At 70.7% G+C, this 55763-nt stretch carries 56 protein-coding genes (2 of these 56 only partly in view); 28 read left to right on the forward strand and 28 right to left on the reverse strand.

What is annotated here, in order from left to right:
* The 8 genes from MED15_RS16035 to MED15_RS16070 form a co-directional block, all read left to right on the forward strand.
* Positions 1–155, forward strand: the 3' portion of a protein-coding gene (locus MED15_RS16035) for an FAD-binding oxidoreductase (protein WP_112582346.1). The gene continues 1243 nt to the left of window position 1, outside the view; the window shows 155 of its 1398 coding nt (coding positions 1244–1398); its start codon lies off the left edge, out of view; it ends in the stop codon at positions 153–155.
* The gene (locus tag MED15_RS16040; RefSeq protein WP_112736035.1) at positions 152–1495 is read left to right on the forward strand and encodes a class I SAM-dependent methyltransferase; all 1344 of its coding nucleotides are present in this window, start codon (positions 152–154) and stop codon (positions 1493–1495) included. The genes MED15_RS16035 and MED15_RS16040 overlap by 4 nt, the downstream gene beginning before the upstream one ends.
* A gap of 101 nt (positions 1496–1596) precedes the next feature.
* Positions 1597–2154: a winged helix-turn-helix domain-containing protein gene (locus MED15_RS16045; protein WP_030490876.1), complete on the forward strand. Its 558-nt coding sequence runs from the start codon at positions 1597–1599 to the stop codon at positions 2152–2154.
* Positions 2147–3016 carry an SRPBCC family protein gene (locus MED15_RS16050; protein ID WP_112698690.1) on the forward strand — a complete coding sequence of 290 codons (870 nt, stop codon included), beginning with the start codon at positions 2147–2149 and terminating at the stop codon, positions 3014–3016. The genes MED15_RS16045 and MED15_RS16050 overlap by 8 nt, the downstream gene beginning before the upstream one ends.
* A 168-nt stretch (positions 3017–3184) precedes the next feature.
* Positions 3185–3418, forward strand: coding sequence for a zinc-ribbon domain-containing protein (locus MED15_RS16055; protein ID WP_112582338.1), 234 nt, complete (start codon positions 3185–3187; stop codon positions 3416–3418).
* Between the two features lie 316 nt (positions 3419–3734).
* On the forward strand, positions 3735–5990 hold the full coding sequence (locus MED15_RS16060) for a putative bifunctional diguanylate cyclase/phosphodiesterase (RefSeq protein WP_181518479.1): 2256 nt from the start codon (positions 3735–3737) through the stop codon (positions 5988–5990).
* Between the two features lie 50 nt (positions 5991–6040).
* Positions 6041–6799 (forward strand): MerR family transcriptional regulator, encoded by a 759-nt coding sequence (locus MED15_RS16065; RefSeq protein WP_112601847.1) that lies wholly within the window; start codon positions 6041–6043, stop codon positions 6797–6799.
* A gap of 53 nt (positions 6800–6852) precedes the next feature.
* Positions 6853–7623 (forward strand): hypothetical protein, encoded by a 771-nt coding sequence (locus tag MED15_RS16070; RefSeq protein WP_112582334.1) that lies wholly within the window; start codon positions 6853–6855, stop codon positions 7621–7623.
* 7 nt (positions 7624–7630) lie between these two features.
* Here MED15_RS16070 and MED15_RS16075 read toward each other — a convergent pair whose 3' ends face one another.
* Positions 7631–8998, reverse strand: a complete 1368-nt coding sequence (locus MED15_RS16075; protein ID WP_167457658.1) for a serine hydrolase — start codon at positions 8996–8998, stop codon at positions 7631–7633.
* Positions 8999–9102: 104 nt separating this feature from the next.
* Here MED15_RS16075 and MED15_RS16080 point away from each other — a divergent pair, with 104 nt between their 5' ends.
* Positions 9103–9435, forward strand: coding sequence for a putative quinol monooxygenase (locus tag MED15_RS16080; protein ID WP_181518477.1), 333 nt, complete (start codon positions 9103–9105; stop codon positions 9433–9435).
* 21 nt (positions 9436–9456) lie between these two features.
* Here the strand turns inward: MED15_RS16080 and MED15_RS16085 are convergent, their stop codons facing one another.
* On the reverse strand, positions 9457–11034 hold the full coding sequence (locus MED15_RS16085; protein ID WP_244220471.1) for a gluconokinase: 1578 nt from the start codon (positions 11032–11034) through the stop codon (positions 9457–9459).
* 133 nt (positions 11035–11167) lie between these two features.
* Here MED15_RS16085 and MED15_RS16090 point away from each other — a divergent pair, with 133 nt between their 5' ends.
* From MED15_RS16090 to MED15_RS16100, 3 genes are all read left to right on the forward strand, one after another.
* Positions 11168–12310, forward strand: coding sequence for a hypothetical protein (locus MED15_RS16090; RefSeq protein WP_112736039.1), 1143 nt, complete (start codon positions 11168–11170; stop codon positions 12308–12310).
* A 45-nt stretch (positions 12311–12355) separates the two neighbouring features.
* Positions 12356–12883, forward strand: a complete 528-nt coding sequence (locus MED15_RS16095) for a WapI family immunity protein (RefSeq protein ID WP_112736041.1) — start codon at positions 12356–12358, stop codon at positions 12881–12883.
* Between the two features lie 129 nt (positions 12884–13012).
* Positions 13013–14143: an epoxide hydrolase family protein gene (locus MED15_RS16100; protein ID WP_112736043.1), complete on the forward strand. Its 1131-nt coding sequence runs from the start codon at positions 13013–13015 to the stop codon at positions 14141–14143.
* A 71-nt stretch (positions 14144–14214) separates the two neighbouring features.
* Here MED15_RS16100 and MED15_RS16105 read toward each other — a convergent pair whose 3' ends face one another.
* On the reverse strand, positions 14215–14913 hold the full coding sequence (locus tag MED15_RS16105; protein ID WP_112736045.1) for a hypothetical protein: 699 nt from the start codon (positions 14911–14913) through the stop codon (positions 14215–14217).
* A gap of 147 nt (positions 14914–15060) precedes the next feature.
* On the opposite strand from MED15_RS16105, the gene MED15_RS16110 reads away from it, so the two are divergent.
* Positions 15061–16284: a hypothetical protein gene (locus tag MED15_RS16110; protein ID WP_112736047.1), complete on the forward strand. Its 1224-nt coding sequence runs from the start codon at positions 15061–15063 to the stop codon at positions 16282–16284.
* 36 nt (positions 16285–16320) lie between these two features.
* Here MED15_RS16110 and MED15_RS16115 read toward each other — a convergent pair whose 3' ends face one another.
* Complete coding sequence (locus tag MED15_RS16115; protein ID WP_112736049.1) at positions 16321–16749, reverse strand: VOC family protein; 429 nt, start codon at positions 16747–16749, stop codon at positions 16321–16323.
* A 166-nt stretch (positions 16750–16915) separates the two neighbouring features.
* Here MED15_RS16115 and MED15_RS16120 point away from each other — a divergent pair, with 166 nt between their 5' ends.
* The 3 genes from MED15_RS16120 to MED15_RS16130 all read left to right on the forward strand — a co-directional run bounded on the left by MED15_RS16120 (position 16916) and on the right by MED15_RS16130 (position 18398).
* Entirely contained in the window at positions 16916–17254 is a 339-nt protein-coding gene (locus MED15_RS16120; protein WP_205780040.1) for a type II toxin-antitoxin system RelE/ParE family toxin, read from the forward strand.
* The gene (locus MED15_RS16125) at positions 17251–17550 is read left to right on the forward strand and encodes a helix-turn-helix domain-containing protein (protein WP_112582320.1); all 300 of its coding nucleotides are present in this window, start codon (positions 17251–17253) and stop codon (positions 17548–17550) included. The genes MED15_RS16120 and MED15_RS16125 overlap by 4 nt, the downstream gene beginning before the upstream one ends.
* 83 nt (positions 17551–17633) lie before the next feature.
* A complete protein-coding gene (locus MED15_RS16130; RefSeq protein ID WP_112736050.1) occupies positions 17634–18398 on the forward strand; it encodes an alpha/beta fold hydrolase in 765 nt (254 codons plus the stop codon).
* 58 nt (positions 18399–18456) lie between these two features.
* Here the strand turns inward: MED15_RS16130 and MED15_RS16135 are convergent, their stop codons facing one another.
* The 4 genes from MED15_RS16135 to MED15_RS16150 all read right to left on the reverse strand — a co-directional run bounded on the left by MED15_RS16135 (position 18457) and on the right by MED15_RS16150 (position 24500).
* Positions 18457–21540, reverse strand: coding sequence for a DEAD/DEAH box helicase (locus MED15_RS16135; protein ID WP_112736052.1), 3084 nt, complete (start codon positions 21538–21540; stop codon positions 18457–18459).
* Positions 21541–21786: 246 nt separating this feature from the next.
* Complete coding sequence (locus MED15_RS16140; protein WP_112582317.1) at positions 21787–22347, reverse strand: GNAT family N-acetyltransferase; 561 nt, start codon at positions 22345–22347, stop codon at positions 21787–21789.
* Positions 22344–23900 carry a helix-turn-helix domain-containing protein gene (locus MED15_RS34860; RefSeq protein ID WP_482805326.1) on the reverse strand — a complete coding sequence of 519 codons (1557 nt, stop codon included), beginning with the start codon at positions 23898–23900 and terminating at the stop codon, positions 22344–22346. The genes MED15_RS16140 and MED15_RS34860 overlap by 4 nt, the downstream gene beginning before the upstream one ends.
* Positions 23901–23981: 81 nt before the next feature.
* Positions 23982–24500 (reverse strand): flavoprotein, encoded by a 519-nt coding sequence (locus tag MED15_RS16150; RefSeq protein ID WP_112601832.1) that lies wholly within the window; start codon positions 24498–24500, stop codon positions 23982–23984.
* A 219-nt stretch (positions 24501–24719) separates the two neighbouring features.
* Here MED15_RS16150 and MED15_RS16155 point away from each other — a divergent pair, with 219 nt between their 5' ends.
* Positions 24720–25823, forward strand: a complete 1104-nt coding sequence (locus MED15_RS16155; protein ID WP_244220472.1) for an FAD-binding oxidoreductase — start codon at positions 24720–24722, stop codon at positions 25821–25823.
* Positions 25824–25891: 68 nt separating this feature from the next.
* Here the strand turns inward: MED15_RS16155 and MED15_RS16160 are convergent, their stop codons facing one another.
* Positions 25892–27367 carry a peptidase M16 family protein gene (locus MED15_RS16160; RefSeq protein WP_146766722.1) on the reverse strand — a complete coding sequence of 492 codons (1476 nt, stop codon included), beginning with the start codon at positions 27365–27367 and terminating at the stop codon, positions 25892–25894.
* Between the two features lie 76 nt (positions 27368–27443).
* The gene (locus tag MED15_RS16165; protein ID WP_112736058.1) at positions 27444–28328 is read right to left on the reverse strand and encodes a fibronectin type III domain-containing protein; all 885 of its coding nucleotides are present in this window, start codon (positions 28326–28328) and stop codon (positions 27444–27446) included.
* Between the two features lie 206 nt (positions 28329–28534).
* On the opposite strand from MED15_RS16165, the gene MED15_RS16170 reads away from it, so the two are divergent.
* Positions 28535–29440, forward strand: a complete 906-nt coding sequence (locus tag MED15_RS16170) for a hypothetical protein (RefSeq protein WP_112736060.1) — start codon at positions 28535–28537, stop codon at positions 29438–29440.
* Positions 29441–29505: 65 nt separating this feature from the next.
* On the opposite strand, the gene MED15_RS16175 is transcribed toward MED15_RS16170, so the two are convergent.
* A complete protein-coding gene (locus MED15_RS16175; RefSeq protein WP_030331398.1) occupies positions 29506–29727 on the reverse strand; it encodes a hypothetical protein in 222 nt (73 codons plus the stop codon).
* Between the two features lie 94 nt (positions 29728–29821).
* On the reverse strand, positions 29822–30784 hold the full coding sequence (locus tag MED15_RS16180; protein WP_112736062.1) for a YwqG family protein: 963 nt from the start codon (positions 30782–30784) through the stop codon (positions 29822–29824).
* A gap of 49 nt (positions 30785–30833) precedes the next feature.
* Between MED15_RS16180 and MED15_RS16185 the strand changes: the two genes are divergently transcribed.
* Positions 30834–31469 (forward strand): 8-oxoguanine DNA glycosylase OGG fold protein, encoded by a 636-nt coding sequence (locus tag MED15_RS16185; RefSeq protein ID WP_112731817.1) that lies wholly within the window; start codon positions 30834–30836, stop codon positions 31467–31469.
* Between the two features lie 5 nt (positions 31470–31474).
* Here the strand turns inward: MED15_RS16185 and MED15_RS16190 are convergent, their stop codons facing one another.
* Positions 31475–31843, reverse strand: a complete 369-nt coding sequence (locus MED15_RS16190) for a DUF4180 domain-containing protein (protein WP_112582310.1) — start codon at positions 31841–31843, stop codon at positions 31475–31477.
* Complete coding sequence (locus MED15_RS16195; RefSeq protein ID WP_112731819.1) at positions 31836–32288, reverse strand: helix-turn-helix domain-containing protein; 453 nt, start codon at positions 32286–32288, stop codon at positions 31836–31838. The genes MED15_RS16190 and MED15_RS16195 overlap by 8 nt, the downstream gene beginning before the upstream one ends.
* Before the next feature lie 169 nt (positions 32289–32457).
* Here MED15_RS16195 and MED15_RS16200 point away from each other — a divergent pair, with 169 nt between their 5' ends.
* Positions 32458–35805: an ATP-binding protein gene (locus tag MED15_RS16200; RefSeq protein WP_112736063.1), complete on the forward strand. Its 3348-nt coding sequence runs from the start codon at positions 32458–32460 to the stop codon at positions 35803–35805.
* A gap of 50 nt (positions 35806–35855) precedes the next feature.
* On the opposite strand, the gene MED15_RS16205 is transcribed toward MED15_RS16200, so the two are convergent.
* Both MED15_RS16205 and MED15_RS16210 read right to left on the reverse strand, forming a co-directional pair.
* The gene (locus MED15_RS16205) at positions 35856–36824 is read right to left on the reverse strand and encodes an alpha/beta hydrolase (protein ID WP_112736065.1); all 969 of its coding nucleotides are present in this window, start codon (positions 36822–36824) and stop codon (positions 35856–35858) included.
* Between the two features lie 49 nt (positions 36825–36873).
* On the reverse strand, positions 36874–37179 hold the full coding sequence (locus MED15_RS16210; RefSeq protein ID WP_088946385.1) for a putative quinol monooxygenase: 306 nt from the start codon (positions 37177–37179) through the stop codon (positions 36874–36876).
* Between the two features lie 157 nt (positions 37180–37336).
* On the opposite strand from MED15_RS16210, the gene MED15_RS16215 reads away from it, so the two are divergent.
* Positions 37337–38242 carry an AraC family transcriptional regulator gene (locus MED15_RS16215; protein ID WP_112601823.1) on the forward strand — a complete coding sequence of 302 codons (906 nt, stop codon included), beginning with the start codon at positions 37337–37339 and terminating at the stop codon, positions 38240–38242.
* Positions 38243–38324: 82 nt separating this feature from the next.
* On the opposite strand, the gene MED15_RS16220 is transcribed toward MED15_RS16215, so the two are convergent.
* Genes MED15_RS16220 through MED15_RS16230 form a run of 3 tightly spaced genes read right to left on the reverse strand, consistent with a single transcriptional unit; the run spans position 38325 to position 40774 of the window.
* Complete coding sequence (locus MED15_RS16220) at positions 38325–39182, reverse strand: ABC transporter permease (protein ID WP_112582303.1); 858 nt, start codon at positions 39180–39182, stop codon at positions 38325–38327.
* A complete protein-coding gene (locus tag MED15_RS16225) occupies positions 39179–40192 on the reverse strand; it encodes an ATP-binding cassette domain-containing protein (RefSeq protein WP_112725642.1) in 1014 nt (337 codons plus the stop codon). Before MED15_RS16225 ends, MED15_RS16220 begins: the two co-directional genes overlap by 4 nt.
* 27 nt (positions 40193–40219) lie before the next feature.
* A complete protein-coding gene (locus tag MED15_RS16230; RefSeq protein ID WP_112736288.1) occupies positions 40220–40774 on the reverse strand; it encodes an NADPH-dependent FMN reductase in 555 nt (184 codons plus the stop codon).
* A gap of 130 nt (positions 40775–40904) precedes the next feature.
* On the opposite strand from MED15_RS16230, the gene MED15_RS16235 reads away from it, so the two are divergent.
* Positions 40905–41420, forward strand: a complete 516-nt coding sequence (locus tag MED15_RS16235; protein WP_112725641.1) for a GNAT family N-acetyltransferase — start codon at positions 40905–40907, stop codon at positions 41418–41420.
* Between the two features lie 25 nt (positions 41421–41445).
* Here the strand turns inward: MED15_RS16235 and MED15_RS16240 are convergent, their stop codons facing one another.
* Both MED15_RS16240 and MED15_RS16245 read right to left on the reverse strand, forming a co-directional pair.
* Complete coding sequence (locus MED15_RS16240; protein WP_112680430.1) at positions 41446–42432, reverse strand: aldo/keto reductase; 987 nt, start codon at positions 42430–42432, stop codon at positions 41446–41448.
* Positions 42433–42513: 81 nt separating this feature from the next.
* Entirely contained in the window at positions 42514–43266 is a 753-nt protein-coding gene (locus MED15_RS16245; protein ID WP_112725639.1) for an SDR family oxidoreductase, read from the reverse strand.
* A 102-nt stretch (positions 43267–43368) separates the two neighbouring features.
* Here MED15_RS16245 and MED15_RS16250 point away from each other — a divergent pair, with 102 nt between their 5' ends.
* Complete coding sequence (locus tag MED15_RS16250) at positions 43369–44211, forward strand: helix-turn-helix transcriptional regulator (protein ID WP_112582295.1); 843 nt, start codon at positions 43369–43371, stop codon at positions 44209–44211.
* On the opposite strand, the gene MED15_RS16255 is transcribed toward MED15_RS16250, so the two are convergent.
* Positions 44169–45176: an ArsR/SmtB family transcription factor gene (locus tag MED15_RS16255; protein ID WP_112736067.1), complete on the reverse strand. Its 1008-nt coding sequence runs from the start codon at positions 45174–45176 to the stop codon at positions 44169–44171. The genes MED15_RS16250 and MED15_RS16255 overlap by 43 nt on opposite strands.
* A gap of 130 nt (positions 45177–45306) precedes the next feature.
* Between MED15_RS16255 and MED15_RS16260 the strand changes: the two genes are divergently transcribed.
* Positions 45307–45837, forward strand: coding sequence for a nuclear transport factor 2 family protein (locus MED15_RS16260; RefSeq protein ID WP_167457659.1), 531 nt, complete (start codon positions 45307–45309; stop codon positions 45835–45837).
* Between the two features lie 79 nt (positions 45838–45916).
* Here MED15_RS16260 and MED15_RS16265 read toward each other — a convergent pair whose 3' ends face one another.
* The 3 genes from MED15_RS16265 to MED15_RS16275 form a co-directional block, all read right to left on the reverse strand.
* Positions 45917–46612, reverse strand: a complete 696-nt coding sequence (locus MED15_RS16265; protein WP_112736070.1) for a hypothetical protein — start codon at positions 46610–46612, stop codon at positions 45917–45919.
* Between the two features lie 78 nt (positions 46613–46690).
* Positions 46691–47542 carry an aldo/keto reductase gene (locus MED15_RS16270; protein WP_225855060.1) on the reverse strand — a complete coding sequence of 284 codons (852 nt, stop codon included), beginning with the start codon at positions 47540–47542 and terminating at the stop codon, positions 46691–46693.
* A gap of 97 nt (positions 47543–47639) precedes the next feature.
* The gene (locus MED15_RS16275; RefSeq protein WP_112582287.1) at positions 47640–48605 is read right to left on the reverse strand and encodes a LysR family transcriptional regulator; all 966 of its coding nucleotides are present in this window, start codon (positions 48603–48605) and stop codon (positions 47640–47642) included.
* A gap of 52 nt (positions 48606–48657) precedes the next feature.
* On the opposite strand from MED15_RS16275, the gene MED15_RS16280 reads away from it, so the two are divergent.
* Together MED15_RS16280 and MED15_RS16285 are read left to right on the forward strand one after the other, a co-directional pair.
* Positions 48658–49581, forward strand: coding sequence for a serine hydrolase (locus tag MED15_RS16280; protein ID WP_112736072.1), 924 nt, complete (start codon positions 48658–48660; stop codon positions 49579–49581).
* 154 nt (positions 49582–49735) lie between these two features.
* Complete coding sequence (locus MED15_RS16285) at positions 49736–50713, forward strand: MBL fold metallo-hydrolase (protein ID WP_112582284.1); 978 nt, start codon at positions 49736–49738, stop codon at positions 50711–50713.
* A gap of 43 nt (positions 50714–50756) precedes the next feature.
* Here MED15_RS16285 and MED15_RS16290 read toward each other — a convergent pair whose 3' ends face one another.
* Genes MED15_RS16290 through MED15_RS16300 form a run of 3 tightly spaced genes read right to left on the reverse strand, consistent with a single transcriptional unit; the run spans position 50757 to position 53147 of the window.
* Positions 50757–51296: a DUF1697 domain-containing protein gene (locus MED15_RS16290; protein WP_112601813.1), complete on the reverse strand. Its 540-nt coding sequence runs from the start codon at positions 51294–51296 to the stop codon at positions 50757–50759.
* 28 nt (positions 51297–51324) lie between these two features.
* The gene (locus MED15_RS16295) at positions 51325–51993 is read right to left on the reverse strand and encodes a response regulator (RefSeq protein WP_112736074.1); all 669 of its coding nucleotides are present in this window, start codon (positions 51991–51993) and stop codon (positions 51325–51327) included.
* Positions 51990–53147, reverse strand: coding sequence for a sensor histidine kinase (locus MED15_RS16300; protein WP_244220473.1), 1158 nt, complete (start codon positions 53145–53147; stop codon positions 51990–51992). Before MED15_RS16300 ends, MED15_RS16295 begins: the two co-directional genes overlap by 4 nt.
* 169 nt (positions 53148–53316) lie before the next feature.
* Here MED15_RS16300 and MED15_RS16305 point away from each other — a divergent pair, with 169 nt between their 5' ends.
* Together MED15_RS16305 and MED15_RS16310 are read left to right on the forward strand one after the other, a co-directional pair.
* Positions 53317–54066 carry an ABC transporter ATP-binding protein gene (locus MED15_RS16305; RefSeq protein WP_167457660.1) on the forward strand — a complete coding sequence of 250 codons (750 nt, stop codon included), beginning with the start codon at positions 53317–53319 and terminating at the stop codon, positions 54064–54066.
* On the forward strand, positions 54060–55763 hold the 5' portion of the coding sequence (locus tag MED15_RS16310; protein WP_244220474.1) for an ABC transporter permease. The gene runs 720 nt beyond the window's last position; 1704 of the gene's 2424 nt are visible here — the first part of the coding sequence; it begins with the start codon at positions 54060–54062; its stop codon lies off the right edge, out of view. Before MED15_RS16305 ends, MED15_RS16310 begins: the two co-directional genes overlap by 7 nt.

Consider the following 55763-nt stretch of genomic DNA (forward strand, 5'->3'; position numbering starts at 1 on the left):
CGGGCGGGCACAAGTCGCTCTACTCCGACGCGTACTACGACCGGGACGCCTTCGATCGCCTCTACGGCGGCGACACGTGGCGCGCGGTGAAAGACCGCTACGACCCGGACCACCGGCTGACGGGACTGTACGAAAAGGCGGTAGCACGAGCATGAGCCTGACCGACAGAGATCAGGGGGCGGCGAGCGTCCCCGCCACCCCGCCGGCGGGGGGCCGGCACACGGGTCCGACCGTCGCGGATGTCATCCGCGCGGTCACCACTGGACCGTTGCCGGTGCGGATCACCGGGTACGACGGCAGCGCCGTCGGCCCGTCCGACGCCGGCATCACCCTGGCGATCCATTCCGAGCGTGGGCTGTCGTACCTGCTCACCGCACCCGGTGACCTGGGCATGGCCCGGGCGTACGTCAGTGGTGACCTGGCGTTGCAGGGCGTGCACCCGGGTGACCCGTACGAGGCGTTGCGGGTGCTCAAGGACGAGCTGCGGTTACGCCCACCGTCGCTGGCCGAGGGGCTGGCGCTGGTCCGTGGGCTGGGCTGGGAGCGGCTGATGCCGCCACCGGCACCGCCGCAGGAGGCGCATCCCCGCTGGAAGCGGGTGATGAACGGACTGCGGCACTCGCGGGTGCGTGACAGCACGGCCATCTCGCACCACTACGACGTCTCGAACGCCTTCTACGAGAAGGTGCTCGGCCCGTCGATGACGTACACCTGCGCGGTTTTCCGGTCTCCCGACGACACGCTGGAGCAGGCCCAGGCGGCGAAGTACGACCTGGTCGCCGGCAAGCTGGCGCTGAAGAAGGGGATGCGGCTGCTCGATGTCGGGTGCGGCTGGGGTGGCATGGTGCGCCACGCCGCCCGCGAGTACGGCGTCAAGGCGCTCGGGGTGACCCTGTCGAAGGCGCAGGCGCAGTGGGCGCAGGCCGCGATCGAGCGGGAGGGGTTGACCGAGCTGGCGGAGGTGCGATACCTCGACTACCGGGATGCGCCGGCCGAGCAGTTCGACGCCATCTCCTCGATCGGGTTGACCGAGCACATCGGGGTGCGCAACTACCCGGCCTACTTCGGGTCGCTGCGCAGCCGGCTGCGGCAGGGCGGGCGACTGCTCAACCACTGCATCACCCGCGCGGACAACCGGGCGCCGCACCGCTCGGGCGCGTTCATCGACCGGTATGTCTTCCCGGACGGTGAGCTGGCCGGTCCGGGCCGGTTGATCAGTGAGGTGCACGATGCCGGGTTCGAGGTGCACCACGAGGAGAACCTGCGCCAGCACTACGCGCTGACGCTGGCCGCCTGGTGTCGCAACCTTGTCGAGCACTGGGACTTCTGCGTCTCGGAGGTGGGCGCGGGCACCGCCCGGGTGTGGGGGCTCTACATGGCCGGGTCGCGGATGGCGTTCGAACGCAACGGCATCCAGTTGCACCAGGTGTTGGCCACCCACAACGGTCCGAACGGCGTGAGCGGCTATCCGCTGCGACCGGACTGGTTGCCCTGATCACCTGCTGACCGCCGCCTGAAGCCGCGTCGAAAAAAGTCGGCGCGGCTTCTCGCGAAGCGATTGACAAAGAAGTTTTGTACGTACAAACTGATTTTGCCATGAGAGATGTCCTGTACCTGGAGCAGATCGAGCAGGCCGAAGTCCTGCTCAAGCCGCAGCGCGTCGAGGTGCTGCGGCAACTGGCCGAGCCGCGCACCTGCACCGAGGTCGCGGCCCGACTCGACCAGACGCCGCAGCGCGTCTACTACCACGTCAAGCAGCTCGTCGCGGCTGGCCTCGTCGAGCTGGTCAACGAACGCAAGGTCCGCGGCATCACCGAAGGCATCTACCAGGCCGCCGCCCGCTCCTACTGGCTCTCCCCGCGGCTCGTCGGCCGGATCGGCCTGCGCCGGGCCCGCGACGAGCTCAGCCTGGGCTACCTGCTCGACCTGATGGAGGAGGTCCAGGCCGACATCGCCGGCCTGGACCGGGCGGCACCCGAGCTGCCCTCGATCGGGGTCTCCGGCGAGATCCGGGTGCCGGCCGAACAGCGCCAGCAGTTCCTGCACGACCTGCAAACCGCACTTCAGGACCTGTTCACCCGCTACGGCGGCAGCGAAGGAGATGCCTTCAAGCTGGCCGTCGCCTGCTATCCGAAAGGGAACGACAATGAGTGAGCCGATGAAGGTCCAGGTCCGTCTCGCCGCGCCCGTCGGGCGCGTCCGCCAGGCCCTGACCGACCCGGCCGAGCTGCGTCTCTGGCTGGCCGAGCACGCCGAGGTCGAGCTGCCCCAGCGGTACGAGTTCTGGGGTCGCTACACGCCCGAGGGCGACGCCCCGCACCAGCGGCTGCTGCACGCCGACGACGACACGCTGCGCTTCGGCTGGCTGCTCGACGGCGTGGAGACCACCACCGAGTTCCAGTTGACCGCCGAGGGCACCGACAGCACCGTGCTGACGCTGATCCAGAGCCACTTCGACTTCGCCGAGGCGATGAGCGGCTCCACCATCCGGGGCGTGCTCCAGACGTTCTGGGCGCTGTCCATCGCCAACCTGGCCGCCCACCTGGAGGGCAAGCCACTGCTGCCGCGCACCGACTTCACCTCCGCCGACATGCGCGGTGAGCTGGTCATCGCCGCCCCCGCCGACAAGGTGTGGGAGTCGCTGACCGACTCCGAGCAGGCCAGCGCCTGGTTCGGCTACCCGATCGGCATCGAGCCCTGGGTCGGCGGTCGATACGCCATGGGCGGCTTCGAGACCGGTTACGCGGCCAAGGTCGTCGACCTGGAGCCCGGCCGCCGGATGTCGGTCGACTGGGGTCCGACCGGCGTGACGAGCTGGGAGCTGGCCGAATCCGGTGGCCGGACCACGCTGACCTTCGTACAGAGCGGCTTCGACGAGGCCAACCCCCCGTACGGGGCCTGGAGCGGGTCGGTTGCCGGGCTGTCCGAGCTGCGTCGCTTCCACGAGGTGCCGAACTGGCAGCCGATCTGGATCTCCGAGGAGATCCCCGGCCTGGAGCCCGCGCCGGCCAGCTGAAACTGATCATCTCGCCTTGATCGTGCTCGATCAGGGATCTAGTGGCCTCGTTCACCCAGGAGGCCACTACATCCTGGATCGAGCACGATCTTGTGTGCGGGGCGGCGTCCGGGGGATCCGATGGCGGGATCTGGTGACTTTTCGCGGTTGAGTGGGTACTGCCGGGCGATGTTCTTCATCTTTGGTCTGCGTACCAAGGTCGACCGGTCCGGTGTCGTGCAGCAGGTCTGCCGCCACTGCGGCAACCAAGCCGCGCAGGTGATCACCCGCCGCTCGACGAAATTCACACTCTTCTTCATTCCGCTCATACCGATCCGCACCCGGTACGCGCAGCAGTGCACGTTCTGCGGGGCGGAGTACGAGATCTCCAAGTCCGACGCCGAGCGCCTCCCGGTCGGCTGATCCGACGATGGAACGCTTCCTCTGCTGGCTGATCGGCCGACCGACGCCCTCGGCCGACGTGGCCGTGCACACCGTTGCCCGCCCGCCCTGCACCCCTGGCCGGCGCAGACGCCGCCGCGCACGTCGTCCGTTGGCCGGCACCGCACTGCCCCGTTCACCCTGGAACCGATCCGCGGGCCGCTGACCAGAGGCGCAAGCCGCAGCGCGGGTGCACGTTCGGCTCTGGCGGCGTTTCTGAGCGCTGGTTAGGCTTTCGGGGTTTGCCGTGGACCGGCGCCGCCGAGGGTGCACGCACGACGAAAGAGCCGGAGCGACCGTGTCCCGACAGGACGGAAAGCAGGCTGCGGGGACGCTCAACCCCGCCGGCGCGTTCGTCGCGGCTGCGGTCATCCTGCTGGAGGCGGGTTGGCTGGTCGCAGCGTTGCCCGGTGCCGCGCTGGTCAGCGACATCGGCGCGATGCTGGTCGCCGGTTGGGCGACGCTCGCGTGCGTCGGGGTGGCCCGTCGACATCCGGCGCCGCTGCGCCGGTTCTGGACGCTGCTCGCCCTCACCATGGGGCTCGCCGCGATCGGCCGGGCGATCTGGACGGTGCAGCGGCTCGTCGGCGATGACCTGCCGCACACGCCGGTGGTCGGGGTGGTCTTCACCGCCGGCATCCTCACCGGCACTGCCGCGCTGCTCAGCTCGCCGTCCGCACCGAGGACCGCTGTCGGGCGGGCCCGTACGTTGCTGGACGGGGTGATCGTCGCCCTGGCCCTGGTGCCGATCGGTTGGGTGCTGGTCTTCCGTGGGGTCGCCGCCGCCGAGCTGGCCGACCCGGCGCGCACGCTGGGGCTGCTCTTCCCGATGTTCGACCTGATGCAGCTCACCATCCTGGTCGCGGTCTCCGGGCCGGCCCGGCCGATGTGGCGGCCGATGACCGTCCTGGCGGCGAGCCTCACCCTGCGGGTCGTCGCCGACGTCGTCTACGTGTCGCTGGTCGCCCGCGCCGACTACACCGCCGGTCACCCGATCGACCTGTGCTGGCCGTTGAGCTACCTGCTGATCGGCCTGGCCACCCGGAACCCGCCGCCACCGGACTGCGACGGCACCGACGACACCGCCGAGTCGCCGCTGCCGCCCTGGTGGCGGGTGGCGCTGCCGTACCTGCCGGTGGGTGGGGCGATCATCGCGGTGGTGCTGGCCCGTCGGCCCACCGGGCAGACCCCGCAGCTGGTGTTCGTGACCATGATGGTGTTGCTGGCCGCCCTCGCCGTCCGGCAGGGGCTGGCGGCCAACGAGAACCTTCGGCTGGTGGCCCGGCTGCGCCTGCTCGCGTACGGCGACCAGCTCACCGGGCTGCCCAACCGCCTGTTGTTCAACCGGCGGCTGCGCCTGGCCCTGCGCGACGGACGGCCGGTGGCCGTGCTGCTGCTCGACCTGGACGGGTTCAAGCAGGTCAACGACCGGTTCGGGCACGCCACCGGTGACACCTTGCTGACCGGGCTCGCGGCCCGGATGCACACCGCCGTGAACGGCGACGGCACCATCGCCCGGCTCGGCGGTGACGAGTTCGCCGTGCTGGTCGACGGCGGCCGGCCGGTGTCACCCGAACGGCTCGCCGAGCGGCTGCTGGACGCGTTGCGGCCCTCCGACGATGAGGAGGACGTCGGGGTGCACCCGTCGGCGAGCATCGGTATCGCCGAGTACGGCCCGCAGCACGCCTCCCACAGCGACCTGCTGCGTGACGCCGACATCGCCATGTACGCGGCGAAGGCGGCCGGGAAGTCCGCGTACCGCACGTGCACGGCGGCGTTGCGCGAGTCGGCCGTCTCCCGCGCCGAGTTGATCGCCGACCTGCGCCGCGCGGTCGACGAGGACCAGCTGCACCTGGAGTTCCAACCCATCGTCGACCTGACCACCGGCGCGGTACGCAGCGCCGAGGCGTTGGTGCGCTGGCGGCACCCCCGGCTGGGGATGTTGCCACCGGCGAAGTTCCTGCCGCTGGCCGAGGAGACCGGGCTGATCCTGCCGATCGACCGCTGGGTTATCCACGAGGCGTGCCGGGCCGCCGCGACCTGGCGGGAGCGTGCGCCGGAGGCGACCGTCGCGGTGAACATCGCCGCCGCGCACCTGCGTCGGCCGGACCTGATCGCCACTGTCACCGCGGCGACCAGCGCCGCCGGGTTGGCACCACGGGCGTTGACACTGGAGTTGACCGAGTCGGCGCTGATCGAGGGCACCGAGGCGGTGCTGGAGCGGCTGCACCAACTCCGGGAGCTGGGCATCCGGATCGCCATCGACGATTTCGGCACCGGCTACTCGTCGCTGAGCTACCTGCACCGCATCCCGGCCACCGAGCTGAAGATCGACAGGTCGTTCGTGGCCCGACTGGGCACCGACGAGCGGGCGTACGCCACGGTGGAGATGGTCACCCGCCTGGCCGGCGCGTTCGACCTGGCGGTCGTCGCCGAGGGGGTGGAGACCGAGCGTCAGCACGAGGCGGTCACCGCGATCGGCTGCCCACGAGGCCAGGGCTATCTGTACGGGCGGCCGGACGCCCCCGCCATGGTGGGCCAGAATCGGAGTTGACTCTCACGTAACGGCAGGCAGGAGCCTGGTTCCCGGAAGGGAGGGGGACCATGGCGTACACGGTGGGTCAGGTCGCGAAGGTGGCCGGCGTGACGGTGCGGACGCTGCACCACTACGACGAGATCGGGTTGCTCTCGCCCAGCGGGCGCACCTCGGCCGGTTACCGCCGCTACGACGACGCGGACCTGCAACGGTTGCAGCTCGTCCTGTACTACCGGGAGCTTGGTTTCCCGCTTGAGGAGATCACCGCGATCATCGACGACCCGGCGGCCGATCCGGCCGCGCACCTGCGCCGGCAGCACGAACTGCTGACGGTACGGCTCAAGCGGTTGCAGGAGATGGTCACGGCGATCGAGTTCGCGATGGAGGCGAGCAAGATGAACATCCAACTCACGCCGGAGGAGCGGTTCGAGGTCTTCGGCGACTTCAGTCCGGAAGAGCATGAGGCCGAGGCGGAGCAGCGGTGGGGTGACACCGACGCGTACCGGGAGTCGAACCGGCGGGCCTCCCGCTACGGCAAGGACGACTGGCTGCGGATCAAGGCGGAGAACGAGGACTGGGGGCGGCGGATCGTCGCGCTGATGGCCTCGGGCGCGCCGGCGGACAGCCCGGAGGTGATGGAGCTGGCCGAGGAGCACCGGCAGCTCATCAGCCGCTGGTTCTACGAGTGCTCGTACGAGATGCAGACCGGTCTGGCCGACATGTACCTGGCCGACGAGCGGTTCACCGCGTACTACGAGAACATCGCGCCGGGGCTGGCCGCCTACCTGCACGAGGCGATCCACGCCAACGCGATCAGCCGGGCGTGACACGGTGCGGTCCGGCTAGTCTGGCCGGACCGCACCGCCCGGGGGAGATGACAGTGCAGAAACCGAAGCTGATCGCCGCTGTCGCCGTGCTCGTGGTGGCGGTCGGTGGCGGGGCGTGGGCGCTGGTCGCCGCCGGCGACGACGAACCGGACGCGGGTCGTCCGGCGGCGTCGGCGAGTGCCGACCCGGTCGGTGTGCTGAAGGCCGCCGCCGCGAAGGCCGACGAGCAGCCGTACAAGCTGACAGTTGGCACCGGCGGCGCGGACGGCGACGCCACGGTGCTGCTCTGGGACCCGAAGGCGAAGCGTGGTCTGGAGACCACCTCGCTGAAGGTGCCCTCCGGTGTGGTGAAGATCGAGCGGTTGACCACCGGCCCGGACGTGTACGTGCGGGTCACCGCCCCGGACCGCCGCGTCCCGGTCTGGGACGGTAAGACCTGGTGGCACGTCGGCGCCCCGGGTGCCCCGGCGGCCAAGCAGGGCCTGGACAACACCCGCCTGGCCAGCACGTTGGGCGCGCCGACGGGGGTCCGGCTGACCGCCGAGCGGGAGTATGCGGGCACTCTGGACCTGCGCCAGAGCGGCGCGGTGCTGGGCAGCGGCATCGGCAGCGTGCTCGGCGACCGAGCCGCGGCGGTGCCGTTCACCGCGGCAGTGGACGAGCAGGGTCGGCTGGTCCGCTACCGCATCGAGTTGGCCAGCGAGCAGTCGCAGACCGCCCAGCTCGACCTGACGTACTCGGATTTCGGGCTGCCGGTGTCGGCGGACCCGCCGGCGGCCGACCTGGTGGGCGAGGACCCGCCGGCGAACATCCCCGGCGCCTGAGGTCGGCTCACTCCTCGACCGCTCCCTCGACCGGGGGGACCAGGAAGTCGTAGACGGTGCGGGCCATCCGCCGGACCGTCTCGTCGCCGGTGGCCATGGGGCCGGCGGTGAGGAACGCGACGGCGGTCTCGGTGTCGGGGATCAGGTAGTAGCCGACGTCGTGTGAGGCGTCCGGCAGGTCACCGGTCTTGTGGGCCACCGGCACACCCTGTGGCAACGCCGCCGGGATCTTCGTGTTCAGGGTCTGCTCCCGCATGAACCCGATCATCAGGTCGCGGGAGGCGGGGGTGAGGATCTCGCCGTCCCAGACCGCGCCGAGCAGTGACACCACGTCGTCCGGGCTGGTGTAGTTCTCCTCGCCGCGTTGCGCCGCCGCGCTGTCGAGCATCCGGCGGGCCAGGATGGTGGACCGTTGGTTCATCGAGTCGATCAGCGCGTTGACCGGGGCGAACCCACCCAGGTAGGTGATCAGCACGTTCGCGGCCACGTTGTCGCTGTACTTGATCAGGTACTGGGCGAGCCGGCGCACTGTGACCACCTGCGGGAACGTCTCGAACTGCAGTTGGCCGGTGCCGCCGACCACGTCCTCAGGGGTGACCAGCACCCCGTCGTCGAGGAAGACCTGTCCACAGTCGACCCGGCGCAGCAGCTCGACGAGGATCCACAGCTTGATGACGCTGGCCGCCTTGGGGCGCAGTGATCCGTTGACGGCGATCTGCTGGTCGCCGTAGCGGCCGGACAGGTCGCGGACGGTGACCCCGGCCGGGTTGAGGCTCGCGTCGGCGACCACCCGGGCGAGCTGCCCGCTGAGCGGGAACAGCCGGGCCCCGGCGACCGGGTCGGTGGGCGGCTGCGGACTGGTGACCACCACGCCGGTCAGCGTCGTCGGCGGGCGGTGCCGTTGGATCACCTCCAGCGTGCCCTCGCTGCGCCCGACCAGCGGCACCCGGTAGCGGTAGGCGGTGCCTCCGACGACGACCGCGCCGCTGGCCACCCCGGCGGCGACCCGCATGGTCGGGTCGGCGACCCGACCGGTGTCGCCGTCGCAGGCGCGGTAGCGCACTGTGCGCCCGAGCGAGTCCACAGCGAACACCCCACCGGGAAAAGACAGCCAGGACACCTCGCTGGTCGGCGGGCGCTCCGGCGTCGGGTCCACCCCGGGCTCGTGGCTCTGACCGTCACCGGGCTCAACCCCGTACCCCGGCTCGGTCGTCTGCGCCGGGTCCGCGACGGGCGCGCGGCCCGGGCCGTCCGCGGTGGCCGGCCCGGTCGTCGCGAGCACCGCGAGCGCGAGCGCCGTCGTCAGCACCTTCAGTGGTACGCGGGCAGAGTTCCCCAGCAGGGAAGATGAGCGCCTCTTGTCGCTTTTTCTCACGTTTGCACGATATGAAGCGCCGGAGGCTGGTGAGACCGACGGGACCGGCGTCACCCGTCCGGGCGGCAATGTCCCGGCGAGCGTCATGACCCACAGGTATAAATATGACCCACAGGTATCAGGCTTCCCAGCCACTCACCCCGGAGGACCCTTTGCTGATCATCGCCGGCAGTCTGCAGGTCGAACCGGCCACCCGTGAGGCGTACCTGTCCGACTGCGAACAGGTCATCGCGCGGGCGCGCGCCACCGCCGGCTGCCTCGACTTCCTGCTGGCGGCCGACCCGTTGGAGCCCGGCCGGATCCACGTCTACGAACGCTGGGAGTCACCGGAGCAGTTGGCCGCGTTCCGTGGCTCCGGGCCCGACGACGCGCAGGAAGTGGCCATCCTCGACGCCGACGTGCAGCGCTACCTGATCGCCGGCGTCGAAGCGCCCTGACCCGCCGCGAGCCGGCACCACTCACGCCTGTGGTTCCGGGCCGGTGGGCAGGCCGGGTGCCATCCGACGGATCGAGGCGAAGGTGGGCGTGAGGGCTTCGTACAGCTCGGCGAAGAGCGGCAGCAGCGCCGCGTAGGTGGCGGCGGCGGCCGGGTCCGGGCGGACCGTCTCCTCGATGCGCACCAGGTCGGCGGCGACGTCGATGCTGGGGATCAACCCGAGCGCCTCCATGCCGAGCAGTGCCGCCCCGAAGCTCGACCCCTCGTGCGCGGCCGGGAAGCTCACCGGCAGGCCGAGGGCATCGGCCAGCATCTGCCGCCACAGGCCGCTGCGGGCGAAGCCGCCACCGGCCCGGACCTCCCGGACCTCGTTGCCCGCCGCGCGCACCGAGCTGAGCACCAGCGCGAGCTGTTGGCAGACGCCCTCCAACGCGGCCCGCACCAGATGCTCGCGGCGGTGTGCGTGGGTCAACCCCACGTACGCGCCGCGCGGCAGGGCGCTCCAGTGTGGTGCCCGTTCGCTGTGCAGGTACGGCAGCATGATGAGCCCGCCGGAACCGACCGGCGCGCGGGCCGCCAGGGCGACCAGGTCCTCCTCGGAGTGCTCGCCCAGGTCCGGGGCGAGCGCCGCGCCGGCCCACTTGAGCACGATGCCGCCGTTGTTGATCGCGCCACCGACCGCCCAGCGATGCTCGGTCAGCGCGTAGCAGAACACCCCGCCGAGCGGGTCCACGCCGGGCCGCTCGACCATCACCCGCATCGCGCCGCTGGTGCCGATCGAGCAGGCCACCATGCCGGGGTGCACCGCGCCCAGGCCCAGGTTCGCCAGCGGTCCGTCGCCCGCGCCGACCACCACCGGGGTGCGCTCCGGCAGGCCGGTCTGGGCGGCGGCCTGCGGGGTCAGGTTGGGCAGCACGGCGGTGGTGGCGACGAGCTGCGGGAGCTGTTCCGGGGTGATGCCGGCGATGGTCAACGCCTCGCGGTCCCACTCCAGCTTGTGGATGTCGAGCAGGCCGGTGGCCGAGGCGATCGAGTGGTCGGTGACCAGCGTGCCGCAGAGCCGCAGCAGCACCCATTCCTTGATGCCCACCCAGTGCGCCACCCGCTCGAAGAGTTTCGGCTCCTGCTCGGCGAACCAGAGCAGCTTGGGCAGCGGCGACATCGGATGCATCGGCGTGCCGGTACGTCGGTGCAGGGCCAGCCCCGACGGGACCGCCCGCAACCGCTCGGCCTGCCGGGTGGACCGCGAGTCGGCCCAGGTCACCGACGGGGTCAGCGGATTGCCGTCACTGTCCAACCCGATCAGGCTGTGCATGGCGGAGCCGAACGACAGCCCGGCCACCGGCTGGACCAGCTCGGCGACGACGATGCTGATCGACTTGAGCACCGCTTCGAGGATGAGTTGCGGGTCCTGCTCGGCGTAGCCGGGTTGCGGGTTGTTCAGCGGGTAGCCGACCAGGTGACTGCCGAGCTGCCGCCCGTCGGTGTCGTACGCGACGGCCTTCGTGCTGGTGGTGCCGATGTCGACCCCGATCACGACCCCGGGCAGCGTGACTGCCGGCACGACCGCCACCCCCTCGGAGAACATGAACGTCGACACCAGTATCCCCCTATCGTGCTGGTTGCTCCGCCGATCGGGTAGTTCGCCCGTTTCGGCGTGTCCGGGCGCCGCGCCGGACCTGTTAAACCTCGTGACACCCCAGATTGGTGGCCAGCGCGGCGAAGGAGTCGGCGTGGCGAAGACTGATTCGACGGGTTCCACATGGCGGTACCGGTGGGCGCACCGGCAGAACGTGCGGCGGGTCAGCACGTACCGCGGCGCTGAGTCGGCGTGGCGGCGACGCGACGACGAGTTACGGCGGCTGCGCGCCCTGGCCGCCGACTTCCAGGGCTCGGCGGCAGCCGGCGCCGGGCTGGCGTTGGAACTGGCCGCCGACGAGGTGGTGCTCTGGGCACTACCCGCCGCGCAACTGGTCGAGGTGCGGCACACCACAGTGCTGCCCGCACCGGACCTCACCGTCGCCCCGGGAACCGGGCCACTGCGCCCGCGCCGCCCGGACGGCGTACGCGTCACCGACGCCGGCATGGCCGTGATCACCAGCCGTCGACTCGTGCTGCTCGGCGGGCGGGGCCGGCGCGACTGGGCGTACGGCCGGATAACCGGCCTGGCCCACGACCCGGCGGCGCCGGTCACAGTGATCCAGGTGCTGGACCGGCGGCGTACCTCCGGGTTGTTGCTGCCCACCGCCGCCGCGGCGGACTTCCGGTTCAAGCTCACGCTGGCCTTCGCCGACGCTATCGAACAGCGCACCGCGGTGATCGCCCAACTCGACGAGCTGATCTCGGAGCACGCCCAGCTCAAGCCGTTCCGGCCGGCCGCGGCCACCCCCGGGCAGGCCCGGCTGTCGTCGTTCGTGCCAGGTGGCCGCAGGACCATCGCGGTGGCGGCGGCCATCGCGCTGCTGGTGCCGGCGGCGCTGATCGAGTCGGACCCGTCCGACCCGACCGGTGGCGCGGAGGTCGCCGTCGCCGCCACCCCGGCGCCCACCGCCAGCGTGGCACCCGCGCGGATCGGTCCGGCTCTCGCCCTGAAACCCCCGCCGCCGAAGCCGACGAAGTCGCCGCGCTCGTCTCCCACTGCCACCCAGGGGCCGCGCTGCGGGGCACCGGAGAACCCACTGGGGTACGGCTTCTGTGGCGGCACGCGGATCCGCAAGCCAGCCGCCGAGGTGTGCGACTGGTTCGACTGCGTACCGCAGTTCTGGGCCGGACGCGGTTACCTCGTGCAATGCCGCGACGGTTCGGTGAGCCTGGCCGGCGGCCGGTCCAACGCCTGCGCCGAGCACCGAGGCGTGCGGCGGACCATCACGAAGTGACCGATTCGGGCCCTGAAGTCCGCTTCGCTCGGCCAGAATGATCGAGTGGAGATCCGGTCTGACGATGGCGCTCGGGTGCGGGTACGCCCCGTCGGCTACCAGCCCGGCATCGACCCGCCCGACGACCTCGACGGGGCCACGCCCGGCTGGCACGACTGGCTGCTCATCGAGGTGGACGCCCGCACCGGCGACGGCCAGACCTGGTCGCACCACTACCCGAGCCTCATGGTCGAGGAGGCCCGCGCGCTCGGCGGCTGGCTGCACGGGCAGGCCACCGCCGCACTCGGGCTGAGCGCGCCACCGGCGATGGTCCGCTTCACCGAACCCAACCTGGCCCTGCGCAGCCGGGTGCTGCGCCGCCGCCGGCTGGAGCTGATCGTGGAGTTCTCCGCGGAGTCACTGCCACCGTGGATGCGCCGCCCGTCCACAGCGATCTACCCGCTGATCCTCACCGTCTCCGCGGACGCCCTCGCCACCGCCGCCCAGCACTGGGCCGAGCACTGCGAGGCGTACCCACCGCGTACCCGATCGCGGTTTCCGACCCGGGGCCGGCTCCCCGACCCACTCGGCTAGAGTGATCTTCGTCAGCCACGAGAGGAGGTGAGCCCGGTGACCACCCATCGTCATTCCTGGGCGCTCCTCTCGGCCGTCCCCCGCAGCTGACCTCTCGCGTCGGGGAGCGCCCTCCTTATCGGAGGACCAATGTCTTTCTCTTCCTTCCGCATCGACGTTCCCGATGCGGTCCTCGACGACCTACGGGCCCGACTGGCCCGTACCCGATTCACCGACCGCAGCGGCAACCAGCCGTGGCAGGGCGGCGTCGACCCCGACTACCTGCGGGACCTGGTGTCCTTCTGGCACGACGGATACGACTGGCGAGCCCGTGAGGCGGAACTCAACGCGTACCCCCAGCACCTGGCCGTCGTCGGCGGCCGGAAGCTGCACTTCCTGCACGTCCGGGCCACGCGCCCGGCGGGCACACCCGCGCCGTTGCCGTTGATCCTCAGCCACGGCTGGCCCAGCAGCTTCGTCGAGATGCTGCCGCTGGTCGACCGGCTGACCAGCCCCGCCGGCGGCGGTTTCGACGTGGTGGTGCCCTCGCTGCCCGGCTTCGGCTTCTCGGAGGTCCCGGACGAGCCGGTCACCCGGGCGTTGCTGGCCCGGACCCTGCACGAGCTGATGACCGACGTGCTCGGTCACGAGCGGTACGGCGCCTTCGGCGGCGACGTCGGGGGAGTGGTCACCGGCTGGCTGGGTGCCCTCTATCCGGAGCAGGTAGCCGGCATCCACATGATCCATCCACCGTTCCCGGCCAGCTTCGACGCCCGACCACTGTCGGCGGCCGAGCAGGCGTACCTGGACGCCGAAGCCGCGTACGACGAGACCGACGGCGGCTACAGCGCCATCATGGGCACCCGCCCGGACACCCTGGCGGCGGCGCTCGCCGACTCGCCCGCCGGGCTGGCCGCCTGGCTCGTCGACAAGTACCGCGACTGGAGCGACAACCACGGGGACCTGGCGAGCAGCATCGACACCGACACCCTGCTCACCATCATCACGCTCTACTGGGCGACCGGCACGATCGGCTCGTCGTTTCGGCAGTACGCCGACTTCGACCACAACACGCCACGACCCGACATCACCGTGCCGGCCGCGTTCACTGTGAGCACCGAACCCTCGATGACCAACTTCCCCCGGGAGATCGCCGAGCGGGCCTGCACCGACATCCGGCACTGGAGCGAGCCGGGCCGGGGCGGGCACTTCATGCCGTTGGAGGAGCCGGATCTGCTGGCCAGTGAGATGAGGCAGTTCTTCACCTCGCTGCGCCCGTAGTTGCTGTAGTTCGCCTTTCCTGTCCTGCCCGGCGGCTGCTCTGATTTCCCTGAGCGGCCGCCGGCACCGGGCTACGCGCTGCCGAGCGACGCCTTGACGGCGCCGATGGCGTCGGACAGTTCCTCGTTGTACGCGAAGCCGTCCTCGACAATGGCCATGTTGACCCCGCATTCGCGCTGCCGCGCCCGCAGCAGGGTTTCCTCCACCGGGGCCACCGGGAAAGCCAGCGGGTCGAGTCCTGGGCCAGACTCCAGGTCCTTGATCTGGAGCCACTTGTTGTACTCGCCCTCGTAGACGATCAGACCGGCCTCGATGCCCCGGGTCCACTGGTCGAACAGCGTGGCAAGGCTGGTGGCGGCACGCACCGAGTCCCACGCGTCGGGCGAGATCTCGTAGCGCCAGATCTCACCCTCGTGCTCGCCCGCCAGGACGAAGGTGAAGATGGCGTACTCGAAATGGAACAGCGGCAGTTGCTGCCGCCAGGGAAACGGCGTGCCGACCGCCAGCCACAGATAGTCCAGCACGTCCGGGCCTTCCGGCCAGGACATCAGCCACCCGCCGTTGGGCAGCAACCGCCGCTCGGGCCAGCGCTGCGACTGCAACCAGGTGAGCTGCTCCGCGATGTGATCCACGCCGAAGATCCGGTGGACCACGTCCGGCGCCTGCCCGGTCGGCGACTCGTCCTGGTCGGGCCAGTCGAGGCCAGCGGCCGTCGCCGCGAGACGATAGTCGCGTACCGCGTCGCGCAGCACGCGCAGGTCATCAAGCATCGGGAAGCTCCTCGGCCGCCGGGGTTCTGGGCAGGCTAGCTTCGCTGCGCCGACTCTGGTGTCCGTCAATACTCTTCTTTCGGGCGCAATGGGATACATCGATCCCGGTCGCGTTGCCTGTCACGTACGTGAGCGGTTGTACCGCGTGTGACCGTGACCTCTGTGGCCTGCGCCCCCTGGCGGATCGCCTGGGCCGAGCGCGAGAACGAGCGCCGGCAGCGCGCGTACCGCGACGCCACCGACGCCTGGCGGCACCGCGACGACCACCTGGCAAGGCTCCGCATCGAAGCCGCCAGCTTCCTCGGGTGTACGCAGCCACGCTCCGGCCTGCCGGTGGAGCTCGACGACGACGAACTCGTCTTCCGCGTCCTCCCCGTCGCCCAGCTCGTCGAGGCCGAGGCGCGGCACATCCCCGGCCTGCCCAGGCCGGACGGCTTGTGTTCCTTCGCTGACGCTTCTTCCCAGACGCTGCCGGCGGGCCTGCGTGTCGTCGACACCGGCATGGCCGTCGTGACCAGTCGGCGAGTGGCCTTCGGTGGCCGAGAGCACCGGCGAGAGTGGCGGTACGCGGACATTGTCGGCCCCGCCCACCACCCCGACGTGCCGGTCACCCTGCTGCCCGACCGCTGTCGACTGCAGGGGCTGCTGGTCCCGGCCAACGCCGTGGTGAACTTCCGCTTCTATCTCACCCTCGCGGCTACCGACGATCGCGGCGCCGTCATCGCGCAGGTCGACGCGCTGCTGGCCGCGCACCGAGCGGCCCCACCTGCGCCTCTTCTGTTGGTGGACCCCGACGACGCACCGCTGACGGCGGTACGCCCCGACCGGCGGGCGCTCGGCGCTGCCGCCGTCGCTGCCGTGGTGTTCGTGACGCTCGGCCCCGGCGCTCTGGGGCCGGGCGCGTGGGGTCCTCGCGCGCCGGTGCCCTCGGCGGAGATCGTCGCCCTGGACGTGCCGAGGGCCGGGGCGGCCCTCGTTCCGACCGGTCCCGTCGGGCCGGTGGTGCCCAGGTCGCGGGTCGGCTCGGCCGACAGTGCCGTATGGAGCCCGCCGAATGTCCCGGCTGTACGACCGTCGGCTGTCTCTACAGTGGCAGCCGCTGTTGCGGTGGCCCTGCCGCCGGCTGCTCCGCCGTCCGTCGCTCCCGCACCGTCCGCCAGTTCGGTGCCGACGCCTGGTCCGGTCCCCACTGCCGACCCGCCCGCGTCGGCCCTGCCGACGCCGCCCGTCGTGTCGGCCTCGCCAACGCCGACGCCGACGCCGGCTGTTACGGCGACGCCTTCGCCGGATCCGGGACTGCTGGCGATCTGCCTGGATCCTCTTCAACTGCCGTTGCTGGACCCGCTGCTCTGCCCGTCTCCGGCGCCCTGAACTGGGTTTTCTCTCTCCTGCCCGGCTCGGCTCGGCTCAGTTCGTGGCGCTGAAATCGGGGACAGTGATGGTGCCGTCCTCCCCGAGGGTGAAGCCGGGGTTCCAAGCGATCTCCCAGAGGTGACCGTCCGGGTCGGCGAAGTAGCCGGCGTAGCCGCCGTAGAAGGTTTCCCGGGCCGGCTTGGTCACCGTGGCACCGGCCTTGGTTGCGGTGGCGATGACCTCGTCGACCTCGGCTCGGGAGCGGACGTTCTGGGCGAGGGTCATCGCGCCGGTGCCCGGCCCTTCGATGCCCGCGTCGTCGGCGAGCTTGTCGCGGCCCCACAGGACTAGTGCCAAGCCGCCGGCCTGGAAGAAGACCGTCTCCTCGACCTCCTGGCCCTGCCAGCCGAGCTGCTCGTAGAACGCCTTCGCGCGCGCTACGTCCGCGACTCCCAGAGTGATCAGGCTGATCCGCTGCTCCATCCCTTCAACCTAACCCGCAGTCGGTCGGGGGCGTGGCAGGCGGCCCCGACGTTGTTGCAGCTCTAGGCGCGGCAAGAGCATCGCCGAAGTCATCGCCGACACGCGTTCGATGAAGTTCGGGGGGAACGATCCAACCCATAGCATCGGTGCTATGGGTTGGGGTAGCGTGGAGCTGGAACCAGAGGTCCGAGACTGGCTGGAGGAACTGCCAACTGCCGACTTCGCCCGAGCGGCGTTTTACATCGATCTATTGGCTGGCCGAGGTGTGTTGCTCGGAGAGCCTCACAGCAGACAGCTCGACGGCAAGTTGCGTGAGCTGCGGTTTTATCTGGAGCGCGACGCGGTTCGCGTGACGTACTGGATAGCCTCCGACCGGAGGATCATCCTGCTCACGGTCTTTCGCAAGACGCGAATGCGGGAGGACCGGGAAGTCGAGCGGGCCCGCCGCGCATTTGAGCGGTGTGTGGCGGAGCGGCACATCGTGAACGAGGGGGCAGAGCGATGAGTGATCGCCTGGACTGGAACGACCTGCGTGAGCGCCGGATGGCGGAGCCAGGGGCAGCCGAGACCTACGAGGCCACTCGGATCGCCTTCGAGCTTGGGCAGGAGGTGCGCCACCTGCGCGAAGGGCACGGTTGGAGTCAGAGCCAGTTGGCGCGCGCTGCGGGGATGACTCAGTCCGCGGTGGCCCGCTTCGAGGCAGGCGGGACAGTGCCGACCCTGCCGGTTCTGGAGCGGCTAGCCCGGGCCCTGGACCGAAGGCTGGACGTCAGGTTCGCCTCGAACGCGGACGCGGCCTGACCGCCTCCGCCGGCCTATCGCGATCAACGCCAGACGTATTCGCGTCACGGAAGCCAACGGTCGTTGATCTAGGATTCCAGGTCATGCGGGAGTTCTTCACGGTTGAGGGCCGGAGGCTCTCGTATCTGGACTTTGGCGGTTCGGGTTCTCCCCTCCTGGCTCTACACGGGCACTACAACGAAGCGTCGGCTTTCGCGCCGCTGGCTGAGGCGTTGGCACCGCAATGGCGGGTGATCGCGCTCGACCAGCGTGGGCATGGAGAGTCCGACCGTGCCGAAAGCTATGAGCGGGACGATTACGTTGCCGACGTCGCCGCGCTCCACCAACATCTGAAGGTCGGCCCTGCCGTGGTGCTGGGTCACTCACTGGGCGGGGTGAACGCCTACCAGTACGCCAGCCGGCACGCCGATCGGGTCACCGCGCTGATCGTCGAGGACATCGGCGCGATCGTGGGCTGCGACTGGTCGTTCACCACCAGCCTTCCTCGCCGCGCGCCATCCCGCGATGCGCTGACCTCGGCCCTGGGCGGGGCTGCTCCCTATCTGGAGTGCTCCTTCCGTCAATGGAAGGACGGCTGGGGCTTCTCGTTCGACATCGATGACACGGTGGCGTCCCAGAAGGCGCTCAACGGTGACCACTGGACGGACTGGGTAGCGGTGACCTGCCCCACCCTTCTGATCCGCGGAACACGTAGTGACGAACTGACGGCCGATCACGCCCGCGAGATGATCGCCCGTCGCCCCGGCCAGGCCCGACTCGTCGAGCTGCCAGCAGGTCACGTCGTGCATCACGATGCTCAAGCACAGTTCGCCGCTACGGTCGGTGCCTTCCTGTCCGAGCTCGACTGAGCCAGGGAAGTTCAGCCCTGCCTCGTGAGCTGCGAGACGGTCGAGGTCCGCGAAGGCATTAAGCGGCGATCGTTCGGGCGGTGGCGTACACGTCGGCGGGTAGGGCGTGGTGGAGTTGCCACAGGACGCGCATGGGTCGGTCACCTGTGTGCGAGTCGTAGGTCATGGTGCCGGCGTAGAGGTACGGCGGCGCGCCCAGGTCGCGGTCGGCGATGCGGGTCTCCCGCACGAAGAGGTGCACCGTCGAGCCGCCCGACGTGTAGCGCTGCCCGGTCGCCGACGCCGCAGAGGTGGTGCTCTGCGATTCCCACTGGAACAGGGTGTCGGTGATGGCGCGGTCGGCGTACATGGTGGTGGGGGAGTAGTGGGCCTCTGACTTGACCAGGGTGACGAAGAAGAGGTCGGCCTGGGCGTCCGGCAGCCATTTCACCCCCTCGCGCAGCGACCCCGGGTTGGTCATCCCGAAGGCGGCGCAAGCCTCGTTGCGGCTGTACCGGGCGTGCACCCGCAGCGGCACCACTCCCGGAGCCGCGGTCGGCGTGACCCGGTGGATGCGATCCCGCAGCACCTCGGCGACTTGCCGCAACTCGGCGCAGCGGGCCGGCTCTTTCCACAGTCGCGTCAGCCGTTCGTCCCGCGTCGCGAGGGGGGCGTTCGGTCCCCAGAGGCTGAAGTGCAGCATGTCCAGCAGTCGGCTGTTGCCCGCGTACACCTGCTGACCTGGCGCGGGCGGTCCGGCAGCGACCCTCGTGAGTAGCTCTAGCCGGTCGATGTCGTCGGTGTGCAGCATGCGACCGATGGCCCGGCCCAACTCCCGGTCGTCGGGTCCGGGCGCGGACGTCTCGATGCCGGCGAGCCGGCGCAGCCCGGCCCAGCCGCCGAAGCTGGCCGATCGGTACACGTCCTCGATCTCCAGGCCGGTTTCGCGGAGGAACGTTGCCAAGCTGACGTCGCCGAGTTGGCGCAGCTCAGAAACGAGGCCGGCCTTCGAGGTAGGCAGGGCCGATCGCAGGTTGGCGAGCACGACTTCCTTCGCTACCCGGTCCAGCTCGACGTGACAGCCGCTGGGCAGGTTCGGGAAGTCGTCGCGGACCGCCTCGGTGATCGCCCGCCGGCTCACCCCGGTCAGGGCGCGCCACCGCAGGTCGAAGCGGAAGTTGGCGTGCTGCCCGCCGATGAAGTCGAGCACCGTGAGGCAGGGCTTGTCGTCGTCGAGGCGTAGGCCACGGCCGAGCTGTTGCAGGAAGATCGTGGCGCTTTCGGTGGGCCGCAGCATCAGAATCGTGTCGACCATCGGCAGATCGACGCCCTCGTTGAACAGGTCCACGGTGAAGAGCACCCGCAGCTTGCCTGCCTTGAAGTCCCGCAACAGTCCTGCCCGATCGGTGCCGGCCTTTGAGGTCACCGCCGCCGACGGTACGCCGCGCTCGCTGAACCATGCGGCCATGAACTCGGCGTGCCCGATGCTCACGCAGAATCCGAGCGCCCGCATCCGCCCGACGTCCACCTTCTCGCGGACCGCCCGCAACACCGTCCGCGCACGAGCATCGTTGCCGGTGTAAATGGTGCTCAGCTGCGTCGGGTCGTAGCCCTGCCCGCGCTTCCAGGTGACGTGCGACAGGTCCACGTCGTCGTGCAGCCCGAAATACTGGAACGGCGCCAACAACTGCCGCTCCAACGCGTCCCACAGGTGCAGCTCAACGGCCGCGCGCCCGTCGAACCACCGGCGCACGTCGCCGCCGTCGGCCCGGTCGGGGGTCGCGGTGAGGCCCAGGAGTACGCGGGGACGCAGCCGCTCCAACAGTCGCGTATACGTCGGCGCTTCCGCGTGGTGGAACTCGTCCACGATCACTATGTCGTACGCCTCGGGGTCGACCTCGCGACGGTGCAGCGACTGGATGGAGGCGAAGACGTGCTTCCAACCGTTCGGCTTCTCGCCCGCGACCAGCGTCTCGCCGAAGCTGCCGTCGCCCATCACCTGCCGGAACGTCGACAGGCTCTGCCGCAGGATCTGCTCCTGATGAGCGACGAAGAGCAGCGAGTCAGCTCGTTTCGCCTTGTGCAGCCGGCGGTAGTCGAGGGCGGCCACCACCGTCTTGCCGGTGCCGGTCGCCATCACCACCAGGTTGCGCCAGCGCCCGTGCACCAGCCGCTCGGCGTCAAGGTCGGCGAGGATCTCGGCCTGATAGGGGTACGGGCGCACGTCCAGGTTCGAGATCGCGGTCGGGGCATCGTCGCGGCGCTCCCCGCTCAACGCATGCCGGAGCCGGTCGGAATCCCTGGTCGCGTCGTACGCCTCGAACGCGGGGTCGTTCCAGTAGTCCTCGAACGTCGCCGTGAACGTGTCGATGACGTGCGGCTGCTCCATGTTCGAGATGCGCACGTTCCACTCAACGCCGTCTACCAGCGCGGTCTTCGACAGATTCGACGAGCCGACGTACGCGGTGGTGGTGCCGTTGATGCGGCGGAACAGCCATGCCTTGGCGTGCAGGCGGGTGGTCCTCGTTTCGTACGACACCTTGATCTCGGCGCCCAGCTCGAGGAGCCGGTCTAGCGCTCGCTGATCGGTTGCGCCGAGGTAGGTGGTGGTGATGACGCGGACCTTGCCGCCTCGTGCAATCAGCTCTCGGATCGCCGGCTCCACTATGCGGAGGCCGTACCACTTGATGAACGCGCAGAGCAGATCGACGCTCTCGGCCGACGCCATCTCGTGGTTGACCTCGTGGCCGATGCGGGGCTGGTGACGGCCATTGACCAGCAGCGCGCCGGTGGAGAGGGGAGTGGTGGGGCGCTGCGGGAAGGTGGGCTCCGCGGGTGGGGTTGGTGGGGCCGCGATGGCGTGGAGCAGGTGCTTGGCGTCGGTTACCTGGTCCTGATCGGTCGCTGCCTTGGGGCTCAGGGTGGCGATGGCTTCGGCGATCTGGTTTGCCATTGCGATCTGGTGGTGGAGCTTGTCATCGCCGCTGGGGACGGAGTGAAGGGCTCGGGCGGCCAGGGCGGCGATGTGGCGGGCGAGGGTGTGGTGGGCGTCGGCGGGGTCGAGCTTGTGGTGTTGGATCAGGGCGGGGTCGACGTGCTGGAGGCGATCAGCCAGCTCACGGGTGATCAGGTGCTCGTAGACACCCCGCTCAAGATCCGTCATCCACGCAATCTAATCGGTCGTGGCGCTGAGGCGTTGCCCTGACTAGGCGAGGGATTCCGCGCGTCGGATCATCGGGAGATGAATATATCGGTGTCCAAGCCTGATGGAACCGATGCCTTGACCAGCCGATGGTGCTCTGGCTCTCGACGTTCGCGCGGCCAGGATGCTAATCAGGGCGGATGGGTCTGTGCATCTATCGTCGATGCTCCTCGGCTCGCATCGAGCGTCAAACCCGCGGCTCCGCGGCTAGCCAAAAGGACGAGGGCAAATCGGGGCGGTGCGGACCATGACATCGAAGGTTGGTGCGGTTTCCCAGTGGGGGCGCAGCTTGGTGACCTTGCTCCAGCCCCAGGAGCGGTACGCCATCTGGGCGGCAGCATTGTCCGGACGGACCAAGAGCGTGGATCGCGGTTCAGCCCGGCCTGCGACCAGCTCGTCGTGCAGCGCCGCCGCAATGCCCTTACGTCGCCAGGCGCGGTGTACCAGCAGCTCGCTGATCGCAAAGGTGCGTTTCCCGTCCTCCTCGGTGAACCCGGGCGGGACAGGCTCATGGATGCCCTCCCACCACCGCGTTTGCGAAGGTAGCGGAAAGCCATAGATGTAGCCGACCAGGGCCCCATCGACCGATGCGGTAATCAATTCCCATCCAACTCGCTGCATATGTAGGCCAAGCTGACGCCGGTAGCGGTCCTCGCTGTAGAACTCGCCGCCACCCGCGTAGACCTCCAGGTAGAGGCCCACGAGCTGATCGAGGATTTCCATAGCCTCGTCGGCGCTGTGATGACGAAGTTGCAGGCCCTCGATCACAGGCTCACCGCCTGGTCGTAGGCGTCGACGAACTGGCGGGTCGTCGTGGTCGCCTGCCGTGGCGTCGCCAGACTTCCGCGCACCTGCGCGAGATGCTGGCTCACTCGTTTCGAGCTGATCTGGCCCACGGCAGGCAGGACATCCAGAGCGATACGTGCCGCCTCGTTGACGTCGCCCTGTCGGTATGCCGCCTCTGAGAGCCGCACCGCGTAGTAGACCTGGTTCCGTCGATGGCCAGGTGATGGGTTGTCGGTGATCGCGCGTAACGACTGAACAGCGCGCTCGGGTCTGTCGAGGGCCAGATAAGAGAGTCCTTCGATCCCGATCAACTCTTGGTGGTTCACGAAGTGGACGAAACCCTGGTCATCCTCGTGAGTGCCCCGGTCCAACTCCCGGCGCGCCTTGGTCATCTCGCGGCTGAAGCCACTGGCATCCCTGAGGACGGCGTAGGCGTGCGCCCTGCGCAGGTGCAGCAAGGTGGTGAGCCGAGGTGTTGCCCAACCGGCGGACACCCGTAGAGCGGCTTCGGCGCAGTGCAACGACTCGCCAGGTTGGCTCTCGCGGATCAGTAGGGACAGATGCGTGAGGGCACGAACTTCCACTCGTGGGTCATCCGCGATTCGGGCACGAGTGATTGCCTCATTGAGGTACGGCCTCGCCTCAGACCGGCGTTCGGCGTCGATGGCCAGCCAGGCCGCCTCGATGGAAAGATCGGCCAGGGCGCTTTGGAGCGCGTCGCCGACCTCTCTGCTGTAGCTGGCCCGCGCCGCCCAAGTCGACAGCCTGGTCTGCACTTGGATGGCGACGTCGCAGAGCAGGTCGGCACCGGCTACCGCGTCTGCCCGCCGGAGGTCATCAACCAGGGAGCTGGCGAGCTGCACCTGCTCCATGCCGATTGTCCTGGGCATCTCGGCGGGCCCCGCGAGCAGGTACGTGTGACCACTCGCAGCGAGTCCCGTGAGCGCAGCCAGTACGTTGAATCGTCGACGGTCCGTAGCGCCACCCCCTTGGCTTGATGCCTCCTCCACGCTAACCGCCACGGCGGCCCGTCCGCCTTGCTCGGTTGGCAGATCCTCGCCATATGCGCGGTCGGTGCCGTCTGGGATGAGGCTCGTAGCGGTCCAGCAAGGCTGACCAGGAAGGCGGAACCAAAGGTGTTCTGCGGGTACCCGCAGAAGCTGGGCCCAGTGCGCCAGCCGGTCCAGATGCACCAGCGGTGGTCCGTTTTCCACCCGACTGAGTTGCGCCTGCGTGATCCCCAGCCACCCCGCCACCACGGACTGCGGCAAGGCGACCCGCCCGTGGTACGGATGGCACCGGTACGCCCGGATCACCCGCCCGAGATGCCGCTCCATCAGCGCGAGTCGTACCGGCTCGTGCTCCCAGAAGCCTGCCGGAACCTTCGGCGGCGCGCTCAACCGGTCCCGCTCGGCGGCCTGGCACGGCGTACACCGTCCGCTGTCGTTGTCCCGGGCCAGCCGTCCGCCGCACCGAGGGCAGTTCGCGTGGGTCACCGGCGGCTCCGTCCATCTCGCCTCATCGAGCGTATCCATTGAACACGCTGCGTGGAGCGCTGGTATACGCGCGACGCATATCGTCAAAGGACCGCCGGACAAGCGAACGACGGCAGCTTCTCAGGTTGGGCGCACCGCCCGCAGCGCCTCGACGACCACGCTCCAGCGCCCCGGCCCGTTCACCGACTCCAGCGGCTTCCCGTCCGCCACGATCACGCCGGCAGCGCGCAGCACCGCCAGGTGACCCGCATAGGCGGGATGCGCGGCCAGTTCCGCCTTGGTGTGCGGAAACGCGATGATCGGCAGCCCCGCCCCCAGCGACTCGTTGAGGACGCCGAGCGCCAGCGTGTCGTTGATGCCCAGCGCCCATTTCGTCACCGTGTTGAACGTGACCGGCGCGGCCACCACCACATCGGCTGGGGGGTGCGGCTCCGGGTCGCCGGGCATCCGCCACTCCACGCGTACGGGATAGCCGGTCTTGTCTTGCAACGCCGCCCGGTCGAGCCACGGCGCGGCGGTCGGGCTGACGATCATGCACACCCGCCACCCGTCGGTGATCAGGAGGTCGACCAGCTCGTCGATGTGTTCCGCCGGACCCGCGGCGCAGACGACCAGATACAGCACCGGACGTTCCGTCATGCCCGCAGTCTGCCCGATTCGACAGTCGCGACGTCGAGCGCATACCGATCACGCATGCCGCCCATGATCGCCGTGACATGCCGTTGTGCCTGGTCAGCCGCGACAGTCGACGCATGGCCCGGGGCGGGTGCCTTGTCCCGGAGTTGCGCCGGCCCTCAACGGCGCAGCTCCTCTCGCCCGCCCCGGTGCCAGCCCATGAATCAACAACTTGGAGCCTGCATGCCCACCGTTAACGACGACCACCCGGCTCGCGTGGGCCTGGCCGCCGTCTGGGAGTCGGTCGACATGCGGGCCGCCGCCGACTTCTGGTGCACCCTCGAAGACCGAAGACCCGGGCTGCTCCCACACCGCGACGCGCCGCTGTTCTTCACCGCGCTGGGCCGCCTCCTGGTCGGCGGCGACAACCCGGCGAACCGGGCGGCGCTGCTCCGGGTGCTCGGCCACGCGTACCGTCATTTCGATCTACTTCCGCACGCCAACACCATCGGCGACGCGCTGCTCGCCACCGTTGCCCGCCATGCGCGCCCACTGTGGACGCCGCAGCTCACCATCGCCGCCGAGCGCGCCCTGTACCGCGCCACGCACGCCATCCGCCGCGCCGCCGCGCAGGCCGGCGACGGCCGGGCCTGGTGGCACGTCGAGGTGATCGGCCACGACCGGCCGTCGCCCGACATCGCCATCCTGACGGTACGTCAGTGGCGGCGACTGCCCTTCCAGCCAGGCCAGGCCATCCCGGTCTGCACGCCGCGCCTGCCCGGGCACTGGCGCTGGCTCTCACCGGCCAACGCCCCACGCGCGGACGGCACCGTCGAGCTGCACGTCCACGCCGTACCCGCCGACACCGTCTCCCACCGCCTGGTCCATGAGGTACGCCCCGGCGAGCTGCTATGGCTCGGCCCGCCCATCGAGACCGGGCTGAGCCTCGACCCGGCGAGCACGAACGATCTGCTGCTCGTCGCCGGTGGCACCGGCCTGGCGCCGCTGCGCGCCCTGGTCGAGCAGGTCGCCGCCGCACCGGACGGTCTGCGGGTGACGCTGATCGTCGGCGCGCGCACCTTCACCGACCTGTACGACTCGATCGCCCTCGACAAGCTGCAATGCGCGCACGACTGGCTGACCATCGTGCCGGCCCTCTCCGACGACCCCTGCGCGGAGCCGGCCGAGCAGGGCGACGCCCTGACCATCGCCCTCGGACACCACCGGCCCGGTCAGGACATCTACCTGTGCGGCCCACCCGCGATGCTGGCCGACGCGCGGCCACGGCTGTGCGCACTCGGCATCCCCGCCGCACGCATCCACCTGGCCAAAGGCCTCACCTGCTGATGGCTTGCTTACCGGACCCACACTGACCGGCCCGCCTACGCGCGCCGATCATGATCCCCGACGTTCGGTTACCAGTTGGAACTGAGCTGCTTGACGGCCTGGCGGAAACGCCGCGGCGGCAGGACGGCCCGGAGCTTGTCGGCAGCGTCAGCGAAGTCCGAGATCGTGGTGACGCAGCCGTGGCCGAGGTGGGCGAGCCGGATGACACCAAACCGCTCGACCACGAGTGCCTGGGACAGCGGGACGGTGTGCACGTTCCCGTCGCCATCCACAGTGGAAATCGCGTCGATGCCGATGACCAGCTTGCCCTTGTTGTGGAACCGCTTGGAGAACGGCGGCCTGACGACCTCACCTGCGGGCACGAAGCGGGTGGTCGGGCAGGAATCCTCGGTGGCGCGAGGAAGGTCGGGTTTTGACCCGTACGGCACGACGATCATGGCGCTTGAGAGCCAGCCCGACACGATGTCCCGCGTCGCTTCCGGAGTAAGCCCAGTCAGCTCGCTGAGTGATTCCGACCCGTAGATCTCAGTCGTGCCGAGCAGCTCCTGGTGGGCCAAGGGTTGAAGATCGCTGATCGACTGCATCCATTCGTTGTCGCCCTCCATGGCCATGCGCTGCGTTGGCACCCGGTCGGCGATCTCCACTCGATCGATCCCATCGGCGGCAAGCCGTTGCAGCTCGGCCCAGAGCAGCTCCGCCGCGACGGTGGCGTCGAAATTCTTGCTCTTCCTGCCGAAGTCTGGTGTGACCCTCAACCCGAGCTCGTGCCGCGTACTGTCGACGACCTCGCACATGAATTCCGCACCGATGGCCACCCCGGCCTCGTCTACTGCCTCAGCGACTCGCGACCGCAGTGCCCACATCAGAACGACAGCTTCCGCGCTGGGTTCGACACCGACCGTCAGCGCGACGCCGCGGACCTCGTCGGCGTACCAGATCGGCCCCATTTGGTTGTTGACGATTGGCGTGCTGCGGGTGACTCGCGGGCCGGCGGGCAATGGGAGTCGCATCGCCTGAGGCGGTTCGCCCGTCACTGTGAGGACCGCGTTGCCGCTGGTGAAGAATCTTTCGACATACCGACGGACCTCGTCCGCCGTGAAAAGCTTGTAGTCCACTGCGGGCCAGCGCGACAGGCCGTATCCGCTCGGCCCGAAACGCCGCGACAGCAGCGCTCCCCACGGGTCGCGCAGACCTTCTTCGATGTTCGAGACGTACCGGCTGTCCGCGTTGAGGTCCGCGACCGCGTCGGACAGATCCTCGGGCGGAAGATTGCTGATGGCCGAGCAGATGGTGGCGAGGTGCTCCGCTACCTGACCCGGTGGGCCGCCTGCGAGGAATGACGTGTCGTTCATCCAAATGTTGTCCTCGTGCTTCTCCGCGACGTGATCCTCCGTCCAGTCCACCAGGTGCTGCACGAGATGGGTCAGGCCGATGGAGTCGATCTCTTCGTCGCGGGCACCGCACCCAAACGTCAGCGACGCTGCCAAGGTGCCAGGCACATCGCGTTGGATGACAGCAACTCCGTCTATCTCCTCGCGCCGCATGAGCGGATCGTAAGGTGACCGGTCAAGCCACGGGCTGAGGCGTTCGACAGTCAGAGGACGCGGTGCCGTTGGTGCGTCAACTGATGGTGTCGCCGAACTCGCGTACCCCGTCGACGTCCAGCGTGATCCGGTCGTTCTCGGTCCACTGGCTGGTCGCGGCGAGCCAGCTCGGGTCGTCGCGTTCGTCGATGGTGCTCCAACTGTGCCGGTGGTGTCGTAGCTGGATCGGCCCGGTCGACTGGCCCGGCGCGAGCGTGCCGTCGGTGAAGGTCAACTCCACCCAGCCGGGGACCGGCGTTCCCGGGATCGGGTACCCCGGCGGCGCTGGCGTCGTCATCCCGCCGGGCGGCCCGCCCGGCGGGATGAAGAACTGCACGGTCTGCCGGATCCGGTCACAACCCAGCGCCGCCCAGTCGCAGTTCGGCACCAGCGAGGTGTTGGCACCCTCGAAGCGCAGGTGGTAGCGCACCCGCACCGTGCTCAGGTCAAGCGGCGCGGTGCCGGTGTTTGTCACCTTCAGGAGGTGCTGGATCTGGTTGTTCGTGGGGGACCAGTCCAGGTTGAGGTAGCTGACCGTCGCGCGACCGGCCGCGGTGCGCACTGTGGTGGTGGGCGAGGTGTCGGAGTAGCCGCCGAGCGCGCGGGCGGCAACCCCGATCCGGTACGTCGTGCCGGGTGCGAGGTCGGTCAGCGTGATCGTGGTGTCGGTGGTGGAGCCGAGGAAGCGGTACGTGTTCGGCCCCAGCGGCACCTGCACCTCATAGTTGATCGGCTGCTCCGCACCGGGCTCGACCCAGGCGGAGGGCGCCCAGCTGAGCGTGAGCTCGTGCGGTTCGTTGGCCACCACCGTGGGGGTGCCGGGGGTGCTGATCGCCGGGCCGTCGGCGCGGGCGGCGTTCACGGCGAGCAGGCTCGCCAGCGCGGCGAGGGCGATGGTGGCGGTGACGCGGCGAGCAGGCATAGCCGAATGGTATGCACAAGCATCGATGCGTGTGCATCGTCCGTCAGGCCAGTGGCGCCGAAAACGGATCCAGTCCGTTACGCGACGTAGTCGGCTTGGAGATAATGCCTGGTCAGGTGGCTACCTAGCGTGAACCCGTCATCACGAACGGCCTGGACGTCGGCGTCGCACCTGCCGCCCGTCTGGGCCTCAGACGGGAGAAACACATGCGTGCTCAGAACAAAAGCCGGCAGTACGGCGCCCGAGCGTCCGTACTCGTGCTCGGTCTTGTCGCGGCCGGAGCGGTGCTCGCCCCGGCGAGCCCGGCGTCCGCCGCGGTCCCAGGTCTGGTGCGGGTCGCCGCGACCAGCGTCAACAACTCGGCCGACTACCACAGCGTCACCGCGACCTGCCCGGTCGGGAAAGTGCTCACCGGCACCGGCTACGAACTCAACGGCGTCACCGGCGAAGGCGTCGTCGACGACCTGCGCCCCAACGGTGGCGTCGCCACGGCACCGACCGCGGTCACCGTCGGCGCCTACGAGACCGAGGCGTTCGCAGGAAACTGGTCGGTGACGGCGTACGCGATCTGCGCCAACCCCCTCGCGGGCCTGGTCCGGGTGGCCACTACCAGCGTCAGCAACTCGACCGACTTCCGCAGCGTCACGGCGACGTGCCCGGTCGGGAAGGTGCTGACCGGCACCGGCTACGAGCTGAACGGGGTCACCGGTGAAGGTGTCGTCGACGACTTCCGGCCCAACGGCGGCGTCGCCACGGCACCGACCGCTGTCACCGTCGGCGCGTACGAGTCGGACGCCACGGCCCTCAACTGGTCCGCGACCGCGTACGCGATCTGCGCCAACCCCCTCGCGGGTCTGGTACGCACCTCCGCCGTGGGGGCCAGCACCTCCCTCGACTTCCGCAGCGTCACGGCGACCTGCCCGGTCGGGAAGGTGCTGACCGGTGCCGGCTACGAGCTGAACGGGGTGACCGGCGAGGGCATCGTCGACGACTTCCGCCCCAACGGCGGCCCCGCGACCGCCCCGACGTCCGCAGCGTCCGGCGCGTACGAGGAGGACGCGTTCGCCGGGAACTGGTCCGACACGGCGTACGCCATCTGCGCAACGCCGTAGAAACCGCTCAGCCGGTGCAGCCGCCCTGCGAACGTGCGAGCCGCTGCACCGGCTGAGTGATCGGCTCAGGAGCCGCCTTGGCGCTGGATCCGCCCGTCGCCCGAGACCTTGGCCCGGCCCAGGTCGCGTTCGGTGCCAGCCGGGCCGGTCGCGGTACGGCGGTGCCGTTGGTCGGGCGAGTGCTCCACGGGCGAGCCCTGGCGGCCCGGAGCGCCGCTGCCCGAATGCCGCCGGCCTCGCGCCGACTCGCCGCCGCTGTCGTGTTTGTTCTGCTTGTGGCTACCCATGGAACGCGCGTACCCGGTCAATGTGCAGCTAGTCCTGACTCCCCGTCAGCTTCAGTGCCGTCCCGACCGGTGAGGTGGCTATCGGTACTGGCACTCACGGATTCCAGTAGACGAGGACGCTGGCCTGGTCGAAGCGTCGGTCCTTCAGGTCGGCACGCTGGATCACCCAGTGGATGCTCGCCCCGCCTTGTCTGCCGCCGTGGAACTCGGCCAGCACAACCCAGTCACCATGGTCCGACTCGTCGTGGCCGGACCGGCCCGAGGGGTTGGCGCCCAACCACGCGGGGTTGAAACCGTTGCAGTCAGTGCCGTAGCCGCCCAACAGCAGCGGCGTCGTCCCGTCCTCATAGGAGAACGGGCCGTCCGGCACGTCGTCCAGGACTTTCTTCCACACCTCGGTCAGCTCTTCGAACGGGGTATCTCCCGGCAGGGGCGGAGACCACGGGGGCCCCGGGATCGTCTTGACGTAGGGCAGAGAGATGTCGACGGTGAGGTGCAGATCGCCCTGCGGGATCTCCGTGTAGACCTCGGCGAACTCCTCGTCGTCCGGAGGAAAGTCAGGCGGATACTGCTCTCGTTCCTCGACCGCCACGCCTGCCGGCACATACCTGACCTCGCCCCAGCCGCTTTCCTCGGGCCAGCCGAACAGCAGCAGTTGGCCGTCGGACGGCAGTGGAAGGTCGGTCACGTCTGCCGGAAGAGCAGCGCAGTCGATGGTGGCGATCAAGGGGTATTCGGGGTCCTCGGCGTCGGCCGGAAGCATCACCGGCCCACGGATGGCGCCCACTACCGGCCCGTCACCCCCCTGTGTCAGAAAGGCAGACGGGCGGGCGAGCCCCAGCCAGCGTTCCACGTCGGCGGCGGGGATGCCGCGGCTTAGCGCCTCGGCGCGGACCTGATCGATGATTTTCACGTTTCGGGGAAGCACGGGAGCACCGTAGGTCAACAGTGCGACGTTCTCGACCCCGCCGGATGCCGGCTGCCCGCAAGGCAGGCGCACCTGCGGTCGATACCGCGATTTGCCGTCGGCGGGCGGCAGGTGGAAACGCCCGACCATAGCGTCCGAACCACGGAGTTCCGCGAGCGCGCGATCTGGGGAGGCGACGATGCAGGCGACCGAGGGTCTGGTGTTACCGGGGGAGCGGGCTCCGGTGAGGTTCAACATGGACAGGTGGCGGGCTGGGCTACCACCGGATGCGTGGCCCGACACGCTGCCAGCGAGCGGGGAGCTCTGGCGGCGGGACGTCTTCGCGGTGGCCGACGCGTACCGGGCGGGGTCCGCGAGCCCACGGCACCTACTGGCGGCCGTGCTGGCCTGGGCCTACGGCCCCATCGGGTACGGCCCGTGGCGCGCCGCCAGGTCGCTCGACGCCGATCCGCACGGCAAACGCCTGGCGTACGCGCTGGAGGAGGTGTCCACGCCCGCGCCCGACGAGGACGCGCTACGTACGGCGTACCGCCGCTTCCGCGACCCCGATCACGCTCGCCTGCCGTGGTTGGGGCCGGGCCTGTGCACGAAGGTCCTCTACTTCGTCGGCTATCGGCGCGGGGTGGGCGGCGTGCAGCCCCTGATCCTCGACCGTGTCGTGGCCGGTCAACTCCCCGCCGAGGCGGGTGTCGGCCGGCGCAACGGGTGGTCGTCCGAGGAGTGGCTGGCCTATCTGCGGTGGGCGGCCGAGCAGGCTCGGATCAGGGGAGTGGAGCCGGACGCGGTGGAGATGGCGGTCGTGCCCGACCGGTGAGGTGGCTATCGCGCCGCGCGGAGGCGGGTGTCGAGCGCGTCGAGGTCGGGGACGAACCAGATCTGCCCACCCTGGTTCGACTCGTGCACCAGCGCGCGCAACGCGGAGCTCTCCGCGAGCTGCGCCGAGATGTCGCCGACGACAGCCAGCCGCACCCGGTAGTTGACGAACTTCTGCATCACGTCGCCGGCGAAGCGGGTGCCCAGCGAGAAGAAGCGTTCGTCGAGTCGGTTGGCTGGCACGGCGACCACCTGGGCGCCGAGGAACGCCGCCCCGATCAGGTCCAGCGCGTCCTGCTCGGTGGCCAGCGGCGGCCCCGCCGGGTCGCAGACCAGCACCGGCACTCCGGCGCGTTCCTGGATCTCGTCAGGCATCGTGGACCTCCCGGTCGAGCAGGCCGTTGTCGGCGTTGAGTACGGCGTCGAGCAGGTGCAGCAACTCGGCGGTGGCGGCCGGGTCACCCAGGATGATGATCTTCATGCGATGGCGTTCCTCGTCGTACACGGTCTGCACCCGCAGCGGGTTGGCCTGATCGTGGCCGGTGTTGGCGCTGGTGAGCACGAGCGTGCCGAGCCGGTCGGCGGCGGCCCTGTCGACACCGTCGATCTGGACGATGCTCGACACCTCCGCCTGCCTGCCGACGCTCGGCGCGGTCGGGGTCTGTCCGGTGAGGGCGTCGAGATCACTGGCACCGATCCGGTACTGCTTGCCGATCCGCACGGCGCGCAGCCGACCCGAGCGGATGTAGCCGCGCACAGTGCGCACATGCAGGTTGAGCCGGTCGGCCACCTGCTCAACTGAGTACATTTCTTCCGTCATCGCTCCCTACGCTACCCGAATGGGGAAGTATAGGGAATGATGGGGCCCGACTCGTTGGCGACATCAGCTCCAAAGGCTCCGAACCCACCTGGGCTGGCGAGACCTCGCGAGGCGTTCCGCCGGCTAACTCGCTCGCGCTGTCGGACGGGTCCAGTACCGTCTGGGAACCATGGACGCGCTGGGCGACGCCATCATCGGGCGGAATCACCCCGCGGGTCTGCTGCGCGCCGAGTTGGACCGCGCCACCACCAGCCACGGCGGTCTCGCCCTGGTCACCGGCGAGCCGGGCATCGGCAAGACGACCCTCGTCACGTCGGCGGCCCGGGAGGCCCGGCAACGAGGCGCGCTGGTGCTCGGCGCCGCCTGCTGGGATTCCGACAGCGCCCCCGGCTACTGGCCGTGGGTGCAGGTGCTGCGTGCCCTGCGGCGCTCCGCCGACGACTGGGCGGTGGCGCGGCAGTCCGCAGAGCCGGCCCTCGCCGCCCTGCTCGGCCAGTCCGGCGCCGGCGGCGAGCAGGCCGGTCGCCTCGTCAGTTGGGCCGGCGTCGACCCCGGCCCGGACGCCGCCGACCAGGAGGCGTTCGCGCTGTACGACGCGGTGACCGCCGCCCTGGTCGCCGTCTCCCAGCACCGGCCGGTCGTGGTCGTCCTCGACGACCTGCACTGGGCCGACCCGGCCTCACTGCGGTTGCTGAGCTTCGCCGCCCAGCACACCTGGTTCGAGCGGCTCCTGCTGATCGGCACCTACCGCGACGCCGAGGTCGAGTCGGGCGAGCATCCGCTGCGCCCGTTGCTGATGCCGCTGGTCGCGAAGGCCACCACGATCACCCTCACCGGTTTCACCCGTGACGAGGTGGCCGCACTGATGACCCGGACGGCCGGCCGGGAGCCCGAGGCCAGCCTGGTCGACGAGGTGCATCGGCGCACCGGCGGCAACCCGTTCTTCGTCGAGCAGACCGCGCGGCTGTGGCACGCCGACGACGCGGTCGGCACGATCGCACCCGGCGTACGGGAGGCGGTGCGCCGCCGCCTGGCCCAACTGCCCGCCGCCGTGGTGGAGGCGCTGACCGTCGCCGCCGTACTGGGTCGCGAGTTCCACCGCCAGGTCCTCGCGGCCTGCGCGCCCGCACCGGCGGCGCAGGTCGACCGGTTGCTCGACCGGGCGGTGACCGCCCGACTGGTGGTCGCCCGGGGCGGTGGCCGCTTCGCCTTCGCCCACGACCTGGTCCGCGAAACCCTCTACGACGGGCTGACCGACGACGACCGGCGGGCCCGCCACGGCGCGGTCGTCCGGGCGGTCGACGACCTGCGGGAGCTCACCGACCGGCTGATCCCGGCCGACCTTGCCCGCCACGCCTACCTGGCCGGCCCCGCGCTCGACCGTGCTCGGGTGGCGACTCTGCTGGTCGCCGCCGGGCGGGACGCGTTCGCCCGGCTGGCCGGCGACGAGGCGGCGGTGCACTTCCGCCGAGCCCTCGAGGTCGTCGAAGACCCGGCACAACGAGTGCGGATCCTCGTCGAGTTCGCCGAGTCGCACTATCACCACGCCCGTCGGGAAGAGGTCACGCGACTACTGGCCGAGGCCGCCAGGCTGGCCCGTTCACTCGACGAACCGGTGCTGCTGGCCCGGGTCGCGCTCACCGTGAACCGCTCCCGCCAGGTGGATACCGCCCAGTCGACCGAGGCGGCGGAGTTGGTGCGCGAGGCGTATCGCCGGTTGATCGGCGAACCGGACGCCACCGCGACGGTCGGCGCCCTGGTCGCCGACCTGATCACCGCCAGCGAGACGATCGCCCGTCGAGGGCAGGACGACGAGGCGCTCACCTTCAGCCTCTGGGCCCGTCACGACACGACCTGGGGGCTCGGCACCGCCGCGGCCCGAGCCGCACTCACCGCCGAGATCCGGGACGTGGCCCGTCGGACGGGTGACCGGGAGACCGAGCTGTGGGCCACCTCGCTGCGCTGGGTGGCCCTGCTGGAGTTGGGCGACCCTCGCTTCGCCGAGGAGCTCACCACCTTCGTCGACGCCGAGCGGCAGGGCGACTTCGCCCGGCACCGGCTGGCCGCGGCCGTCGACAGCGGGATCATCGCGGCGTTCCAGGGTGACTTCGCCACTGCCGACGAGCGGTTCGCCGTCCTCACCGACCAGACCGACCCGGGCCACACCGAGTTCGGGTTCATGGGCCACCACCTGCGCTGGTCCCGACTGCTGCTCCAGGGCCGGGTCGCCGAGGCCGCCGCGCTGGTGGACGGGCTGGCCCCGATCGACTACCCCTACCGGGAGCTGCTGCGCGCGATCACCGCAGCCGAGCGGGGCGACGGCGAGACGGCGATCCGCCTGACCGCCGGCATCGAGGCCGACGGCATCCGGTACCCGCGCCCGGTGTCACCGCTCTGGCTACGGCTACGCGCGCAGGCCGCCGCCGCGTCCGCCGACCCGCAGCGCTGCGACGCCGCGCGGGCCGCGCTGGCCCCGCATCGTGGAGAGTGGACGGTAGGGCTCTTCGGCTGCGATATCAGTGGCCCCGTCGACCACTGGCTGGCGCTGGTCGACGCCGCCCAGGCACGCTGGGACGACGCCATCGCCGGCTTCACCGCCGCTCGGGACTCCGCCGACCGGCTGGGCTCCCGGCCCTGGTCGCTGCTCGCCCGCACGGGCCTCGCGAACGCCCTCGCCGGCCGAGGTCACCCCGGCGACACCGTGACGTCGGCTGCGCTGCGCGCCGCCGCCGTCCAGGAGGCGACAGCCCTCGGCATGACGCAGGTGCTCCACCGGCTCGCCGCACCGACGGCCCCCGACGCCGACGTCCCGGACCAGGCCGTCATGTCGGTCCAGGCTGCTGGGTCGGGTCAGCTTGTAGGGCCCGGCCAGGCCATCGCGCCGGGCCAGGTTGCTGATTCGGGCCGGGCCGTCGGGTCGGGTCAGGTCGTCGCGCCCGGCCAGGCCGCGCCGCTCGCGACTGCGATCGAGGGGTACGAGTTTCGGCGCGACGGGCCGGTCTGGCAGCTCGCGTACGACGGGGTCGTGGTGCACCTGCCCGACGCCAAGGGCCTGCACGACCTGCACCTGCTGCTCAACCGCCCGGGCAGCGACGTACCGGCGGTCGAGTTGCTTGACCCGGCGGCCGGGCCGGAGCTGGTCGCCGCCCGCCGGATGGGTGCCGACCCGGTCCTCGACGACGAGGCGAAGGCCCGCTACCGGAGGCATCTGGCCCGCCTCGACGAGGAGATCGACCGGGCCGCCGCCCGCGACGACGACCGGAAGGTGTCCAAGCTGGACGTCGAGCGGGGTGCGTTGCTCGACGAGCTGCGTGCCGCGGCGGGCCTCGCCGGCCGGAGTCGCCGCCTGGGCGACGAGGCCGAACGGGCCCGCAAGACGGTGACCGCGCGAATCCGCGACACGCTCCGCAAGCTCGACGACCGGCACCCGGCACTGGCGAGCCACCTGCGCGACGCCGTCTCCACCGGCACCACCTGCCGCTATCTGCCGCCGGAGCCGCTGCGCTGGCGGCTCTGAGCCCGTGGCCGGCGCGCCGGCTGGTCAGCGCCGGGCACGGGCCCCGCGGCTCAGTCCTTGAGATCGGGGCTGGGGTCCAGAACCCGGGCGAGCCAGTCGGTCTGGGCGCGTCGTGCCGCGGCCGACACGCGGACCTCGGGGAACAGCGCCGAAAATCCGTGGAAGCCACCGGCCCACAGGTGCAACTCGGCCTGGCCGCCAGCGGCCCAGATCCGGCTCGCGTAGCTGACATCCTCGTCGCGGAAAACCTCGGCGGTCCCAGCGTCGATGTACGTGGTCGGCAGACCGGACAGGTCGTCCGCCAGCGCGGGTGAGACGTACGCGGAGACGTCGTCGCCGATGTTGTCGCCGAGGACGCTGCGCCACCCGAACTCGTTCATCTCCCGGGTCCACACGCCGTCCAGCCCGCTGTACTGACGGCTGGAGGTGGTGTCGTTGCGGTGGTCGAGCATGGGGCACGACAGCAACTGGGCGGCGATGGTCGGGGTATTGCGGTCGCGAGCCATCAGCGTGACTCCTGCCGCCAGGCCACCTCCGGCGCTGGCACCGGCTACGACGATGCGGGCCGGGTCGATGCCGAGGTCCACGGCGTTCTCGGCGACCCAGAGCAGGCCCTGGTAACAGTCGTCGACCAGGGTCGTACCGGTTACCTCCGGGGCCAGCCGGTAGTCCACGGTGACCACGACGGCGCCGAACTGGTCGAGCCATTCCAGCGGGACATCGATGTTCGAGTAACGGTCGCCCCACATCATCCCGCCGCCGTGGATCCAGTAGACGCAAGGTGCGCCGGCGGCACGATCGGTGGGGCTGAGGATGGACAGCGGGATCGGTGTTCCGTCAGTGGCGGGAACGGCGACCTCGCGCCGCTCGATCGCACGGCCTTCCAGATGACTTTCGATCGACGGTTGGGGAAAGTGGCGCAGCTGCTCGATCACCTCGGGGCCGAGGGGCGGCATCGACGGCAGTTCAGCCAGGGGTACGAGCAACTCGGGGTCGATGCCCGGTCGGGGGAGGTTCATCAGGATCCTTTCGCTGACACAGGTAGGGGTGATCGGTGCGGTCGCCGGTTCAGAAGGTCGCCTTGCCGCCGACCGGCACCGCGTCGGTGTACGCCGAGTCACCGGCCAGCAGCGGCTGAAGCTTCGCGACCAGGGCCTGCGCCTGCTCGCCCGCGAAGAACGCGCTGTGCGCCTCGGCGCTGGTCCAGCCTTCGATGACGTGGACGACGTCGCGGTCGGACGCCGAGCGGGACACGAGGAAGACCACGCAGTCGTCGTGCGGCAGGGACGGTGCGTCGAGCAACAACTGGATCAGCTCGTCCGCCTTGCCCGGCTGAGCGGTCATGGTGGCCTGGAACCCGTGGTGGACGGACATTGTTGAGACTCCTAATCGTTGAGCTGCGCTGCACTCTTCGGGAAACTGACACTCCTATGGAAGCGCATTTACCAGCAGAAACGTTAGAATGATGCTCGCTATGGCTTGCCTGATCCTCTCGTTGTGGCGAGGATCGATCCTGTGCTTCAATCGGGTCGTGGACCTCGACGAGCTGCGGGTGTTGCTGGCCAGGCACGCCCGACCGGATGTGAGCACCACCATTGAGGGCGTGCTGATCTCCAAGGTCGAGCAGCAGACGGCACCGACCACGTCGATGTCGGGCACCGTGCTGGCACTCATCGCCCAAGGCGCCAAACAGATGGCGCTGGGCGACCGCGTGTACGAGTACCGGGCCGGCCAGTACCTTGTCGCGTCGGTCGACCTGCCGGTCACCGGCCGTTTCACTCAGGCGAGCGCCGATGCGCCGGCTCTGGGTTTCGGGCTGGTGCTACATCCGGCCATGGTCGCGGAGTTGCTGCTGCAGGCGGCGCCGGGTGACCTCCCGCCCCTGGCGGGCGGGACACCGTCCGGGATGGTGGTCAGCGACGCTCCCGACGAGCTCGGCGACGCGGTGATCCGACTGCTTCGGCTGCTGGATCGGCCCCGGGACGCCACGGTGCTCGCGCCCCTGATCAAGCGGGAGATCCTGTGGCGGCTGCTCACCGGGGAGCAGGGTGCGGCCGTCCGGCAGCTCGGTCTGGCCGACAGCAGCCTCAGTCACATCGCCCGGGCGGTCCGGTGGATCCGCGACCACTTTGCGCAGCCGTTCCGGGTGGAGGAGCTGGCGCGGCTGACCGGAATGAGCGTGTCGGCGTTCTATCGCAACTTCCAGGCGGTGACCGCGATGAGCCCGATCCAGTTCCAAAAGCAGATCCGATTGCAGGAGGCGCGGCTCCTGCTCGCCACGCACCCCAACGACGTCACCGGGGTGGGCATCCGGGTTGGCTACGAGAGCCTGTCGCAGTTCAGCCGCGAATATCGTCGCCAGTTCGGCGCGCCTCCCAGTCAGGATGCCACCCGCCTGCGGGGGACCATCCGAGCCGAGGTGCCGGCGGTCGTCTGACCACCAGCGTTCACCCGGGCACCCGGACGACAGCCGACGGGCGCCGCCACAGCCGTGGCGGCGCCCGTCGCTCGAATCACTGTCAGCGGCGGTTGTACCTGTACATGGTCAGGGTGCCGAAGACCAGGACGAAGCCGGCGCTCCAGAGCAGCAGCCACATCGTGGCCGACGGGTCCGAGTCGCCGCTCATCGCTCCCCGGATCGCGGCCACCAGCTGCGTCACCGGGTTGACCTTCACGAACGCCTGGAGCCAGCCGGGCATGGTGCTCGGCTCGACGAAGACGTTGCTCAGGAACGTCAGCGGGAACAGCACCATCATGCTGACCCCCATCACCGACTTCTCGCTGCGCAGGATCAGCCCGAAGAACGTCCACACCCAGGAGAACGCGAACGAGAAGATGACCAGCAGCCCGATCCCGGTGACAACCCCGACCACGCCGCCTTCGGGGCGGAACCCGAGCACCAGCCCGAGGCCCAGGATCACCACGGCGGCGAGGATGTAGCGCAGCACGTCGCCGAAGATCATGCCGACCAGGGCGGCCGGACGCCAGACAGGCAGCGTCCGGAACCGGTCGAAGATGCCCTTCTCGATGTCGGTGTTGAGGCCGATGCCGGTGTACATGGTGATCATGACGACGCTGGTCACCATGATGCCGGGCAGGAAGAACTGCAGGTATTCGCGCGGACTGCCGGCGAGGGCGCCACCGAACAGGTACGTGAACATCAGCACCATGATGATCGGGAACGCGGTCACGTCGAAGAGCTGCTCCGGTACGTGCTTGATCTTCAGCATGGCCCGCCAGCCGAAGGTGAGCGACGCGCCCAGCGCGCTCGGCCGGGGCGGTCGGGAACCTGGCGCGAGCACTGTCGCCAGCGCCTCAGCGGACGGAACGTAGACGGACGGCGCCCGTTCGGTGGTGGTGGTCGTGGTGTCGCTCATCGGGCTGCCTCCAGCTCGTCGTCGCGCTCGTCGGTCGGCACGGCGGGGTGGTCGGTCAGGGCCAGGAAGACCTCGTCCAGGCTCGGCTGGCCGAGGGAGAAGTTGTCGACAACGATGCCGGCGCGGGCCAGGTCGCTGAGCACGCGGGCGGCCTGGGCGCTGGCGTCGAGGTCGGTGCCGGCCTCGCCGACGCGGGCGGTCAACGCCACCGGATCGGCGGCGAGCTGCACCGGCACGTCGAGCGCCTTCCGGAGCACCCGCTCCGCCTCGGGGCGCTGAGCGGGGTCGCGCAGTCGCAGGTGGACGGTTCCGGAGCCGATCGACGACTTCAACTCACCAGGGGTGCCCTCCGCGATCACCCGGCCGTGGTCGACGACCGCGATCCGCCCGGCGAGCTGGTCGGCCTCGTCGAGGTACTGGGTGGTCAGCAGCACCGTCGTGCCGTGCGACACCACCGCCCGGACGATTTCCCACACCTGGTTGCGGCTGCGCGGGTCGAGGCCGGTCGTCGGTTCGTCGAGGAAGAGCAGATCCGGGGTGTTCAGGATGCTGGCGGCGATGTCGATGCGTCGCCGCATTCCGCCCGAGTACTTCTTCACCTGGCGGTCGCTCGCGTCGGTCAGGCCGAACGCGGCGAGCAGGGCCGCGGCGCGCTCCCGAGCGGCAGGCTTGCGCAGGCCGAGCAGGCGGGCGAGGAGCACCAGGTTCTCCGTGCCGGTCAGGTCCTCGTCGACGGAGGCGTACTGGCCGGTGAGGCTGACCCGGGAACGGACCTTGTCGGCCTCGGTGACCACGTCGTGCCCGAACACGCGGGCGGAGCCGCCGTCGGGTCGCAGCAACGTGGCGAGCACCCGGACCGCTGTGGTCTTGCCCGCGCCGTTCGGGCCGAGCAGACCGTAGACGGTGCCGGCGGGCACCTGGAGGTCGATGCCGGCCAGCGCCCGGGTGTCTCCGAACGAGCGGGTGAGCCCCTCGGCCTCGATGGCCAGGCCGGTGGTGCGTCTACTCATGATCCTTACCTTTCGTGTTGGACGTGTTCAGGAGACGTAGGGTCGAGCCGCCCGGCCGTCGCGCAGTGCCAGACCCCACCAGCGCAGCTGGTCGAGCAGGACGCCGACGTCGCGTTGCAGCTCGTCGGTGCACTGGGTGGTCGGCTCGCCGGCGAGCAGGTCGATCCCGACGACGTCGCGCACCGTCATCGCGTGCAGTGCGGTGAAGACGGTACGGAGCTGGTCGACCGCGTGCAGGCCGGTGGACCGACAGCCGTACGACACGAAGCCGACCGCTTTGGCCTGCCACTCGTCGTACGCGTAGTCGATGGCTTGTTTCAAGGGTGCCGGGAAGCTGTGGTTGTACTCGGGGGTGACCACGACGAACGCGTCCGCCCGGCCCACCTCGCGGACGAACGCCCGGATGGACGCTGTCGGCTCGGCGGGGTAGGTGGCCGGGAAGTCGTACTCGGTCAGGTCAACGACCGTCACCGCCAGGTCGTCGTGCCGCGCGGCCTGCTCGACGAACCAGTGGGCCAGCCGGTCGCCGACCCGCCCCTCCCGGGTGCTGCCGACGATCACGGCGATCCGCAACTGTGCCATGGCCACCCCCCTTCCACACTGAAGGCGCGAGGTGACGACACGCGCCCGCTAGATCCGATCTAGCGGGCCCGGTTCGGGGGCGAAGTGTCGGTGGGATCGGCTTGACTGGGGGTCGACGAACGGGGGCGGAATGGCACAGGTACGCATCGAGCAGTGGCACGAGGACGACCTTGACCTGCTGCGGCAGCTCAACTCACCGGACACCCGCAAGCACACCGGCGGCCCGGAGACCGACGAGCAGGTGCTCGCCCGGCATGACCGGTACGTGCACTTCTCCGGCACCGAGCAGGGCTGCATGTTCACGCTGGTGCTGCCGGACGGGGCACGGGCGGGCAGCGTCGGCTACTGGGCCCGCGAGTGGCGCGAGCAGCCGGTGTACGAGCTGGGCTGGGCGGTGCTGCCCGAGTACCGGGGGCAGGGGCTGGCGACCGCGGCGGTGCGCGCGGTGGTGGACGTGGCCCGCGCTCGACGGGACCGGCACTACGCCCACGCCTACCCCTCGGTCGACAATCCGGCGTCGAACGCGGTGTGCCGCAAGGCCGGCTTCACGTTGCTCGGCGAGACCGGTTTCGAATACCCGCCGGGGCGGATGATGCGGGCCAACGACTGGCAGCTCGACCTGACCGCCCCACCGACCGTGAGCTGAGGTCGGCGGGGCGGTCGGTGACAGGTCACCAGGTGGTGTCGAGGCGGTGCCGTTGCTCGGCGGTCAGCTCCAGGTCGACCGCTGCCAGGCTCTCCTCCAGTTGCGCCACCGAGGAGGCACCCACCAGCGGGATGGACGGCAGCTCACCGCCCAGCAGCCAGGCGAGCACCACCTGGTTGACAGTCGCGCCGCTCTGCCCGGCTACCTCCCGCAGCGCGGCCAGTCGTCGGGGCGCGCTCGGCAGGTCGTACGCCGAGCTGAGCGGCTTGTCCGCCCGGGTGAACGCCCCCTTGAGCAGCGGCGAGTACGCCACCAGGGTCAGCTCGGGCTCGGCACGCAGGTAACTGAGCAGGTCACCGCTGACGCCGCCCGGCTCGCCGTCCGGGTCCAGTTCGCTGATCAGGTCGGTGCGGTTCGGCAGGTAACTGCGGTGGTACTGGAGCACCTCGTACCCCGGCAGGCCGGCGGCGGCGGCCAACGCGCGGGCCCGCTCCACCCGCCAGGCCCGGTGGTTGCTGGCACCCAGCAGACCCACAGTGCCCTCGGCGACCAGCTCGGCGAAGCCCTCCACGGTCTCCTGGAGCGGCACGGTCCGGTCCTCGATGTGCGCGTAGAGCAGGTCCAGCCGCTCCACCCCGAGCCGTTCCCGGCTGCGCTCCGCGGACTCGCGGATCACCTTGGCGGAGAGGCCCTCGGCGTTGTCCAGGTAGCTGGTCCCCGGGGCCAGCGGTCGGGCACCCAGCTTGGTGGCGATGACGATCTCGGCGCCGACGCCCCGGCTGCGCCGCCACCGGCCGAGCAACTCCTCACTCTGCCCGCCCTGGCCGCCGTCCACCCAGAACGCGTAGTTGTCCGACGTGTCGATGAACGTGCCGCCGGCCTCGACGTACCGGTCGAGGATCGCGTACGAGGTGGCCTCGTCGGTGGCGCTGCCGAAGAGCATCGCGCCGAGGCTGAGCACGCTGACCTCGCGCCGGGTCGCCGGGTCAGCGCCGATCGTGCGGTACCGCATGGGAGTCTCCTCTCGTGCGCCCTACCGGTGGGCGCACGAGTCACAGTGCCGGCTGGAGCGCACTCCAGGTCAAGCGCTCAGTCACCACTGCAGCACGCCGTACCCACCGCCGGCGTCCATCTGGAAGCCCCACAGCAGCCCGCTCGGGCCGTCGGCCGGCAGGGTCGCCAGGTGCACGCTCACCTCGGCGCCCTGCTCGGCCGTGCGGAAGCCGCTGTTGCCGTTGAGGTCGGTGGCGCAGTAGCCCGGGTTCGCCGCGTTCACAGTGATCGGGGTGTCCCGCAGCTCCTTGGCGTACATGGCGGTGAGCATGTTCAGCGCCGCCTTCGACGACGGGTACGGCACGGAGGTCAGCTCGAACAGCGCGCCGTTCGGGTCGGTCATCACCGCGATCGAGCCGACCTCGCTGGAGACGTTGACGATCCGGGCGGCCGGTGCCCGGCGCAGCAGCGGCAGCAGCGCGTTGGTCACCGTCACCACCCCGAAGACGTTCGTCTCGTACAGCCGGCGCAATGTCGCCACTGTCGTCTCGCTGGGCAGCCCCCGTGCGCCGTCGGCGAGGAGGATGCCGGCGTTGTTGACCAGTACGTCCAGCCGGCCGTACTCCGCCTCCACCCGCTTCGCGGCGGCCGTCACCGACTCGGCGTCGGTGATGTCGAGTGGCAGGAACACGGCGTCCGCACCGCCGTCGCGCAGCTCCCGCTCCGCCGCTCGCCCCCGCTCGGCGTCGCGGGCGCCCACCAGCACTGTCATCCCGAGGGCGCCGAGCTGGCGGGCGGTGGCGAAGCCGATCCCTTTGTTGGCCCCGGTGATCAGGGCGATCATGTTCGTCATACCGTCGAGCCTCGTCGGGCTGGCCGCGCCCGGGGAGAGCCGGGCCGAGGCTGGGACCGGTGGTACCACCCTCGTCGGCCCGGCCCGGGGCATGCTGGGGGCATGACGAGCAGCGGTCTGCAGCGTGACGAACTGGCGGCGTTCCTGCGCACCCGCCGCGCCCGCCTGAGTCCCGCCGAGGTCGGGCTCCCCGAGGGTGAACGCCGACGGACCCCCGGGCTGCGCCGACAGGAGGTCGCCCAGCTCGCCGGGATGTCGATCGACTACTACATCCGGCTGGAGCAGGGTCGCGGGCCGCACCCGTCCCGGCAGGTCCTCGCCGCGATGGCCCGGGCGCTGATGTTGAGTCGGGACGAGCGCGAGTACCTGTTCCGGATCGCCGGGGAGAACCCGCCGCGCACCGTCGGCCCGAGCCGGGAGGTCACCCCAGGGCTGCGGCACCTGCTCGACGCCATGACCGAAACCCCGGCGTACCTCGTCGACGCCGCGTACCACGTGCTGGCCTGGAACCGGCTGGCCACGTACTTCATGGGCGACCTCTCGGCCGTGCCGGACGCGGACCGCAACATGATTCGCTGGACCTTCCGGCGTCCGGCGACCGACAGCCACTGGACCGACGCCGAAACCATCTGCTTCGTCCGCAGCACGGTGGCGGACCTGCGGGCCGCCTACGGCCGTTACCCGGCCGACCCGGCGATCCGCGAGCTGGTCACCGAGCTGCTCGGTACCTCGCCCCGGTTCGCGCGGCTCTGGGCGGAGCACGATGTCGAGGAGCGCCGCCCCATCGTCAAGCGGGTGCCGCACGCCGAGCTGGGATCGTTGGAGTTCGAGTGCCGGGTGTTGCTGGTGCCGGAGACCGAGCAGCGGATGATCGTTTACGTCCCCGAGCCGGGCTCGCCCACTCAGGCGGTGTTCCGCCAGCTCGCCGAGCGCGTCGCAACCTGACCTGCCCGGCACCCGACCAGCCCGTCCCCGTGGTCGGACCGCCGGTAGAGCACGCTGTGCCGCTCCCGAGTGCGCACCACCAGGCCGGAGCGCAGCAGCACCCCCAGGTGGTAGGAGACGGTGGCCGGGGCCAGTCGGTGTCGCTCGCTGAGCTGCCCGGTGGACCGGGGAACGTCCAGGTCCGCCAGGATCGCCGCCCGGCTCGCACCGACCAGGTCACCGAGCCGATCCGCCCGGCGCTGGACTGTCGGCCCGACGCCGACCGGGTAGACCAGCACGGCGTTGCCCTCGTCGCACAGCTGGGTGGAGAGCTGAGGCCAGGCCAGCGCCGACGGCGCGAGCACCAGCTCCGCGCCGGTCAGCGCGGTGGTGATCCGGTACGAGCTGTCGATGGTCAGCGACCTGCCGGTCCAGCCGACCTTCGGGTGCAGGCTGTTGAGCATGCTGCCCACTCCGGCGGTGGCCATCGTGGTGGCTCGCAGGGCCAGCTCGGCCTCCAGCGTGGTCCGCACAGTTGGCCACTGCTCGGCGAGTGCGGCCCCCCAAAAGTGGCGCAGCCCGTTGGTGACCCGCCGGGCCAGGGTGCCGTCCTCGACCGCCGTGCGGATCCGCGCCGGGAGCCCGCCCGCCGGAAACCGCTCGTTCACCTGCGCCGTCACCTCGTCGGCGGGCGTCGCGGCCGTGGCCGCCAACTGCTGCTCGAAGGCCGCGTCGAGCGGACCCAGCGGCGGCTTCGGCGTGAGCAGGTCCGGCGTGTAGCCGAGCCGGCCGGGCGGCGTCACCAACTCCGCGACCAGGGCCACGTCGGGGTGCCGCAGCGCGGCGCGGGCGGCCGGACCGGGATCGCCATGCACCGGGTGCCCGAAGCGCGACAGCGCGGCCCGCAGCCAGGACGTCACCTCCGAAGCTGGCGAGATCGCCAACCGGAGCCGCGCGAGGCTCGAACCGTCCAGGTGAGCGACCATCACACGGCGGATCGTACAAGCGGCGACATCGATGTGTGGTCCGCATTCGAGCCTGTTCGAATCACTGGCCGACCGCGTGGCGGGCCGGGTTGGCTGCGACGGCACAACCACTCGTCCGAAGGAGAACCCGATGCGTCCACCCGCCTCCGCCCGTCCCGCCGGCCGGCTCGGCCGCACGATCGCCCTGCTCGGGCTCACCGCCGGCCTGCTCGCCGCCGCTCCGGCCGCGGTGTCGGCCGCCACCCCCGGCCCGGGCGACACCGCAACCGGGGACGCGGCGGTCCGCGGCTGCGTACGTGCCTTCGACCGCGCCGTCCGGGCGTACGTGGAGACCACCGCCCGGCGGGACCTGGACGGCTTCGCCGCGCTGCTGCACCCCGATGTCACCTCCGTCTTCGCCTCCGACGGGGAGGTGCTCGACGGCAAGAGAGCCACAGTGGACTGGCTGCGCGGGTTCTTCGCCGACGACTCGTGGACCCAGTCCTTCAGCGTGGCGAAGCAGACAGTGGTGGGCTGCCGGACGGGCTTCGTGCTGTTCGACTCCGTCTACGCGGTGCCGGCCACCGGCACCAGGGTGCCGCTGTTGATCGGGGTCAGCTACACCTACCAGCACGGCCGGTGGCTGGTGTTGCAGAACCAGGACTCCGTGGGCCGAATCTGACCACGGAGGCTGGCAAGGGTCGCCAGCCGGGGGAGGGGCGGGCGCCAGCGCAATGGGGCGCCCGCCCCGGCGGCGGCGTTCAGGCGGCCTTCTGCAGGGCGGCCACCGCCAGCGGCGCAATCTTCGCGATCAGGGCGCTGCCGGCCGCCAGGTCACCGTTGCTCGCCGCGGCGTCGACCTCCATGACGAAGTTGCCGCGCACCAGGACGAGAGTGCACTGGTGTCGAATGGCCTTCCCGCTCAGCCGCTCGCAGAAGGTGATCACGTCCGGGCCGTCAGGCAGCGGCGGGGGCGACGGCCGCAGGATCGTCGACGTGCGCCCGTCGTCGGGCACCTCGTACCGCTTGCAGGTCGCGAGGACGGACCGCAATTCGTCGGCGAGCTTGCGCCCCGGCACCTTCAGGTAGCCGACCACGTACTGCCGGACCCACACGGACTCGCCGTCCCAGATCCGCTCCCGGTAGGCGGTGCGTTTGATGTCCGACGGCAGGCTCGCCCTGCACAGGGAGATCAGCTTCCACGCCTCGGTGTTCTCGTCGGTGTACTGGGCGGTCTCCGGGTGGAACTTTGCGTCCAGGTTCAGCATCGCTGCGGTGACCCGGCTGCGGACCTCGGCCGTGGAGGTCGGCGCCGGACGTGGCTTCGGCGGGGTCGGCGAGGCCGATACCGAAGGCTCGGACCAGCGGGGAGCCTCGGCGGCCTGGCTCGGCGCGCAGGCCACTGGCCAGAGTAGAAGCAACGACAGCAGAGCCGGGGTGGTGCGGCGGAACGACATTGCCGGGGACGGTCCTTTCACGGCGAAAGGGGGCCCGTCCGGACCCCCTTTCGCTGAGCGCCGCCGCCAGCTCAGGTGTTACGCGGGCAGGTAGGCGAAGGTGTCCGGGTTGGGGCCCTGCCGGCCGGCCTCGCCCTTGTTCAGCGCGGTGATCCGCTCCATCGCCGCGTCGTCCAACTCGAAGTCGAAGATCCGGGTGTTCTCCTCGATCCGCTTCGGGGTGGTCGACTTCGGGAAGATGATGTCGCCGCGCTGCACGTGCCAGCGGAGCACCACCTGCGCCGGGGTCCGGTCGAGCTGCCCGGCGATGTCGACGACCGTCGGGTCGTCGAGCACCTTGCCCTGGGCGATCGGCGACCACGCCTCGGTGAGAATGTTGTGTGCACGTCCGTAGGCGCGGACCTCGTCGTTGCCGAAGTACGGGTGCGCCTCGATCTGGTTGACCGCCGGCACGACGCTCGCCTCGTCGGCCAGCCGCTCCAGGTGCGACACCTGGAAGTTCGACACGCCGATCGAGCGGGCCCGGCCGTCGCGCTGGAACTCCTCCAGCACCTTCCAGGTCGAGACGTAGTCGCCGTCGTACAGGGTCGGCAGCGGCCAGTGGATCAGGAACAGGTCGATGTAGTCCATCTTCAGCGCCGCCAGCGTCGAGTCGAACGCCCTGCGGGCGTCGTCGGGGCGGTGGAAGCCGTTGTTCAGCTTGCTGGTCACGTAGACCGAAGCCCGGTCGAGGCCGGACACGCGTACCGCCTCGCCGACCTCGGCCTCGTTGCCGTACATCTCAGCGGTGTCGATGTGCCGGTAGCCCACCTCCAGGGCGGTGGTCACCGCCGCGACGGTGTCCTTCGGCTCGATCTGGAACACCCCGAAGCCGAGCTGCGGAATGGTGGTGCCGTCGTTCAGGCTGATGTCGGGAATCGTGATTGCCACTGCGGCTCCTTCTCGTCTTCGTTTCCTGTCATCCATACCCGGGTGGGTGGACGATCCACCGCCCAATCGGTGGTGACGAACGCAACGGCGGATCGGTTCACCCGGTCGTGTCGAACAGCACCGGCCACGGCCGTGCCGCCGGCACCGACGTCGAGGGCTGCGCGGGTGCGGTGGGCTCGGCGTCGGCCAGCACCTCCGCGGCGAGTTGGCCGAACATCGCCGCCGCCGGGTGCGCCGACCGGTCCGGCCAGGCCGCCGAGGTGCGCTTGGCCAGCGGTGCGTCGGTGATCGGCCGCCAGGCCATCCGGGGTTCCCGGCGGGCCACCGCCGCCGGTTCCACTGCCACCCCGCCGCCGGCCAGCACCAGCCCGCAAAGGAACTCCGGGTTGCGGGCGGGGCGCACCCGCCCCGGGCGCCAACCATGCTGCCGGCACACCGCCAGCAGGTGGTCGTGCCAGCCGGGGGCGGTGGCGCGGGGCGCGGCCACCAGATCCAGACCGGCCAGCGACGCGAGCGTCACCTCGCGGCCGCGGGCCAGCGGCGAGGTGCGCGGCAGCAGCACCCCCAGGGGTACGTCGACCGGGGCGCCGAAGCGCAGCCCGTCCGCCGCCACCGGGTGATGCACGAGCCCCACGTCCAGGGTCCGCTCGGTGAGCATCCGCACCTGCTCGGCGGTGGTCAGCTCGTGCAACTCCACGTCCAGGCCGGGCGCCCGGGTGGTGAGCCCGTCCAGCAGCGAGCGCAGCGTCACAGCGGGCGTCTCCGGTGGCACCCCGGCTCGGAGTACGCCCAGCTCACCGGCGCGGATCTGCCCCATCAGGCTGCGGAGTCGACCCTCACCGGCGAGCAGTTCCTCCGCCTCGCCGAGCAGCAGCTCACCGGCGGTGGTGAGGCGTACCTGGCGGCGGGACCTGTCGAACAGTTCGACCGTCAGCTCCCGTTCCAGCCGCTGGATCGACTGGCTCAGCGGCGGCTGGGCCATCCCGAGCAGCTCCGCGGCCCGCCCGAAGTGCAGTTCGTGTGCGACCACCACGAAGTGCCGCAGGTGCCGGAGCAGATCCACGGCCGGGACCCTACGCCAGCGCCACCACGGCGACGCTGGATACCGTGCTGGCGTGGACGTGGAGGAACGCATCGGTGCCATCTTCGCCGCCGTCGGGGTGACGGCCAGCCTGCACGTCGTGGACCTGGACGCCGTCGACCTGAGCGCCGTCGAGGGCGACGGACCGGCCGGCGCTCTTCATGAGGTCGGGGTACGGGCCGACGAGCAGGTGGTGATCGCCTCGATCTTCAAGATTCTGCTGGTGCTGGAGTTCGCCCGGCAGGTCGAGGCCGGGCAGCTGGACCCGACCGAGCGGGTACTGGTCACCGCCGCCGACCGGCTCGGTGGGTGGGGTCTGGCCGGCTGCGACGACGACGCCGAGGTGTCGCTGCGCGACCTCGCGTACTTCGCCATGTCGGTCACCGACAACACGGCCGCCGACCTGCTGCTGCGCCGGGTCGGCCCGGACCTGCTGCCGATGCTCGCCGTCGAGCTGGGGTTGACCCGTACCCGCGTCCTCGGTGGCCCTCGGGAACTGGTCGAGATGATGCTCGCCGACGTGGGCGCCCGGACCGAGGCGGAGTTCGCCCGGATCTTCCCCACGCTGCCTGCGGACCGGGTCCGGGCCATGCGGGTCTTCGACCCCGCGCACGCCACGTCCAGCACCGCCCGGGAGATCACCCGGCTGCTCACGCTGATCTGGCGGGACGAGGCCGGGCCGGCGGCGGCCTGTGCGATGGTCCGCACCTGGATGGCCCGGCAGATCTTCTGGACCCGGCTGGCCGCTGGTTTCCCGCCCGGCGTGCGGGTCTCCGGAAAGACCGGCACCCTGCCCGGGTTCCACCTGGAGGCCGGGGTCGCCGAATACCCCGACGGCGGCCGGTACGCGATCGCCGTCTTCGCCCGCGCCGAACAGTTGACCCCGCGCCGCATCGACGTGGACCTGGCCATGGGCGAGGCTGCCCGGACGGCCGTCGAGGCGCTGCGCGGCGACTGATTTCGCGCCCCTCCGAGCGCCGCCGCACCCCGGCCGAGCAGGACCGATATCCGCTGGCGTATCGAAGCCGACGGCCCTTGATCTTGGACTGCGGCCCGGTGCCGCTGGTTGGCTCGTGGTCGACACATCACCCGACCACGGGGAGTAGATCCGCATGCCCAGTCTCGACCGCCGACGCTTCCTGCGCGACGCCGCCGCCACCACCGCCCTGGTCTCCGCCGGTGGCCTCGCCGCCGGCGTCGCCACCCCGGCCCAGGCCGCGCCCTCGACCGCCGCGCCCACGCCGACCGCTCGCCGTAAGGGCGCGGTCAGCTTTCGCTGGTGGGGTACGGCCGGCTGGCGCGTCGACATCGGCGACCGCACCGTTCTCGTCGACCCGTTCCTCAGCCGGATCGACACCGGGCTGTTCACCGGGGCGTTCAAGACCGACACCGCGTTGACAGTGCGCACCGACGTGATCGACCCGCGGGTCGACCGGGCCACGACGGTGCTGGTCACGCACACCCACTGGGACCACTTCATGGATGTGCCGTACATCGCCAAGCGCACCGGCGCGCGGGTGTTCGGCACGCTGACCGCGTACCACCTGGGATTGGCCTACGGGTTGCCGTCGACGCAGCTCAGCGCCGTGAAGGGTGGGGAGGTGCTGGACTTCGGCGACCACAGCGTCGAGGTGGTCGGCTCGCTGCACAGCCGCAACCCGTCGTACTCGGTGGCCTTTCCCGGTGTGCGGGTGAGCCCGCCGCCCCAGCCGGCCACCATCGCCGACCTGCCGGAGGGTGACACGCTGGGCTACCTGCTGCGGGTCGACGGCGGACCGTCGGTCTACTTCACCGGGGCCAGCGACGTCGCCGAGCGGAACCTCACCGGCCTCGCGCCGGACGTGGCGATGGTGGCCATGCAGAACGCCACCACCACCGGCGACTACCTGCCCCGGCTGCTGGCCGGCCTCGACTACCCGAAGGTCGTGGTGCCGGTGCACTACGACAACTTCGAGACGGCGTTGCAGAACCCGCCGCCGGTCGCCCCGACCGACCGCACCCGGCTGAACGAGATGATCGCGGCGGTGCGCCGGATCTCGCCGCGCAGCCGGGTGCTGGTGCCCGAGTACGAGACCGCCTACCACTTCTGAGCACCGTCGGTGGGGGTCGCCGAGCCGCGGCCCCCACCTGAGGTCAGGAGGCGGTCATCTCCGCCAGGGCCCGCACCGACTTCCAGTTGCGGGAGGTGGCCACCACGCCGAGCTTCTTCTCCAGGTACGCGTTTGTGAACTTCGACCGCCCGTAACCGCCGTCGACGTAGTGCAGGAACACCTCCCGGCCGGTCACCGTGAACGACACGTTCTCGCCACCGGGCACGGCCAGTGAGTCCACCGTGGATTTCTTGGGTGCGGTGGCGAGGAAGGCCACCAGCAGTCGCGTCGGGTCGTCCTCCCGGTCGGCGTACGGGTTGCCGCCGGCGATCGCCGCCAACTCCCGGCCGCTGCGCACCAGCACCGGCACTGTCAGCGCCAGCTCGTCAGTGAGCGCCCGCGCGATGCCCGCGGCCAGCTTCTCCGCGTCGCGCACGGTGCTGCCGAAGGCCACGTTGCCGCTCTGCAGGTACGTCTTGACGTCCTCGTGCCCGAGGTCGGTGACGATCCGGCGCAGGTCGGCCATCGCCAGCCGGGTGGTGCCGACGTTGACCCCGCGCAGCAGGGCGACGTACCGGGTCATGGCTCCTCCTCGGGTGCGGACAACCCGCTCAGCGTAGGCCGCCCGGCCCCACCAGGCCGGTCTCGTACGCGACGATGACCAGTTGCGCCCGGTCGCGTACCGCCAGCTTGGTCAGCAGCCGCCCGACGTGCGTCTTGACGGTGGCCTGACTGAGGTTGAGGTGCGCGGCCAACTCCGCGTTGGACAGGCCCCGGGCGATCAGCGCGAGGACCTCCCGTTCCCGATCGGTCACCCCGTCGAGCTGCCGGGGCAGCGGCCGGGTCGGCGCCGGCTGCCGGGCGAACTCGTCGATCAGCCGGCGGGTCACCGTCGGCGCGAGCAGCCCCTCCCCGGCCGCGACCACCCGGATCCCGGTCAGTAGATCCGCAGGTGGGGTGTCCTTGAGCAGGAACCCGCTGGCTCCGGCGCGCAGCGCCCCGTAGACGTACTCGTCGAGGTCGAACGTGGTCAGGATGATGACCCGGGTGGCGGCCGTCGCCGGGTCGGCGCAGATCCGCCGGGTCGCCTCGATGCCGTCCATCTCCGGCATCCGGACGTCCATCAGCACCACATCCGGTCGGTGCTGCTCGGTCAACGCGACAGCCTCCACGCCGGTGCCCGCCTCACCGACAGTGGTGCAGTCGGGGCTGAGATCCACCAGCAGCCGGAAACTGCCGCGCAGCAACGCCTGGTCGTCGGCGATCAGCACGCGGATCACGCGGCCACCCGGTAGGGGAGGCTGGCCGTCACCGCGAACCCACCGTCGGAGCGGGGGCCGGCACGGAACTCCCCGCCGTGCAACGCCACCCGTTCCCGCATGCCGATCAACCCGTGCCCCTCCCCGCCGAGCAGGACCGGCCGCCGGCCGTCGTCGGTCACCTCCACCCGCACCTCGTCGGGCAGGACGGTCACCGTGGCCCGGCAGGCGGCCGGCGCCGCGTGCTTCACCACGTTCGTCATTGCCTCCTGCACGATCCGGTACACCGCGAGGCCCACCGACTCCGGCACCGCGCCGGCCGGCTCGTCCCGCCGCACGTCGAGCTGCACGTCGACGCCGCCGATCGCCGCCTGCCGGGCGAGGAGGGGCAACTCGTCCAGCCCGGGCGTCGGCGCGTACGGGCTGTCCTCGCGCAACACGCCGAGCACCCGACGTACGTCGGTCAGCGCGGTGCGGCCGGTCTCCTCGATGACCCGGAGCGCGGCGCCAGCCTCGCGCGGGTCGGCCTCGGCGACGTGATTGGCGACGGCCGCCTTCACCACGATGAGACTGAGCGTGTGCGCGACCACGTCGTGCAGCTCACGCGCCACCCGCAACCGCTCCTCGGTGGCAGCCTGACGGACCAGCTGATCACTCTGCCGGGTGGCGAGGGCGCGTCGCTCCCGGATCAGCCAACCGATCACCCAGGCGGGCGCGACCATGACGGCGGCGTAGACGACAGCGCCGGTCCGCGACCAGAGGTCGCCCGCGGTCAGCACCAGGCCGACGCTCACCAGCGCGAGACAACCGGCGGCGCAGAGCATCGACCGGCGGGTGGGCGTCGCCACGGCCACCGTGTAGAAGGACAGGCCGATGGCGAACGCCGGGGCGGCGGCCGCGAAGTTGGGTATCACCCCGGTGATCAGAGCGACGGTGGCGATCGAGCTGATCACGACGGCCACCGTCATCGGCCACCGTCGCCGGACGGCCAACGGCAGCCCGAGGGCCATCCCGACCAGCACCGACACCCAGAGCGGCTCGCGTACGCCGCCGTGCAGCGGCGACTCCAGCGCCGCGTACGGGCAGAGCAGCCCACCGACGGCCACCGCCAGCAGGGCGTCCACGGTGTAGAGATCCACCGGCCGCATTCGTCGGGTCAGCAGGAGAGCGGTCACCCGTCGAACGGTAACGGCCGGCCGGGTCGGCCGCGTCCGCCTGCGGGTGGTCATCCCGCAGGACGACGCGCCGGCGTTTGTGGGCCCCGGACTCCACCCTGGGGAGGGCCAGAAAGTGCCCGCCCCGGCCCGACGCGCCGCACCCCCGGCATTCGGCACCGTAACGGTCATGACCACAGACACGGTGACCCTGACGGGGCTGCGCGCGGTGTACGGCACCGGGACCCGGCGGGTGACGGCGCTCGACGGCGTGACCACCGGCTTCGCGAGCGGCACGTTCACGGCGGTGATGGGCCCCTCCGGCTCGGGGAAGTCCACCCTGCTGCACTGCGCGGCGGGGCTGGACCGTCCGACCGAGGGGACCGTCACGATCGACGGCACCAACCTCAACGACCTCGGTGAGGACGAGCTGACCCGGCTGCGGCGGGACCGGATCGGCTTCGTCTTCCAGGCGTTCAACCTCGTGTCCACGCTGACCGCGGCGCAGAACGTCGAGTTGCCGTCGCGCCTGGCCCGCCGCCGCCCGCCGGTCGGGGACGTCGCCGCCGCCCTCGACGCCGTCGGCCTCGCCGACCGGGCCGGGCACCGGCCGAGTGAGCTGTCCGGCGGGGAGCAGCAGCGCGTCGCCGTGGCCCGAGCGTTGATCACCCGTCCGGCGGTGGTCTTCGCCGACGAGCCGACCGGGGCGTTGGACAGCGCCTCCTCCCGGCAGGTGCTCCGGCTGTTGCGGGCGCTCGTCGACGACCACGGGCAGACCGTCGTGATGGTGACCCACGATCCCGCCGCCGCCGCGTACGCCGATCGGGTCCTCCTGCTGGCCGACGGGCGCGTCGTCGACGAGCTGACCGGCGGGATCACCGCCGCCGCCGTCGCCGCCCGGATCGCCGAGCGGGAAACCGTAGCGGAGTCGTCGTGCTGAGCGTCCGGCGGTCGGCAAGCGCGTTCGTGGCCGTCGCCATCGGGGTCACACTGGTCGCGGCGGCCACACTGCTGCTCGCTTCCGGGCGCCCGCAGGTGCCGGACCGGCTGGCGCGGGCGGCGGTAGTGGTGCAGAGCCCCGAGGCGGGTGCGTCCGCTGACGAGTTCGTGCCGACCCGGCCCTGGTCCGCCACCACGGCGGCGGAGTTGGTCGGCAGGCTGGCCGGTCTGCCGGACGTGGTGGCGGCGGTGCCGGACCGCACCTTCTACGCGCAGCCCCTCGTCGACGGCCGACCCTCGGCCGCCGAAACCCGGCGCGAGGACGCCTACCAGGGGCACGGCTGGTCCAGCGCCCAGCTGGGTGGGCTGCGACTCACGGCCGGCGAGCCACCCCGCCGGCCCGGCGAGGTGGTCGTCGACAGCGCGCTCGGACTGCGCGCCGGCGCACCGGTCACAGTGCTGACCGCTGTGGGCCCGGAGTCGTACACCGTCAGCGGCCTGGTCGACGGACCGGGCGTCCATGTCGCGGACGCTGTCGCCGCCACGCTCGCTCCCGGCGTGCGGGCCATCGGGCTGGTGCTCGCGCCGGACGCCGACGCCGAGCGGGTCGCCACGGCGGCTCGCGGAGTCGTCGGCGTTGACGGACGGGTGCTCACCGGTGACGCCCGTGGTGCGTTGGAGCCGCGCGGCGACGCCCGTACCCGGTGGATCGGCATGCAGGTGCTCACCGCCACGGCGGCCCTCGCCGGCTTCGTCACGGTGTTCGTGGTCGCCTCCACCTTCGCGTTCACCATCGCGCAGCGCCGCCGTGAGCTGGGCCTGCTGCGCGCCGTCGGCGCCACCGGACGCCAGGTCCGCCGCATGGTCCACACCGAGGCGCTCGCCGTCGGCGTCTCGGCGGGGCTCGTCGGCCTGCTGGTGGGCGCGGCGCTCGCCCCGCTGCTGGGTCGGCTGCTGGTCGACGTCGGCTACGAACCGTCGACCTTCCGGGTCCGCTACGAACTCTGGCCGATCGCGGTCTCGCTCGCCGCCGGGCCGGTGATCGCGTTGCTGGCCGTCTGGTCGGCGTCGCGCCGAGCGGCGCGGGTCCGCCCGTTGGAGGCACTACGCGATGCCGCCGTGGAACAGCGACCGATCGGCCGGCTGCGTGCCGTCACCGGGGCGCTGCTCCTCGCGGCGGGGGCCGCTCTCAGTCTGGGTACGGCGACCGCCGACGAGGCCCGGGTGGGGGCGCAGTACGCGCTCTACGCGGTGATGGCGCTGGTGGCCGGCACCACAGTGCTCGCCCCGGTGGTGGTCGGACCGCTGGTGTGGCTGCTGCGTTCTCCGGTGCGTCGGCCCGGTGGCGCGATCGGGATGCTGGTCCGGGGCGGGGCGTTGACAGCGACCCGGCGGACCGCCGCCATCGCCGCGCCGGTGCTGCTCACTGTCGCGTTCGCGGTGCTGGTGTCCGGCATGGTGCGCACCAGCACCGCCGCGTACGCGGCGGGTCGGGCGGACAACGTGAACGCCGGCTGGATCGTCGTGCCGGACCGCGGGCCCGGCCTGTCCGACCGGGCCGTCGCCGCGACCGGCGGCACCGCGCTGCTGCCGACCACCGTCTACCGCACCGACCCCGGAACGTCGCCACCAGACCGGCCGATGACCGCGCTCGGCGTGGACCCGGAGGGCTTCGCCGCCGCGAACCGGGTGCTCACC

Origin of the sequence: Micromonospora noduli (genome assembly GCF_003264475.1) — a bacterium.
Classification (GTDB): Bacteria; Actinomycetota; Actinomycetes; order Mycobacteriales; family Micromonosporaceae; genus Micromonospora; species Micromonospora noduli.

Bases quoted from the DNA above. Each gene is read 5' to 3' on its own strand.
- MED15_RS16260 (WP_167457659.1), top strand. From the start codon at position 45,307: ATGCGTCCACCCGCCTCCGCCCGTCCCGCCGGCCGGCTCGGCCGCACG.
- MED15_RS16305 (WP_167457660.1), top strand. From the start codon at position 53,317: ATGACCACAGACACGGTGACCCTGACGGGGCTGCGCGCGGTGTACGGC.
- MED15_RS16290 (WP_112601813.1), bottom strand. From the start codon at position 51,296: ATGACCCGGTACGTCGCCCTGCTGCGCGGGGTCAACGTCGGCACCACC.
- MED15_RS34860 (WP_482805326.1), bottom strand. From the start codon at position 23,900: ATGGATACGCTCGATGAGGCGAGATGGACGGAGCCGCCGGTGACCCAC.
- MED15_RS16045 (WP_030490876.1), top strand. From the start codon at position 1,597: ATGAGAGATGTCCTGTACCTGGAGCAGATCGAGCAGGCCGAAGTCCTG.
- MED15_RS16115 (WP_112736049.1), bottom strand. From the start codon at position 16,749: ATGGAGCAGCGGATCAGCCTGATCACTCTGGGAGTCGCGGACGTAGCG.
- MED15_RS16200 (WP_112736063.1), top strand. From the start codon at position 32,458: ATGGACGCGCTGGGCGACGCCATCATCGGGCGGAATCACCCCGCGGGT.
- MED15_RS16250 (WP_112582295.1), top strand. From the start codon at position 43,369: ATGACGAGCAGCGGTCTGCAGCGTGACGAACTGGCGGCGTTCCTGCGC.
- MED15_RS16100 (WP_112736043.1), top strand. From the start codon at position 13,013: ATGTCTTTCTCTTCCTTCCGCATCGACGTTCCCGATGCGGTCCTCGAC.
- MED15_RS16150 (WP_112601832.1), bottom strand. From the start codon at position 24,500: ATGACGGAACGTCCGGTGCTGTATCTGGTCGTCTGCGCCGCGGGTCCG.
- MED15_RS16160 (WP_146766722.1), bottom strand. From the start codon at position 27,367: ATGCGGCGCGAGGAGATAGACGGAGTTGCTGTCATCCAACGCGATGTG.
- MED15_RS16080 (WP_181518477.1), top strand. From the start codon at position 9,103: ATGACCCACAGGTATCAGGCTTCCCAGCCACTCACCCCGGAGGACCCT.
- MED15_RS16050 (WP_112698690.1), top strand. From the start codon at position 2,147: ATGAGTGAGCCGATGAAGGTCCAGGTCCGTCTCGCCGCGCCCGTCGGG.
- MED15_RS16180 (WP_112736062.1), bottom strand. From the start codon at position 30,784: ATGGTCGGGCGTTTCCACCTGCCGCCCGCCGACGGCAAATCGCGGTAT.
- MED15_RS16105 (WP_112736045.1), bottom strand. From the start codon at position 14,913: ATGCTTGATGACCTGCGCGTGCTGCGCGACGCGGTACGCGACTATCGT.
- MED15_RS16220 (WP_112582303.1), bottom strand. From the start codon at position 39,182: ATGAGCGACACCACGACCACCACCACCGAACGGGCGCCGTCCGTCTAC.
- MED15_RS16125 (WP_112582320.1), top strand. From the start codon at position 17,251: ATGAGTGATCGCCTGGACTGGAACGACCTGCGTGAGCGCCGGATGGCG.
- MED15_RS16205 (WP_112736065.1), bottom strand. From the start codon at position 36,824: ATGAACCTCCCCCGACCGGGCATCGACCCCGAGTTGCTCGTACCCCTG.
- MED15_RS16225 (WP_112725642.1), bottom strand. From the start codon at position 40,192: ATGAGTAGACGCACCACCGGCCTGGCCATCGAGGCCGAGGGGCTCACC.
- MED15_RS16185 (WP_112731817.1), top strand. From the start codon at position 30,834: ATGCAGGCGACCGAGGGTCTGGTGTTACCGGGGGAGCGGGCTCCGGTG.
- MED15_RS16055 (WP_112582338.1), top strand. From the start codon at position 3,185: ATGTTCTTCATCTTTGGTCTGCGTACCAAGGTCGACCGGTCCGGTGTC.
- MED15_RS16130 (WP_112736050.1), top strand. From the start codon at position 17,634: ATGCGGGAGTTCTTCACGGTTGAGGGCCGGAGGCTCTCGTATCTGGAC.
- MED15_RS16285 (WP_112582284.1), top strand. From the start codon at position 49,736: ATGCCCAGTCTCGACCGCCGACGCTTCCTGCGCGACGCCGCCGCCACC.
- MED15_RS16065 (WP_112601847.1), top strand. From the start codon at position 6,041: ATGGCGTACACGGTGGGTCAGGTCGCGAAGGTGGCCGGCGTGACGGTG.
- MED15_RS16240 (WP_112680430.1), bottom strand. From the start codon at position 42,432: ATGCGGTACCGCACGATCGGCGCTGACCCGGCGACCCGGCGCGAGGTC.
- MED15_RS16135 (WP_112736052.1), bottom strand. From the start codon at position 21,540: ATGACGGATCTTGAGCGGGGTGTCTACGAGCACCTGATCACCCGTGAG.
- MED15_RS16245 (WP_112725639.1), bottom strand. From the start codon at position 43,266: ATGACGAACATGATCGCCCTGATCACCGGGGCCAACAAAGGGATCGGC.
- MED15_RS16165 (WP_112736058.1), bottom strand. From the start codon at position 28,328: ATGCCTGCTCGCCGCGTCACCGCCACCATCGCCCTCGCCGCGCTGGCG.
- MED15_RS16255 (WP_112736067.1), bottom strand. From the start codon at position 45,176: ATGGTCGCTCACCTGGACGGTTCGAGCCTCGCGCGGCTCCGGTTGGCG.
- MED15_RS16265 (WP_112736070.1), bottom strand. From the start codon at position 46,612: ATGTCGTTCCGCCGCACCACCCCGGCTCTGCTGTCGTTGCTTCTACTC.
- MED15_RS16195 (WP_112731819.1), bottom strand. From the start codon at position 32,288: ATGACGGAAGAAATGTACTCAGTTGAGCAGGTGGCCGACCGGCTCAAC.
- MED15_RS16235 (WP_112725641.1), top strand. From the start codon at position 40,905: ATGGCACAGGTACGCATCGAGCAGTGGCACGAGGACGACCTTGACCTG.
- MED15_RS16190 (WP_112582310.1), bottom strand. From the start codon at position 31,843: ATGCCTGACGAGATCCAGGAACGCGCCGGAGTGCCGGTGCTGGTCTGC.
- MED15_RS16170 (WP_112736060.1), top strand. From the start codon at position 28,535: ATGCGTGCTCAGAACAAAAGCCGGCAGTACGGCGCCCGAGCGTCCGTA.
- MED15_RS16040 (WP_112736035.1), top strand. From the start codon at position 152: ATGAGCCTGACCGACAGAGATCAGGGGGCGGCGAGCGTCCCCGCCACC.
- MED15_RS16230 (WP_112736288.1), bottom strand. From the start codon at position 40,774: ATGGCACAGTTGCGGATCGCCGTGATCGTCGGCAGCACCCGGGAGGGG.
- MED15_RS16175 (WP_030331398.1), bottom strand. From the start codon at position 29,727: ATGGGTAGCCACAAGCAGAACAAACACGACAGCGGCGGCGAGTCGGCG.
- MED15_RS16210 (WP_088946385.1), bottom strand. From the start codon at position 37,179: ATGTCCGTCCACCACGGGTTCCAGGCCACCATGACCGCTCAGCCGGGC.
- MED15_RS16155 (WP_244220472.1), top strand. From the start codon at position 24,720: ATGCCCACCGTTAACGACGACCACCCGGCTCGCGTGGGCCTGGCCGCC.